The sequence below is a fragment of the Bacillus sp. 105MF genome (genome assembly GCF_000374885.1).
Classification (GTDB): Bacteria; Bacillota; Bacilli; order Bacillales; family Bacillaceae_G; genus Bacillus_A; species Bacillus_A pseudomycoides.
The window spans coordinates 173,015-230,685 of sequence record NZ_KB895568.1; the positions used below are offsets into that span (position 1 = coordinate 173,015).

A 57,671-nucleotide genomic window follows, 5' to 3' on the forward strand; every position below is an offset into this window, starting at 1 on the left:
GAGCCGCTTTCGCTTTTAATTTATAAAAGACAAAAACAGGTAGTTGCAAAATGAAGTTAGCCTTGTTATAATTTCATCATATGTGTTTCATCATTATAGTTGTATTCGCAGCTAAAGATGAAAAACTCTGTTTCGAAAATGATTCAGGGCGGAAGGAGATGAAAAGAATGAAAGCAGGAATTCATCCGGATTACAAGAAAGTTGTATTCATGGACACAAACACAGGCTTCAAATTCTTAAGCGGATCTACTAAAGGATCTAGCGAAACGGTTGAGTGGGAAGATGGAAACACTTATCCATTACTAAAAGTTGAGATCAGTTCTGATTCTCACCCATTCTACACTGGACGTCAGAAGTTTGCTACTGCAGACGGACGTGTTGACCGCTTCAATAAGAAATACGGTCTTAAGTAATAAAAAACATAAAACAGGCAAGTGTATCTATTCGCTTGTCTGTTTTTTTTGCGAAAATATTAAACCTTTACCCTACTTTGGATAAAAAAGTAGATGAAAGGAGAGCTCCATGTACTTAATAAATCAAAACGGTTGGGTTGAAGTGATTTGCGGAAGTATGTTTTCTGGAAAATCAGAAGAGCTCATCCGCCGCGTGCGCCGTACACAATTTGCAAAGCAACATGCGATTGTATTTAAACCATGTATTGATAACCGTTATAGTGAAGAAGATGTTGTATCACATAATGGATTAAAGGTAAAAGCAGTTCCTGTTTCAGCTTCAAAAGATATATTTAATCATATAACAGAAGAAATGGACGTTATTGCAATTGATGAGGTGCAATTCTTTGATGGGGACATTGTGGAAGTGGTGCAAATATTGGCAAATCGTGGCTATCGTGTCATTGTAGCCGGTTTAGACCAAGATTTCCGTGGTCTACCATTTGGACAAGTTCCTCAGCTGATGGCGATTGCTGAACATGTAACAAAATTGCAAGCAGTTTGTTCTGTATGCGGGTCTCCAGCAAGCCGTACACAACGTTTAATTGATGGAGAACCGGCTGCATTCGATGATCCAATTATTTTAGTTGGGGCTTCAGAGTCATATGAGCCGCGTTGTCGTCATTGTCATGCAGTACCTACAAAACAAAAATAAGTAAAACTCGCTACAATAGGGCGGGTTTTTTTCGAAAATAGATGAAGAGTGGGGCTGCCTGTACTTTTAAAATAATATCTAGTTTCGGTGGCTTCGCTTCTTCCTGCGAGGAAAAAGGCACCTCTATGTCAGAAGCTCCATCCCCCTCCCATTCTGAGCGAGCCGCCTACACTTTTAAAATAATAATTTGCGTTTTTTTGATTAAGTACCATATACTATTTGTATTAAAGACTAGGATGTTGAGGTGAATGATGTGTTAGATCGTTTGCAAGCTGTAGAAAATCGTTATGAGAAGTTAAACGAGCTGTTAAGTGATCCAGAGGTTATTAGTGATTCGAATAAACTTCGTGAATATTCAAAGGAACAATCTGATATGCAAGAAACGGTAGAGGTGTACCGTGAGTATAAAGATGTTCGTGCGCAATTACGAGATGCGAAGGCAATGTTAGAAGAAAAGTTAGATGCTGACATGCGTGAAATGGTAAAGGAAGAAGTTTCTGAGTTAGAGGGACAAGAGAAAGAATTATCAGAGCGTCTGAAAATTTTACTTGTTCCAAAGGACCCGAATGATGATAAAAACGTTATTGTGGAGGTTCGTGGTGCTGCTGGTGGCGATGAGGCTGCTTTATTTGCTGGTGATTTATACCGTATGTATAGCCGTTATGCTGAGGTACAAGGTTGGAAAACTGAAATTATCGAAGCGAGTTATACAGAGTTAGGTGGATATAAAGAGATTATCTTTATGATCAACGGTAAAGGCGCTTTCGCAAAGTTGAAGTTTGAAAATGGTGCACACCGTGTGCAACGTGTTCCGGAAACAGAATCTGGAGGACGTATCCATACTTCTACAGCAACTGTAGCTGTATTACCGGAAGCAGAAGAAGTAGAAATCGATATTCATGAAAAAGATGTTCGTGTTGATACATTTGCTTCTAGTGGTCCTGGTGGACAAAGTGTTAATACAACGATGTCAGCGGTACGTTTAACGCATTTACCGACTGGTGTAGTTGTATCTTGTCAGGATGAAAAATCGCAAATTAAGAACAAAGAAAAAGCAATGAAAGTATTACGTGCACGTGTTTATGATAAATTTAGACAAGAAGCGCAAGCTGAGTACGATCAAAACCGTAAACAAGCTGTTGGTACGGGAGACCGTTCAGAGCGTATTCGTACGTATAACTTCCCGCAAAACCGTGTTACAGACCATCGAATCGGTTTAACGATTCAGAAGCTAGATCAAATCTTACAAGGTAAGTTAGATGATTTCATCAATGCCTTAGTGATGGAAGATCAGGCGCAAAAGATGGAGGCAGCTGAGTAATGCGTGTCTATGAAGCCCTGAAATGGGCTTCTTCTTTTTTACAAGAAAATGGGCGAGATGAAAATGCGGGAGAAATTGTCCTTTGTCATGTATTAAAGACGAATCGAACAGGCTTAATGATGAACATGCGTGAAGAAATGTCTGAGGAACAACAGAAGACGTTTACGAACTTTATCCACAAACATGTAGGTGGGATTCCTGTTCAATATATGATGGGATATGAAATGTTTTATGGTCGTTCGTTTTTCGTAAATGAAGAAGTATTAATACCAAGACCAGAAACGGAAGAGCTTATAGTAGGTGTATTAGATAGAATCCAGCGTATGTTTGGTAAGCAGGAACTGCATATAGCTGATATTGGTACGGGAAGTGGAGCAATTTCAATTACGCTCGCTTTAGAAAATCAAAATCTTCGTATGTATACAGTAGATATCGCACAGGAATCTATTGAAGTTGCGAAAGAAAATGCAAAAGCATTAGGTGCAAATGTAAGGTTCTATCATGGTGATTTATTATCACCGTTTTATGAAACGGGGCAAAAATTAGATGTTGTTGTTTCAAATCCCCCGTATATTCCAGAAGAAGACTGGAGAGGTCTTTCTCCGGTTGTAAAAGAGCATGAACCGAAGCGTGCGCTTGTTGGCGGGGAAGATGGGCTTGATTTTTATCGCCGTTTTATGGAAGAGTTGCCAAACGTCTTGCAAAGAAAAGCAATTGTTGCTTTTGAAGTAGGCATAGGGCAAGGTGAAGATGTTAAAAGGTTATTGCAGCAGACATTTCCGCATGCCCATGTAGAAGTTGTATTTGATATTAACGGAAAAGATCGTATGGTATTTGCGGAAATGGAGTAAGGATAGAACCTTACTCCATTTTTCTATATAAATCCATTTTGCCTTTTCAACATATAAGTCGCGGCTATGAAAAATAAAAGGTGACCTGCCCGCATCTGTGCACGGCTAGATGCTCTCTTTCATCCAAAAAGAAAGGTTTTAAATCTTTTTTTCAATTTGTATTTACATACACTCGAAAGTTTTTCTATAGATTTAGAATTTAATAGTTTAGAAAGAGGTAAGAGTGTCTACACTGTTTACAGAAGGGACGGTGTAGGAGATGAAAAAACAAGCGATTGCCTATTTTCTTTTATTATTAATTGGTGCACAGTTACTTGTGCAGTTTGGATATATGAAAGTTGATGCGAAGGGAAAAACTGTTATTCCGAAAGAAGCTGTTCGATTACGTATTTTAGCAAATAGCGATTCGAAGGAAGATCAGGCGCTAAAACGTAAAGTGCGCGATGAAGTAAAGATGCAAATTGATGGTTGGGTAGCAGATTTGAAATCGTTTGAAGACGCACGTCGCGTTATTCAGAGTCACATCCCAGAAATTGAAAAAACGGTTGCTAATACGTTAAAACGCGAAGGAAGTAAAGAATCATTTCAAGTTACATTTAGCAAAAACATTAAATTTCCTACAAAAGTATATGGGAATTTTATTTATCCAGCAGGGGAATATGAAGCAGTACTCATTTCAATTGGAAAAGGTGAAGGGGCAAATTGGTGGTGCGTGTTATTCCCGCCAATGTGTTTTCTAGATTTCTCTAGTGGATCGGCTGTAAAAAAAGAAGAGCATGTTGTAAAAGCAGAATCAATGGATGAGGAAGAACGGCCAGTAAAAATACAGGAAGAAAAAGAAGAGGTATCGGAAAAACAAAATCAAGATGTTCTGTCGAAACAAAAAAAGGGACAAGAAACATCGAAAAAAGAGGTTATTTCAAAAGTACAAACTCCTGTGAAAGAAACAAATGAAAAGATTGCACAAGAAAAAAGCGTAAAACAGGGAGAAAAACAGCCTGTGGAAAAAATAGAAAAACCTCTGGAGAAGAAACAAAAACAAACAATTGAAACAGTAGAAACAGAAGAGCAAGAGGAAAAACCGAAAGTGAAATTATTTATTGTAGAAGCATTCACATCGTTATTTTCTAAATAAGTACTAGTTTGGAATCCTTCCTCATATATAGAAATGAGGAGGGATTTGTTGTGAAAAAGACTTATTTTGCTACAAACGCTGATGTTGAGAGATTACATTCTTTTTTCGGACAAGCTAATAAAAAAGATGATAAAATAAATGAGTTATACGAGCAATTTATGATATTGGAAGATGACGGAGAGATACAAGCTGTAATTGGTTATGAACAAAAAGGAGAAAATGCACTCATTCGTTCTTGTTTGTTCACACCCATTGTGGATAACAAGACTTTCTTATATTTTTTTGAAATGTTTTTGCAGTATATGAAAGAGAAAAGTATGGGGCAAGTATATTTACTCACAAATCATCCACAATCTGTGACGATCTTTCAGTTTTTTAACTTTATAACTGTGGAAAAACATAAAGTTCCAGAGGATATTCAGCAGTTAGAACATTTTTGTGAAAATATAAAACAGCAGAATGTAATAATACTAAATTGTCAGCTATTCACAAAGTTATCCACTGATTAATTGGGTTTATCCACATTTTGTGGATAAACCTTGTTTGTCTTTTGGATAAATCTCATAGTAAACTAAATATAACAAGTATTTCATGGGAAAAAAGGACGTGGGAAAAAATGCATACAAATATGTGGACTGTGGATAATGTTGTGGAAATAAAAAAAGATTATCCACAATTACAAAAAGCAGCAAAATTACTAAGGGAAAATGAAGCGATTGCTTTTCCGACAGAGACGGTATACGGGCTAGGAGCAAATGCGATGAATGATGAAGCAATTGCGAAAATTTTTGAAGCGAAAGGCAGACCGAGTGATAATCCCCTGATTGTCCATATTGGTTCTAAATCGCAGTTAAAAGGAATTGTTAGAGAAATACCAGAGGTTGCAGAAGTCTTAATGAAGCACTTTTGGCCGGGACCATTAACAATTATTTTACCGAAAAAAGAGGGGATTTCTGAAAAGGTTACGGCTGGTTTAGATACAGTTGGAGTTAGAATGCCGGATCATCCAGTGGCGCTAGCTCTTATTGAAGAAGCGAATGTACCTGTTGCAGCACCCAGTGCCAATCGTTCTGGGCGTCCGAGTCCAACACTAGCATCTCACGTATATGAAGATTTAAATGGAAAGATTGCTGGTATTGTTGATGGTGGTGCGACTGGCGTTGGGGTTGAATCAACGGTAATTGATTGTACAAGTGAAGTACCGACGATTTTACGTCCAGGTGGGATTACGAAGGAACAGCTAGAAGAAGTGATCGGAACTGTTTCGTTAGATCCTGCGCTAAAAGATGAGAAAGAAAAACCGAAGGCACCAGGGATGAAATATACACATTATGCACCGAAAGCACCACTTAGTATTGTTGAAGGGTCTCGTGATTTTATTCAACAGCTTGTAGATCAGAAGAAAGACGAAGGGTATACGGTAGGTGTATTAACGACAGAAGAATATCAACATGAATATAAAGCGGATGTTGTATTGTCTTGCGGAGTGCGAAGTGATTTAGCAAGCGTTGCAACTAAATTATACGATGTGCTGAGAACATTTGATGCCAGCAAAGTAGATGTGATTTTTAGTGAGTCATTTCCGAATGAAGGAATTGGAAATGCGATCATGAACCGTTTAACGAAAGCGGCAGGGCATCATATTATTATTGAAGAGTAGGCGAGTTGAAAAATTAAAACCTATTTTTTAGGGTGGAAGAGAGGATCCGCTCATGCATAGAAGTGGTCAGTACCTTTTTGGCCCCATGCCGAGTGAAACCAGAAGGAGAGAAAGAGCGCGGGGTCACCTTTTGTTTTTCATGGCCCTAATGTGAATGTTGGATAATTGAAATGGATGTATCCTGTAAAAGCCCGATTAGTGGGGCTAATAATCAGTAGGGGATGAAGAAAACTCCCACTGATTAAAGTTTCACTTTATACAGAAAAATTTCGTAGATTCTATTTCTCCTCGGATGAGCATATTGTGAAGTAGCAAGTCCGAGGAGGGACATGGATGACGGTTGAACAACTAGTACCTTTGATTATAATGGCATTTGCCTTAGGGATGGATGCATTTTCTGTAAGCCTCGGCATGGGTATGATAACGCTCAGAATGCGACAAATCATTTATATCGGTATGACAATAGGGCTGTTTCATATTGTTATGCCGTTTCTCGGTATGATACTAGGTCGTTTTTTATCAGAGAAATTTGGGCATATTGCGACTGTTGCTGGGGCTATTCTGTTAATTGGATTAGGATTTTATATTGTGTATTCTTCCATTTTAGAAAGTGAAGAAACAAGGTCTGCTCCGGTAGGAATTAGCTTATTGGTATTTGCATTTAGTGTAAGTATAGATAGCTTTTCAGTTGGGCTTAGCCTCGGGATTTACGGAGCGCAAATGGTTGTAACAATATTGATGTTTGGATTGGTCAGTATGATATTAGCATGGGGTGGTTTACTTATTGGAAGACATGCAAAGCATATGCTCGGTACATATGGTGAAGTACTCGGCGGTATTATTCTTGTTGGGTTTGGATTATGTCTTCTTTTTCCAATATAATCTTGCTATCATATAAGAAAATGGTACATTTAGTTTTTGACATTTTTATCAAGATAGTTATGTAGGTTTATTGTTTACGGGGCTATTTTATAAATAGTAGTACTTTGCTGGATGAAATGAAATTGGGAATGGTAACGGAAGCCTCTTTCCTGTACAACCTTACTGTTTCTATTATTGCTTGTCGCACTAAAAATAACTCTAACTCTTATACATAGAAGGGATGGTACAAGTGACAAGAGTAAAACAAATTTTGGGTATTATTATTAGCTTTTTCGTATTTTGGTTTAGTATGCTCGGTGTACAAATGTTTGCTGAGTTTTTAGATATAAGTTCTTTAAAATTTATTGAGGGAAAAACAGATACGGCTCGTATGTTTTATTCGCCGTATCCATTTTTTATCGTTTTTCTTATTACATTGCTCTCTTTATATTTCTTTGTTGTAAAGCTTGGAAAACCGAAGAAGGAAAATGCGCCTACGCTAGAAGAAAAGCGTGAAGAAATATAAAAAAAAATCCCCCGCTTATAATGGCGGGGGATTTTTTGTTGTGGAATGAACGAGCTGTCGCCACTTTTAAATTGGCCTTACAAGCTCAAATTGTTCTCCTAATTTTGCGTAGTTGTGTCCTGCTAGGCGGCTTACTGGTTTTAGTCCTTCTGCATGAATTCGTCCGTTTTCATATAAATGTTCTGCGACGTGGAACCGGACAACGCGGCCGATAAGAATGTCACATGCTGGGGAGTCTTCTGTTCCACCTAGTGGGATGGCGCGTTCTAATACGCATTCCATTCGAATATTCGCTTCTTTTACGCCTGGTACGGAGATGACATCACTTTCGATCGGGGTTAGTTTCGCTAATTCAATTTCACTTTGATTTGGAGGGAGGTTTGCAGCGGTTTCGTTGATGGCCTCCACATAGGATTCGTCGGAAATATGTACAACAAATTCACCTTTTTCAATGGCGTTTCGAGAAGTATCTTTTCTTTCTCCTCCTTTACGTTGTACGGAAACAGAAATGAGCGGCGGATTAGCAGCAACGATATTAAAATAGCTATATGGAGCCCCGTTTAAAACACCATCTTTTGTTACAGAAGTTACGAATGCTACAGGGCGCGGAATGATACTCCCTGTTAATAATTTGTAATTATCTTTTTCTGTTTGTTCGTTTGGATTAATCGAAAGCATATTTGTAATCTCCCTTCCTCGATATGAATACTTCTTTGTTTGTTTACAAGATAATGGAGGGAAACTCCTGCTAAAAAAATATTTTTTTGACGTTTTTTGTAAATGAGAAAAAAGAATAGGAGTAGATTCCAGCTTGGAATCTACTCCTATCATTAATAAATATATAAATACATTTTGATTTTTCAACATATAAGTCGCGGCTATGAAGAATAAAAGAGGATCTGCACTCATTTTCTCGCTTTGTTTTCACTTGGCATGGGGCTGGAAAAGGACCTGACCACTTCTATGCATGGCCGGATGCTCTCTCCCACCTAAAAAAAGTTTTTTTCAATTTGCACTTATATATCTTGAAATTGAGATAACTGATTAAAGTAAAACGTAAGCGCCAGGTCCAGTTAACGCAACGCCAACTGCAATAGCGATTAAGATCATGTTATATTCAAACCCGTTTTGTGTTACCCAGTAGCCATTTTTTCCGTGTACAGTAAAGATTGCAACTAGCATTGTACCAACGATAAATAATGAGCCAACCCAAGTGAAGATACCTGCAGCGAATAAGAAACCACCTAATAGCTCAGTTGCGCCAGCCATAAATGCCATGAATACGCCAGGGCGTAAGCCGATTGATTCCATCCAGCCGCCCGTTCCTTTCAGACCGTGACCACCAAACCAGCCAAATAATTTTTGAGTACCGTGACCCATGAATGTAATTCCGATAATAAGACGAATAAGAAGAAGACCGATGTTCATCATTTATAAAACCTCCAAAAAAGTTATTCACTTACTTTATGTAAGTTATGATAAATTAGTTGCTTACTTTAGTCAAGTGACTTTTTTATAAAATTTGAAGAAAATTTTACAAATCAATAATTAAAAATAAATATGTTGTAAAGACCTCTAGACAAGTGGAGGAGAAAATACAAGTAAGAAGTTAATTCTCATAATTGTTATTCAGACAATCTGAATTGACTGGAATTTTGCAAAGCGATACAATAAGGGTCTATTGGTAATAACGTAATTCTTTTCGAAAGCGTTTTTACAATATAATATTTGAAGTATGAAGTCTTATGTGTATCTCAATCTTTACTAGGGATTGCCCTATACATTTTCAACCTAATTATAAGGAGGACTATCCTATGTTTAAAAAATTATTTGGCCTTGGTTCAAAAACAAATGTAGAAACACTCGTAGCTCCATTAACTGGAGAAGTGAAAAATATTGAAGAAGTACCAGATCCAGTATTCGCTGGTCGTATGATGGGCGACGGTGTTGCAATCGTTCCCACTGAAGGTGTAGTTGTATCACCAGTAGATGGCGAAATCGTACAATTATTCCACACAAAACATGCTGTTGGAATTAAAGCGAAAAACGGTACAGAAATTTTAATCCATGTTGGTTTAGAAACTGTAAAAATGGAAGGCGAAGGTTTCGAAGCTCACGTATCTGAAGGACAAGCTGTGAAAGCTGGCGATAAATTAATTTCTTTCGATTTAGAATTAATTCGCGAAAAAGCAAAAAGCACAATTACTCCAATTGTTATTACAAATACAGATGCAGCTGAATCTATTAATACAACTGTAGGTGTTTCAGCTACAAAAGGTTCAACAGAAGTAATGAAAGTTACAATGAAATAATGATTTTTTGTAAGGAATCCATTTTATATGAAATGGATTCCTTATTTTATTTAGTCATAAGTTTTTTTCGTGGGATGTTTTAGTGATGTATGGTACTATATTGAAGGTACTTGGAACTAGGGTTTCACATATATGTGGATAAGGCGTATTTCTCTTAGAAAAAATAAAAGGGAAATGCGCCTTTTGTATGTTCACATTTCTTTTGTTCCATTGTAATGTACGTTATGATGAATGTAGGACATTCACCATAAGGAGTGGATTTGGATGAAGCGAGTGTTGTTTGTTTGCACTGGAAATACATGTCGTAGCCCAATGGCAGAAGCGTTGCTTCGTCACTATGGGGAAGGGGAATTTGAGGCGAAGTCTGCTGGTGTTTTTGCCAGTTTTGGAAGTGATGCATCTTTACATGCAAAAGATGCATTAGCAGAAAAGGGGATTAAAGTAGCGCATGCTTCGCAGCAAATAACGAATGAATTACTTGAGTGGGCTGATATGGTACTCACGATGACGGAAAGCCATAAACAACTTGTGGTTGAATATCATCCGAGTGCTAGGGAGAAAGTGCATACATTCTATGAATTTGTAGAGGGTACAAGTAAAGATATTTCAGACCCGTTTGGCGGTTCTCTTTCTATTTATCAATCAACATTAGTAGAGATGGAAAAACTTGTACAAACTTTATTGGAAAAATATTCAGAAGGTTAATGTTTCGTGTATAATACGATATTGGAGATGATCTTGCTTGGAATGAGCAAGTGAGTATCAAACTTTTGCAATCATTCATCAGTGGGGATAAGTAATCCTATTTGATAGAAGTTTCACTAAAATTTTGGAGGGGTCAAAATGAAAGTAGTAGTAGCATCTGATCACGGTGGAATGAATATCCGCAAAGAAATCGTAAGTTTATTAGAAGAATTGAATATTGAATATGTTGATTTAGGATGTGAATGTGAAGCAGGTTCTGTTGATTATCCTGATTTTGCATTTCCAGCGGCAGAAATGGTTGCAAATGGTGAAGTAGACCGTGGTATTTTAATTTGTGGAACAGGCATTGGTATGTCAATTGCAGCAAATAAAGTACACGGTATTCGCTGTGCGTTAGTACATGATACATTTAGTGCAAGAGCAACAAGAGAACATAATGATACGAATATGTTAGCGATGGGTGAGCGTGTAATTGGTGCTGGTTTAGCGCGTGATATCGCAAAAATTTGGCTAACAACTGATTATGAAGGCGGACGTCACGAAAATCGCGTAGGGAAAATTAAAACATACGAAGCGAAGTAATCTTCTATTAGGACATACTATAATTTGTTGAACCAATCTGTGAAAGGAAGAGGCGTCATGACGGAAATAGTAAAAATGAAAGAGCAGCTACAAATATCGCTTTCTGATTTTCAAGAGCAAGCTTCTTTACAAAGCGGGCAAATTTTTGTAGTGGGCTGTAGCACGAGCGAGGTGCTCGGAGAGAGAATTGGGACATCAGGAACGATGGAAGTGGCGGAAGCGATTTTTTTTGAGCTAAAACAATTTCAAGAGCAAGCTGGTATAGAGTTGGCATTCCAATGTTGTGAGCATTTAAATCGTGCTTTAGTAGTAGAGAGAGAAGTGGCAATGAAGTATCAATTTGAAATTGTAACTGTTACGCCTGTTAGATCAGCCGGTGGTGCATTAGCAACATATGCCTATCACAATCTAAAGGATCCTGTAGTCGTGGAATTTATAAAAGCAGATGCGGGCATGGATATCGGTGATACATTTATTGGTATGCATCTAAAACATGTTGCGGTTCCAATTCGTACACGTGTAAAAGAGATTGGAAGTGCACACGTAACGATGGCTAAAACACGTGCGAAACTTATTGGTGGGGCACGTGCTGTATATGCGGCAGTAGAAGAAACAGTTACTTGTAGCTAAAAATAAAGAAGAAACAGAAATACTGTATCCTTTATATAACATGTAAAGAGGTATGTAGTCTGACTTCGTAAAGGATAAAAGAAAAGACCGAACTCGGTCTTTTTTTCTTTTATGATATAGAAAGTCATGTTAGAATGTAGTTGAAAACATGAAGGTTCTAAAGAATTACAACTTGAATTTTCGTTTTTTCTCAATAAATAAGAAAAAACTATCGGGAATCAGTGTAATTCGTTCAGAAAAGGGGGATTTTGGTGGATCATTTAAAACGTCAAGATGAAAAAGTATTTGCTGCAATTGAAGCAGAACTAGGAAGACAGCGTTCAAAAATTGAATTAATTGCCTCAGAAAACTTCGTAAGTGAAGCTGTAATGGAAGCACAAGGTTCTGTTTTAACAAACAAGTATGCAGAAGGATATCCTGGTAAACGTTACTATGGCGGTTGTGAGCATGTAGACGTAGTAGAGGATATTGCACGTGATCGCGTGAAAGAAATCTTTGGCGCAGAGCATGTGAACGTTCAACCACACTCTGGTGCACAAGCGAACATGGCTGTATACTTCACGATTTTAGAGCAAGGCGATACAGTACTTGGTATGAATTTATCCCACGGTGGTCACTTAACACACGGAAGCCCTGTTAACTTTAGTGGAGTACAATATAATTTCGTAGAATATGGCGTTGATGCTGAATCACACCGCATCAATTATGATGATGTGTTAGCAAAAGCAAAAGAACATAAGCCAAAATTAATTGTTGCAGGTGCAAGTGCGTACCCTCGTGTTATCGATTTCAAGAGATTCCGTGAAATCGCAGACGAAGTTGGTGCATACTTAATGGTAGATATGGCACATATCGCAGGTTTAGTTGCAGCAGGTTTACATCCAAACCCAGTACCACATGCACATTTCGTTACAACAACAACACATAAAACATTACGTGGCCCACGTGGCGGTATGATTTTATGTGAAGAAAAATTTGCAAAGCAAATTGATAAATCAATCTTCCCTGGTATTCAAGGTGGACCACTAATGCACGTAATTGCTGCGAAAGCTGTTGCATTTGGTGAGACACTTCAAGAAGACTTTAAAACATATGCACAAAATATCATTAATAATGCACAGCGCTTAGCAGAAGGTCTTCAAAAGGAAGGACTTACACTTGTTTCTGGTGGAACGGACAACCATCTTATCTTAATCGATGTTCGTAACCTAGATATTACAGGTAAAGTTGCAGAGCATGTATTAGATGAAGTTGGTATTACTGTAAACAAGAACACAATCCCATTTGAAACAGCAAGCCCATTTGTAACAAGCGGTGTACGTATTGGTACAGCGGCGGTAACATCTCGTGGCTTCGGATTAGAAGAAATGGATGAAATTGCAGCAATTATTGCTCATACGTTAAAAAATCATGAGGATGAAGTTGCATTAGAAGAAGCACGTAAGCGTGTAGAAGCATTAACAGATAAGTTCCCAATGTATACAGATCTATAATAGATTAGATGAAGACTGCTGAAGCATATATTGTTTCAGCAGTCTTTTTTTCATTTGAAACACAAGTTCTTAATAGATAGTTTTTCAGAATACCTTCTATAAGTGATAGTTTCTACCGTAGAAGATATGAAATTGTAGTTTTCTCTGTCTGCGAGTGGCAGGATAAATGGGTTTTAAGGTAGTGAAATTTGGATATTTTCACATAGGAGAGCGGGTTAGCTAAGTGAGAACATAGATAACTTCCGAAGTATGTATACAAACAATGAATAATTTTTGGATATATAATGAAGGATACAACTTCCATAATTGGTAAAGATATTAGGTAGGTTCATAATAGGTTTGAAACTTTTCCAAATTTGCCCTTGAATATTAGTAGCGTTTTCTTTACAATCGTAAATAGTGTAAAACGGCGTGTACGCACGCATGAATATCATCTGAAGGAGAGATTCACATGGGAAAACTGTATGTATTTGATCACCCGTTAATTCAACATAAGATTACATATATTCGCGATAAAAATACAGGTACAAAAGAATTTCGTGAATTAGTGGATGAAGTAGCAAGCTTAATGGCATTTGAAATTACACGCGATCTTCCACTTGAAGAAATCGAAATTGAAACACCTGTAAGCAAAGCGAAAACAAAAGTGATCGCTGGTAAAAAGCTTGGTCTAATTCCGATTTTACGTGCAGGCTTAGGAATGGTAGACGGAATTCTGAAATTAATCCCAGCAGCAAAAGTAGGACACGTTGGTTTATACCGTGACCCAAAAACATTGCAACCGGTAGAATACTATGTGAAACTTCCAACGGATGTAGAAGAACGTGACTTTATCGTACTTGATCCGATGTTAGCGACAGGTGGTTCTGCAGCTGAAGCAATTAACTCTCTGAAAAAGCGCGGTGCGAAGCAAATTAAATTAATGTGTATCGTAGCTGCACCAGAAGGAGTAAAAGTAGTACAAGAAGAACATCCTGATGTTGATATTTATGTGGCGGCATTAGATGAAAAATTAAATGACCATGGTTATGTTGTTCCAGGTCTTGGCGATGCTGGTGACCGTTTATTTGGAACGAAGTAAGACAACAGACGAGAGGGAATTCCCCACTCGTCTTTTTTGTATAAATATTGAGGGCAGGGGAGGAGTGTGGTATTTTTTGTATATGCAACATAACTTGCATATTTTTCACATATAATATAGAAGTCAAACGTCTAATAAGCCCTATATTATAGAAGAAAAACGTTATATCGTAAAAATATAATCGTGACAAACTTGTGAACTTTTTCTTCTATTATAAGGAGAAAACTTGAAGGAATCAGATATCTTTGACCAGTATTTAGAAGGGGAACGTTTTCATTTTTGGCAAGAAATTACTAATACTCAAATTTTTTGATTTTTTACGATTTCTCGTTGACAGTGCTAATACCCTATTGTATGCTAACTACGGGGATGGATGGTAGGGCTTTCAGTGACAAATTTGCATCTATTCCGTGACGAAAAAGTAAACTTTTTATTTTGTATAGAATTTATGCAAGAAAATGAGTTATTATTAACACATCGTGAATGAGGGTTACATATTGGAGGGATGAATCCTTGCAAAAAAACGATCGCAACCCGGTAAAAGCTTATGCTTTAATGTCAGGTATTCTTGCTCAATTAGTTGGTTCCATTCTTGTTGGGATTTTTGGTGGGCAATGGATTGATAGTAAGGTTGGAACGTTTCCGTTGTTTCTTATTATAGGCTTATTGCTAGGATTAGGAACAGGGATTTACGCAATGATTCGACTCATTCGACATTACTATTCGGGAGAGCAATGATGATAGATGTACATGGACTTGTCCACAGACAAAAGAAATATATGTACTACTTGCTTGCGCTTCTAGTGCTAGGATGGGGATTTACCTCTTACAAGGATGTATTTCTTGGACTGATTATCGGAACGATTTTCAGTTTTCTTAGTTTGCGCATCATTGCACGTAGAACAGACAAGCTATTAGATCGCGTTACAAATGGAGAACACGTGAAATTTAAAGCGACGGCTGTTAGTACATATTCGAGATTTGCCACGATTGGGTTATTAATTTTATTTGCCGCGAAATATCAGCATTTAATTGCGATGTGGAGCTTAGGTGTAGGATTGCTGACAGGATATCTTGTCATGATCATAGATTTTCTTTATTTAGAGTATAAGAGCAGGGAAGAGAGGTGAATTACTAGTGGAACACGGTAAATTAGTTGAATTTCTAGGTTTAACGTTCGATTTGTCCTCAGTCATGATGGTTACTGTGGCAGCAGTTATTGTTTTCTTAATCGCTGTTATTGGAACTCGCACATTAGCTCTTCGTCCAACAGGAATGCAAAACTTTCTTGAGTGGATTTTAGACTTTGCGAAAGGGATTATTAACAGTACGATGGACTGGAAAACAGGTGGACGCTTTTTAACACTCGGCGTTACACTTATGATGTTTATTTTCGTATCAAACATGCTCGGCCTACCATTCATGTATTCAACAACTGAGGCTGGTGAACACATTGCATGGTGGAGATCGCCAACGTCTGACCCAGCAGTTACATTAACATTAGCCGTGATGGTAGTTACCCTCACCCATTATTATGGAATTAAGATGAAGGGTACAAAAGAATACTTAAAAGGATTTTTCCAACCTATGAAGTTCTTATTTCCTTTAAAGGTTATTGAGGAATTTGCTAACACATTAACGTTAGGTCTTCGTCTATTCGGTAACATCTATGCTGGTGAGATTTTATTAGGATTACTTGCTAAATTAGGCGGAAGTACAGTACTTGGAGCATTAGGTGCTATTGTGCCGATGTTAGCATGGATGGGATTCAGTGTATTCGTTGGTTCAATCCAAGCGTTTATCTTTACAATGTTAACGATGGTTTATATGGCTCATAAAGTAAGTCATGACCATTAATATACTTTAATAAGTAAGTAAAAAAATCTATTTTTTTATAATACAAAGGAGGACAAATTAAATGAGTTTAGGTGTAATCGCAGCTGCAATTGCAATTGGTTTATCAGCATTAGGTGCAGGTATTGGTAACGGTCTTATCGTATCACGTACAATCGAAGGTGTTGCTCGTCAACCAGAATTAAAAGGCGCACTTCAAACAATTATGTTCATCGGGGTTGCATTAGTTGAGGCACTTCCAATCATCGGTGTAGTTATTGCATTCATCGTAATGAACAAATAAGGGAGACTCCCCTTACATAGATGGCGAAGAGTGTTTTTGGACTTTCTTCGCCATTGCTTTATGAACGAAATGGTTGTCTTTTTTTTCATATAGTCAATTTAGATATCACGAAGGGAGTGAATCCTTGTGCCAACTTTAATTTTAGGAGCTGCCATTCCATTTGGAACGATTGCTTATACATTGTTAGTTTTCCTAATTTTATTAATTATGCTACGTAAATTTGCTTGGGGTCCTTTGATGGGAATTATGAAGGAACGTGAAGAGCATGTTGCTAGTGAAATCGATGCTGCAGAACAAAACAATGCAGAGGCGAAGAAATTAGTAGAAGAACAACGTGAAATGTTAAAACAATCACGTGTTGAAGCACAAGAGTTAATCGAAAGAGCGAAAAAGCAAGCAGAAGATCAAAAAGATGTTATTGTTGCTGCTGCAAAAGAAGAAGCAGAATCTATTAAAGCATCTGCTGTACAAGAAATTCAACGCGAAAAAGAGCATGCGATTGCTGCTCTGCAAGAACAAGTCGCTTCTTTATCTGTTCAAATTGCTTCTAAAGTAATTGAGAAAGAATTAAAAGAAGAAGACCAAGTGAAGTTAATTCGCGATTATATTAAAGAAGTAGGAGAAGCGCGATGAGCAATGAGATTGTAGCAAAACGTTATGCTGTCGCTCTTTTTCAAATTGCAAAAGAAAAACACGTATTAGAAATGTTTGAGGAAGAATTACGCCTTGTACAAAACGTTTTTGTAAAAAACGGAGAACTACATAGCTTTTTAACACAACCAAACATTTCAAAGGAGCAGAAAAAAACGTTTCTTTCTAACGTGTTTGCTTCTGTTTCTGAATCAATTTTAAATACGTTATATATTTTAGTTGATAACAAACGTATTGAAATTCTACCTGAAATTGCAAATGAATATGTTGCTCTTGCTAATGAAGAACGTAACGTAGCTGATGCAACTGTATATTCAGTTCGTCTTCTATCAGAAGATGAAAAGCTTAACATTGCAGAATCATTTGCAAAAAGAACAGGAAAAGATGCAATCCGTATAAAAAATGTTGTAGATGAAGATTTACTAGGCGGCATTAAAGTACGCATTGGAAATCGCATTTATGATGGTAGTTTACAAGGAAAATTAGCACGTATTCAGCGTGAACTTATGAAGAATAGATAGGGGTGAAGCACATGAGCATCAGAGCTGAAGAAATTAGCGCACTGATAAAGCAACAAATTGAGAACTATCAGTCTGAAATCGAAGTTAGTGATGTTGGTACAGTTATCCAAGTTGGTGACGGTATCGCGCGTGCTCATGGTCTAGATAACGTTATGGCTGGTGAACTTGTAGAGTTCTCTAACGGCGTTATGGGACTAGCACAAAACTTAGAGGAAAATAACGTAGGTATCATTATTTTAGGACCTTACACAGAAATCCGTGAAGGTGACGAAGTTCGTCGTACTGGTCGCATCATGCAAGTGCCAGTAGGAAAAGAACTAATCGGTCGTGTCGTAAACCCATTAGGTCAACCAGTAGATGGTTTAGGCCCAATCAATACAACAAGCACTCGTCCAATCGAAAGTCCAGCACCAGGTGTAATGGATCGTAAATCTGTTCATGAGCCACTTCAAACAGGTATTAAAGCGATCGATGCTCTTGTACCAATCGGTCGTGGTCAACGTGAGTTAATCATCGGTGACCGTCAAACTGGTAAAACAGCAGTTGCACTTGATACAATCTTAAATCAAAAAGATGAAGATATGATTTGTATCTACGTTGCAATTGGACAAAAAGAATCTACAGTACGTAACGTAGTAGAAACACTACGTAAGCACGGTGCATTAGAATACACAATCGTTGTAACTGCATCAGCTTCTCAACCAGCTCCATTATTATACTTAGCTGCTTATGCTGGTGTAACAATGGGTGAAGAGTTCATGTACAATGGTAAACACGTATTAGTAGTATATGATGACTTATCAAAACAAGCAGCTGCTTACCGTGAGCTTTCATTACTATTACGTCGTCCTCCAGGTCGTGAAGCATATCCAGGGGATGTATTCTACTTACATTCTCGCTTACTAGAGCGTGCGGCAAAATTAAGTGATGCAAGAGGCGGCGGTTCTTTAACAGCTCTACCTTTCATCGAAACACAAGCAGGGGACGTATCAGCTTACATTCCAACAAACGTAATCTCTATTACAGATGGACAAATCTTCTTACAATCTGATTTATTCTTCTCTGGCGTACGTCCAGCGATTGATGCAGGTACTTCAGTATCTCGTGTTGGTGGATCTGCTCAGATTAAAGCGATGAGTAAAGTATCAGGTACACTTCGTCTTGACCTTGCGTCTTATCGTGAGTTAGAAGCGTTCGCTCAGTTCGGTTCTGACCTTGATAAAGCAACACAAGCGAAATTAAACCGTGGTGCTCGCACAGTTGAAGTATTAAAACAAGGATTACACAAGCCGTTACGAGTAGAGAAACAAGTTATTATTCTTTACGCTTTAACACGTGGATTCTTAGATGATATTCCAGTAGCGGATATCACTCGTTTTGAAGAAGAATTCCATGCTTGGTTAGATTCAAATGCAGCTGAGCTATTAAGTGAAATTCGCACAACAAAGAAACTTGCGGATGACGACAAATTTGCAGCAGCAATCAACGGATTCAAAAAAGTATTCGTAGCTTCTGAATAATAAAAAGCGGAAGCGGCTTCTGCCGCTGAAACTAGATTATATAAACAGGCAATTCTTACAGGAATTGCTGACGGTTATGTAGAGGAAAAGAGTAGGTGCACCTATTCTTTTCCTTCAATCATGAGCAAGAATATCTTGCAATGTAGATTAGAAAGATGAACGAAAAGGATTCTTACTAATCGTGCCAACTTCCGGAAAAAAGGTGGTGAAAACCTGTGGCATCTTTACGCGATATAAAAGCGAAAATTAACTCGACTAAGAAAACGAGTCAAATTACGAAAGCGATGGAGATGGTATCTGCATCGAAGTTAAGTCGTGCAGAGCAAAATGCTAAATCTTTCGTTCCGTATATGGAAAAGATTCAAGAAGTAGTGGCGAGTATTGCGCAAGGTAGCAAAGGGATCAATCATCCAATGCTAACAGCGCGTCCTGTAAAACGTACAGGATACATCGTTATTACATCTGATCGCGGACTAGCAGGTGGTTATAACAGTAACGTATTACGTACAGTAAGTAACGTAATTCGTGAACGTCATAATATGGATTCAAACCAATATTCAATTATTGTGCTTGGACGACTAGGACGTGATTATTTAAAACGTCGCGGCTTTAACATTATTGATGAAGTAGTTGGATTATCTGACCACCCATCATTTACAGATGTTAAAGACCTTGCTTCTCGAGCGATCGCGATGTTCGCAGATGGTGCTTATGATGAACTGTACATTTACTACAATCATTTTGTAAGTAAAATTTCACAAGAAGTAACGGAAAATAAAATTTTACCGCTTACGGAAGTGACGTCTGACAAACCGACGACAGCTTATGAATTTGAACCTTCTGAAGAAGATATCTTAAAAGTGTTATTGCCACAATACGCAGAAAGCTTAGTGTACGGTGCATTACTAGACGGTAAAGCAAGTGAACACGCAGCGCGTATGACAGCAATGAAAAGTGCTACAGACAACGCGATGGAAGTTATCGATTCACTTACACTTTCATTCAACCGTGCTCGTCAAGCAGCGATTACGCAAGAGATTACGGAAATCGTTGGTGGCGCAGCAGCGTTAGAATAGTAATATAAGGCGGAAGCGGTTCGTTCAGAATGGGAGGGGGATGGAGCTTTTGACGTAGAGGCGCTCTTTGCCTCGCAGGAAAAAGCGAAGTCACCGAGCATTCTAACCGCTGGAGCTAGATTAATAAAAAGCGGAAGCGGCTCTTTTGGAAGAGTCGCCCAAGCTATACTAATAAAAAATGAAAGCCGACTCTCATAGAAAGCTGGCTAATTTAAAGAAAGCTAGGAGGGAACCCGATGAATAAAGGGCGCGTTACGCAAATCATGGGTCCGGTTGTAGACGTTAAGTTTGACGGCGGAAAGCTACCTGAAATCTACAATGCCCTTAGAATTAAACAAGACGCAGTTAACTTAACTTTAGAAGTTGCACTTCACTTAGGTGATGATACAGTTCGTACAGTTGCGATGTCTTCCACAGACGGACTTGTTCGTGGTACTGCAGTAGAAGATACTGGCAAAGCGATTTCTGTTCCAGTTGGTGATGCAACACTTGGTCGTGTATTTAACGTATTAGGTGATGCAATTGACTTAGATGGTGAGGTTCCAGCAGATGTACGCCGTGATCCAATTCACCGTCAAGCACCTGCATTCGAAGAGTTATCTACAAAAGTAGAAATTCTTGAAACTGGTATTAAAGTAGTAGACTTACTTGCTCCTTACATTAAAGGTGGTAAAATCGGTCTATTCGGTGGTGCCGGTGTAGGTAAAACAGTATTAATTCAGGAATTAATTAACAACATCGCACAAGAGCACGGTGGTATCTCTGTATTCGCTGGTGTAGGTGAGCGTACTCGTGAAGGTAACGACTTATACCATGAAATGAGCGATTCTGGCGTAATCAAGAAAACTGCGATGGTATTCGGACAAATGAACGAGCCACCTGGTGCACGTCAACGTGTTGCATTAACAGGTTTAACAATGGCTGAACATTTCCGTGATGAGCAAGGACAAGACGTACTATTGTTCATCGATAACATCTTCCGTTTCACGCAAGCGGGTTCTGAAGTGTCTGCCCTTCTTGGTCGTATGCCATCTGCGGTAGGTTATCAGCCAACACTTGCAACAGAAATGGGTCAATTACAAGAACGTATTACATCTACAAATAAAGGGTCTATCACGTCTATCCAAGCGGTATATGTACCAGCCGATGACTATACTGACCCAGCACCAGCTACAACGTTCGCTCACTTAGATGCAACAACAAACTTAGAGCGTCGTTTAACACAAATGGGTATTTACCCAGCGGTAGATCCATTAGCATCTACATCTCGTGCACTTTCTCCAGAAATCGTAGGAGAAGAGCATTATGAAGTAGCTCGTCAAGTACAGCAAACTCTTCAACGTTATAAAGAGCTTCAAGATATCATCGCTATCTTAGGTATGGATGAGATCTCTGAAGAAGATAAGTTAGTTGTACAACGTGCTCGTCGCATTCAGTTCTTCTTATCACAAAACTTCCACGTAGCGGAGCAATTTACAGGTCAAAAAGGTTCTTACGTACCTGTAAAAGAAACAGTTCGTGGTTTCAAAGAAATTCTAGAAGGAAAATATGATGACCTTCCAGAAGATGCATTCCGTCTTGTTGGTAGTATTGAAGAAGTTATTGAAAACGCGAAGAAAATGATGGCGTAAGGCCTTAGGAGGGACGAATTATGAAGACATTTCCAGTCAGTATTGTAACTCCTGATGGACCGGTTTACGAAAAAGAAGTAGAAATGGTAAGCGTGAAGGCAGAAAGTGGGGAAATGGGGATCTTATCAGGTCACATTCCAACTGTTGCACCGCTGAAAATTAGTGCGGTTCGTTTGAAAAATGGCGGTCACACTGATTATGTAGCAGTAAGCGGTGGCTTTATCGAAGTTCGTCCAGATAAAGTAACAGTATTAGCACCATCTGCTGAAGAAGCAAACCATATCGATATTCATCGTGCAAACGAAGCGAAGCGCCGTGCTGAGCAACGTATGCAAGATAAACAAGTACATGTTGACTTCAAGCGTGCAGAACTGGCGCTGCAGCGTGCAGTAAACCGTTTGAACGTTTCTGATATGAAATAAAAAAATCCGTAAAGGTTCATTCCTTTACGGGTTTTTTTTATAACTTATGGGTAACAACGTTTTCTTTTTTAGACTTTGTTATATCAAAATCTAATTATATAATGAAAAAATAATCCCCCAAAATGGTATAATTATTCTGAATATATCTAGGGAAACGCTTTACAACTGTGATTAGAAAAGGAGATGAGAAAGTGATTGGTGAAATGAAACGAGAAGCTTTACAGTCATTAAGGGGAAAATGGGGGCTTGGCGTAGGTTCAACACTGTTATATGGTATTTTAAGTTATATTCTATCACTGTTTGCAACTCTTATTGTTATTATTCCTTTTGTTCTCTTATTTATGTTACTTGGTGATTCTATCGATTTATTTGAAGGGGAAACGGTGACAATCGGTTTTACGGTTACTTTCGTTATTTTGTATGGACTTATGATGTTTATGAGTCTTATGAGTCTTATGTCATATGGTATTACAGCGTATGGTTACACGAATGTGTTTTTAAATATTAGCAGGAGAAAAGGTGCTACAATAGATGCTTTATTTGAAGGTTTTCGCGGCTTTAGAAGAATGATGAATGCTGCAAAGGCGATGATTTTAATATTTTTATATTCTGGAATATGGATTCCTTTCGTGCTATTAATTATTGTTGGTTTGTTAGGAGATGAGACAGGGGGTGCTGGGGAAGGATCAGCAATCGCATTTTTTGTTTTATTATTTGTTTCATTTATTGTCATTATTATTGCATCCTTTTCATATGTGATGACTTATTATGTTATGATAGACAATCCAGAGTATGGCGTTTTACAAGCTATGAAAGAAAGTAAAAAAATGATGAAAGGGCATAAAATGGATTTATTCCTTTTATGGCTCAGTTTCATTGGTTGGGGAATATTAGCGGTGATTCCTTTCGGGATTGGGTTACTTTGGTTCTGTCCATATATTAATACAACGACTGCTCATTTTTATCAGTATGTATCAGAGAAAGCATAGCATCTTTATTTAGGAATTGGTTTCCTATGGTTAGCTCCATATTTTTACACGACATCTGCTGCGTTTTATAAGGAAATTTCAAAGAAATATTATAAAAAAGAAGATACTACTTTTTAAAAAACCGACTAGCATGAAATTAATCATTCGTGCTAGTTTTTTTGTGAGAGTGAAATTAATTATAATTGCTGTAAACCAAGCAACATAGAGCGAAGTCATCCTCTAGTTACTTGGTTTTTCTTTTTCCCAATATATCGACATGGGAATTTGAAGTTTGTTATAATAATAAATAATCGCATTATTTAGAAAAATTTAAAAATAATAAATAATGCAGGTGAGACATATTGTTTACTAAGTGAACTTGTTCTTAATTTAGGGGGGAGGGCTTCAGGGTGGCAAATGTATATGAAAATAGTTATATGATTGTTGGCATCTTTTTACTATTGAGCATATTACTGCCGGTAGTGGCTCTTACATTAGGCAAGCTGCTGCGCCCGCATAAACCAAGTGCAGCAAAGGCAACGACGTACGAAAGCGGAATTGAACCCTATCATGATGCAAATGTTCGTTTTCATGCTCGTTATTATATTTTTGCATTATTGTTTGTCATTTTTGATGTGGAAACTGTATTTTTATATCCGTGGGCTGTCGCATATGACAAGCTTGGTTTGTTGGCGCTTATTGAAATGTTGATCTTTGTCATTATGTTGCTCATTGGTTTGGCCTATGCTTGGAAAAAGAAGGTGTTACAATGGTTATAAATTTTGAAGATTTACATCCAGGGGAACGAGCGGAATTAGAGAGAAATATCTTTTTTACAACACTTGAACAGATAAAAGGATGGGCGCGTAGTAATTCTTTATGGCCGATGACATTTGGACTTGCATGCTGCGCGATTGAAATGATGGGAGTTGGCTCATCGCACTATGATCTAGACCGGTTTGGGTCATTTTTCCGGACATCGCCGAGGCAATCAGATGTCATGATTGTTTCAGGAACAGTAACAAAGAAAATGGCACCAATTGTGCGTCGTTTATACGATCAAATGCCAGAACCGAAATGGGTTATTGCAATGGGTTCTTGTGCAACAGCTGGTGGCCCGTATGTGAACTCGTATGCTGTTGTGAAAGGGGTGGACCAAATCGTACCGGTAGATGTGTACATTCCAGGATGTCCCCCGAACCCAGCTGCTTTAATTTATGGGATTAATAAATTAAAAGAGAAGATTCGTTACGAAGCAAAGACTGGAAAGCAGGTGACGAATAGATGAGCGATCCGAATAAAGAGATAGAGGACATGAAAAAAGAGGCGGCAAGACATGCGAAAGAAGAAGTACGGAAACGACTTGCTGCTAGGCATGAGGCGGAACTGTCTAAGGGTGAGGTACAAGGAGAAGAAAAAGAGAAAGCGCTATCAAAAGATGCGGAGATAAATATAGAGGAAGCAAAACGACTTGCCGCAGAGGCAGCAAAAGCAAAGGCGGCAGCGTTAGCGAAGCAGAAAGGAGCAGAAGGCGAAGCGATATCGGAAGAGGAAAGGGCGAAAGCCGCAGCAGCAAAGGCAAAAGCGGCAGCGCTAGCAAAGCAGAAAGGAGCAGAAGGCGAAGCGATATCGGAAGAGGAAAGGGCAAAGGCGAAGGCGAAAGCCGCGGCAGCAGCGCTAGCAAAGCAGAAAGGAGCAGAAGGCGAGGCAATATCGGAAGAGGAAAAAGCAAAAGCGAAGGCGAAAGCCGCGGCAGCAGCAAAGGCAAAAGCGGCAGCGCTAGCAAAGCAGAAAGGAGCAGAAGGCGAAGCGATATCGGAAGAGGAAAGGGCAAAAGCGAAGGCGAAAGCCGTGGCAGCAGCAAAAGCAAAGGCAGCCGCGTTGGCAAAACAAAAAGCAACAGAAGGCGGAGCGCCATCTAACGATGAAAAGGCAAAGGCAATTGCAGTGGCGAAAGCAAAGGCAGCTGCTGCTGCCAAGGCAAAAGGTGCTGCGGGTAAGAAGGAAGAAGAGCCGGAGCAGGAAGAACCATCACCGAATCAGCCATATTTAGATGCTTATGTAAAGATTATTAAGGAGAAGACAGGCGAACATTCATTAGTAGATTACTATATTAATAAACTTTCAAAAGATGTACCAACGCTTGTTGTTGAGCCGAAGAATTACTATGAAGTGATGGAATTATTAAAGTGTCATGAAGGACTTGCCTTTGATTATATGTCGGAGTTACATGCGACGGATTTCGTTACACATATGGAAGTGTATGTCCATTTGTTTTCATATGGAAAGCGTCAATCTGTAGCAGTGAAGGTGAAGATAGATAGGGAGGCGCCGCGGGTAGCATCGATTGCGCCGCTATGGCACGGGGCGAACTGGCCAGAGCGAGAAGCGTATGATTTGCTTGGTGTTGTCTTTGAAGGTCATCCCAATTTAACGCGTATTTTAATGCCAGATGATTGGGCGGGTTATCCGCTTCGAAAAGATTATGAGCCTTTGGATGTGGAGGTGTAGCATTATGATCCGTACAGAAGAAATGCTTTTAAATGTAGGACCGCAGCACCCGAGTACGCACGGTGTATTTAGGCTTGTTATTAAAATTGATGGGGAAATTATTAAGGAGGCTACACCTGTCATTGGGTATTTACACCGTGGAACAGAGAAAATCGCAGAGAGCTTGCAGTATACACAAATTATTCCTTATACAGATCGAATGGACTATTTATCAGCGATGACGAATAACTATGTGATTTGTCACGCTGTTGAGACAATGATGGGCCTTGAAATTCCAGAGCGTGCAGAATATTTGCGAGTACTTGCAATGGAGCTTGGCCGCGTTGCGAGTCACCTCGTTTGGTGGGGAACAAACCTTCTTGATATTGGAGCGGTTAGTCCGTTTCTATATGCATTCCGGGAGAGGGAGATGATTATTAATCTCTTAAATGAACTCTGTGGTGCGCGGCTAACGTTTAATTACATGCGAGTCGGCGGTGTAAAATGGGATGCTCCAGATGGCTGGATCCGAAAGGTCCGTGAGTTTGTTCCATATATGAGGGAGCAATTGAAAGGCTATCACGACCTTGTGAGCGGAAACGAAATTTTCTTGAATCGTGTGAAGGGCGTTGGAATATATAGCGCGGAAGATGCGCTTTCTTATTCGCTTAGCGGGGCAAATTTACGCTGCACAGGTGTGAAGTGGGATCTTCGCAAGGATGAACCGTACTCTATTTATGATCGCTTTGATTTTGATATTCCGGTAGGAAACGTGGGGGATGCTTGGGATCGTTACGTTTGTCGGATGGAGGAGATTGAGGAGTCTCTCAAAATTATTGAGCAGGCGGCTGAGCAATTCCCATCAGAAGGGCCAGTGTTGGCGAAAGTGCCGAAAATTATTAAGGCACCAAAGGGCGAGGTATTTGTCCGGATCGAGTCGCCGCGCGGAGAAATTGGCTGTTATATTGCTAGTGAAGGAAAGAAAGAGCCGTATCGCTTAAAGTTCCGCAGGCCATCTTTCTACAACCTTCAAATTTTACCGAAGCTTTTGAAGGGCGAAAATATCGCGAACTTAATTACGATTTTAGGTGGCGTTGATATTGTGCTTGGGGAGGTTGATGGGTGATGATAGAGCGGCTCTTAGAGTCATCGGCAAGCTGGACAAATTTTTTCATCTTTTTTGGGTTAGCGGTGCTTCTTTTATTTGCTGTCCTTGGATTTGTTACATATGGGATTTTAGCAGAGCGAAAAGTGATGGGATTTATGCAAGGGCGGATTGGTCCGAACCAGGTCGGCGGCAGATTCGGTTTACTGCAAACAGTTGCTGACGTTTTAAAGCTTTTATTAAAAGAAGATAGCATTCCGAAAGCCGCAGATAAGCCGCTGTTTATATTGGCACCTGTTATTGCATTTGCACCAGCTTTTATGGTGCTTGCAGTCATTCCATTTACGGATAAATTTCAGTTTGCAGATATTGGAGTCGGACTTCTTTACTATATTGCTGTATCAGGGATTACAACGATTGGTGTTGTGACCGGGGGATGGGCATCAAACAATAAATATTCACTTTTAGGCGGGATGCGTGCGGCAGCGCAAATGATTTCCTATGAAATTCCGCTTGTAATGAGCGTCATTGGTGTTGTCTTATTAGCTGGCAGTCTTAATTTAAATGAAATTGTAGCGGCGCAGGAGAAGGTTTGGTACATTTTCGCACAGCCAATCGGTTTTGTAATTTTCTTAATCGCAGCGGTTGCAGAGTTGAACCGGACGCCGTTTGACTTACCAGAGGCGGAATCGGAACTTGTTTCTGGATATCATACAGAGTATTCGGGGTTTCGCTGGGCATTCTTTATGCTTTCTGAATATGTATACTTCTTTGGAATGGCTTCGCTCATTACGGTGCTCTTCCTAGGAGGATGGAATCCAGTTATGTTCCTTGGTTTTATTCCTGGAGCTGTATGGTTTGCCTTAAAGTTTAGCGCGGTGGTCTTTCTCTTAATTTGGTTCCGCGTTACGTTTCCACGTATCAGGGGCGATCAATTAATGGAGTTTGGCTGGAAGGTATTATTGCCAATCGCACTTGCGAACATTTTCTTAACGGCATTGATTAAGGAGTTGTTCTTCTAATCCATGAGGGGGGTGCCACTAAGATATGAAAGGACTATTTAAAGGATTAAAGTATACGCTTAGCAACTTAAGTAAGAAAAAAGTAACGTACGATTATCCCAATCAACCATTGCCACTACCAGATCGCTTTCGAGGGATTCAAAAATTTTATCCAGAAAAGTGTATTGTTTGTAACCAATGTGCCAACATCTGCCCAACTGACTGTATTCAACTAACAGGGAAGAAGCATCCGGATCCGGCGAAAAAAGGAAAAATCATTGATACGTACGATATTAACTTTGAAATTTGTATTCTGTGCGATTTATGTACAGAGGTTTGTCCAACAGAGGCAATCGTTATGACAAACAATTTTGAGCTAGCGGAGTATACGCGTGATGATTTGTTTAAAAATTTGCAGTGGCTAGATGAAAATGATGAGAACGTCAGAAAGGAGAATAAAGCATGAACGGCGAGTTGATAGCGTTTTTTTTACTATCCTTAACGGCGATTATCGGTGGTATTCTTATGCTGAACTTAACGAAAGTCATGCATATGATGCTCGCTCTTGTGTTTACGTTTCTTAGCATTGCGGGATTGTATTTTCTATTATCGGCAGAGTTTGTTGGAGTAGCGCAAATTTTAATTTATTCCGGGGCGATTACGATTATTATGATTTTCGGCATTATGTTAACGAAACATGACGCTGAAAATGAATCTAGTTTTAGTTTTCGTAAATGGCTCATCTTCTTCGCAGTAGTAGTGTTTGGCGGGGTGATGTATTTCGCTGTTAATAATATAGATTTTACAAATCGAAGTGTACAAGGAAGTGTACCACTTCATGAACAAAACACACTTCAAATTGGTACACTCTTATATTCGAAATATGTCATTCCATTTGAATTAACGTCGGTTATTTTACTTGTTGCACTTGTTGGGGCAATTGTACTTGCGAAGAAGGATGAGAAAGAGGGGGATTCCAATGAGTAGTGTTCCAACTTCCGCCTACTTAGCTCTTGCCATTATTCTGTTTTGCATCGGTTTATTCGGGGCTTTAACAAAGCGGAATACGGTCATTGTTTTAGTTTGTATTGAACTGATGTTAAATGCGGCGAATTTAAACCTAGTCGCCTTTAGTAAATTAGGTTTTTTTCCGAACTTAACAGGACAAATCTTTTCACTGTTTACGATGTCTGTTGCCGCAGCTGAAGCAGCAGTTGGACTTGCAATATTAATTGCGTTATATCGTAAACATGCAACAGTTAACGTAGATGAAATGGATTCGCTTAAGGGTTAGCATTGTGACCGAAAAGGGGGAAGGAAACAATGATGGATTATGCATGGCTCATACCGCTTTTCCCACTTACCTCGTTTTTTTTGCTCGTTATGTTTGGGGAAAAATTGAGAGAAGGAAGCAGCTTACTTGGTATCTTTCTCACATTTCTTTCCTTTGTGGGTGCGGCGACTGTATTAATAGAACGGTTTTCATCAGAAACAGTAAAGCATCAGTGGGTATGGCTCCGAATTGGTGATGTGGATCTTTCGTTTGGTTTTGAGATTAACGCATTAAATGCTTTGATGCTTTTTATTGTGACACTCGTTAGCTTCCTTGTACATGTGTATTCAAAAGGGTATATGCATGGTGATGAGAGGTTGCCCGTATTTTATGCGTATTTAGGGCTCTTTACATTTGCGATGCTCGGGCTTGTTATCTCGACGAATTTACTACAGCTTTATATATTTTGGGAATTAGTTGGACTTGGCTCGTTTTTACTAATTGGTTTCTATTTCTTTAAAGAGGAAGCGAAGGCTGCTGCGAAAAAAGCATTTATTATGACGCGTATTGGAGATGTAGGTTTATTTATCGGGATGATTTTACTCTTCTGGCAGGCTGGTAGCTTTGAATATGAAGTAATCTTTAAAGCGATGAAAATGGGAGACATATCACCTACTATGATAACGCTCACGGCAATCTTGATCTTTATTGGTGCCATGGGGAAATCAGGTCAGTTTCCGCTTCATACGTGGCTACCGGATGCGATGGAAGGGCCAACGCCTGTATCTGCGCTCATTCACGCGGCAACGATGGTTGCAGCAGGTGTGTACTTAGTGGCAACGATGTTTCCGCTATTCTCTGCAAGTCCTGCAGCGATGCAAACAGTCGCGGTTGTTGGCGCCTTTACTGCAATCTTTGCTGCGTCCATTGGCCTCGTACAAACGGATATAAAAAGAGTCCTCGCGTATTCAACAGTGAGCCAGCTCGGCTATATGATGCTCGCGCTTGGCTCGGCAGGATACGTTGCTGGAGTCTTTCATTTAACGACACATGCTTTCTTTAAAGCATTGCTTTTCTTAGCGGCAGGAAGCGTCATTCATGCGGTGCATACGCAAAACATTAATGAAATGGGCGGATTGCAGAAGAAAATGAAAGTGACGGGGCTACTCTTCTTAATCGGCACGCTAGCAATTAGTGGTGTCCCGCTCTTCTCAGGTTTTTTTAGTAAGGATGAAATTTTGGCGGCGACGTGGATGCACGGCAATTATGTTTTGTTTGTCCTTGCGGTTCTCGCAGCATTTTTAACGGCGTTTTACATGTTCCGGTTATACTTTCTCGTTTTTACAGGAGAGGCGAAGAAAGAAGAGGATGTGCATGAATCTCCGCGCGTCATGACATTTCCGATGATTGTCCTTGGTATTCTTGCAGTTTTGGCAGGGTATATCAATACGCCTTGGTTTGGCACGTTTCTTGGGGACTGGCTTACAAAGAATGTCCCGTTCCAAGTAGAGCAAAGTCATGGTCCGGTGTGGATTATGATTGTTGCGACACTCGTTTCGTTTGCGGGCATTCTCGCGGCATATCTTATCTATGGGAAACGATCTATTTCTAGAGATCGGGATGGCGGAAAAGAAACAGTCCTATATAGCCTCCTTAAGGAAAAATATTATGTAGATGAACTGTATAGTGTGACTGTGCTCCCGCTCGTAAAAGGAATCGCTTATGTGCTTCACTTATGTGAGGTCTATATTGTGGAAGGAATCGCCCAGTTAATCAGGGGTATTGTGAGAGGAGCAAGCATTGTTGGTTCTAAACTTCAAAACGGAAACGTACAAGTATACGGAACCGCAGTGGCTGTTTCCGTGGCGACATTAGTTGTCATTCTGTTATATACGGGGGGGTATTGGCAATGAATACATTATTATTATCATTCTTCATTTTCTCCCCGCTTCTAGGGATTCTCTTACTTACGTTAACACCGAAAACGGAAGTGCGTGCAGTGCGAGTCCTCGGTTTGTTCGGAACAATTCTTCCGCTTGGCATCGCGATTGTTTTGGCTAGTACATATGCTTCCGGAAAGAGCTTAACGATGTTTGCTGAAAGGGTGAAATGGATTCAATTCGGACATTTTCCGGGCGTAGATGAAAAGTTGTTTTCTATTTACTATGAGCTTGGTATCGATGGCTTTTCGCTTGTGATGATGATACTCACAGCGCTTTTAGCAACACTTGCGGCGATTACTGCCTTTTCCATTCAAAAAAATATAAAAGGTTTTTACATGCTTTTATTAACACTTGAAATTGGGATGCTCGGTGTCTTTGCAGCAGAAAATCTACTTCTATTCTTTGTCTTCTTTGAAATTACATTACCACCGATGTTTTTGCTTATTGGAAAGTGGGGGAAATTGAACAGTGAAAAAGCTGCCTATAGTTATTTGATTTATAACGGAATTGGATCAGCGATTTTACTCATTGTTTTCTCTATCCTCTTTGCAAAAACGGGTACAACAAATATTGCAGATTTAAAAGATATTTTGACTGGGGTGGACACGGCGCTTCTGGGCGATATTTCAAGTTCATTGCAGCTCGGTTTATTCATTGCACTTATGATAGCCTTTGCTATTAAGCTACCGGTATTCCCTTTGCATCGCTGGATGGTGAATGTGCATGTCGAGGCCCATCCTGCTGCGGTGATGCTCCATGCGGGTGTTCTGCTCAAGATTGGAGCATACGGCATCGTTCGCTTTGGGAAGGGGCTATTCCCGGAGCAGTTTCAAGACTTTGCGATGCTACTGGCGATTTTAGGGGTAATCAACTTGCTATACGGTGCTTTTCTAGCGATCATTCAAACAGATTTTCGAAAGGTACTCGCTTATTCCAGTATTTCGCATATGGGAATCGTTTTAATGGGACTTGGGGCACTGAATGCAGCCGGTATGAAGGGAGCGCTATTTCAAGTCGTATCTCACGGTTTAATTGCAGCGCTACTATTTTGCTTGCTCGGCATGATTGAGGGGCGTTTTGGCACGTCTGACATTACGAAGCTTGGTGGCCTTGCAAAACAAGTTCCTGTGTTAAGTGGTTTCTTATTAGCAGGAAGCATGGCTTCGCTTGGCCTTCCGGGCATGTCTGGGTTTGTTAGTGAGTTTCTTGCATTCCTCGGACTATTTCAAGGGAAGCCAATGCTCGCGGCGATCGGTGCGCTTGGAATCATTTTAACAGCGGTATATGTCCTAAGGGCTACGCTTCAAGTGACATTTGGAAAGAAGGAATTGGCAGTGAGGCCGGATGTCCGCGGCTGGGAATACGTTCCGATTGTACTCTTGCTCACTTGTATTCTTGCAATTGGTATTATGCCAGAACTGTTAGGAACGCCGCTGCAATACACAGTAAAAATATTGGGGGTGAGGTAGGATGGATATGAATACATTACTTAGCTTATCTTGGCATTTAATGGTACCGGAGTTCATCATTCTTGGAGCGGCCATCCTTCTCTCGCTTCTTGACTTATTTCTAAAGTTTGATCGTAAGTATTTAGGGCTTGGGGCGATTGGAGCGGCAGTGCTATCGCTAATCGCATTAATTACATTGTATGGTGAACCGGCTGGAGACATTTTAAGTGGTTCGTTTGTACTAGATGGATTTTCAAAAGGGTTTAAAACGTTACTATTAATTGGAGCCATCCTCGTTTTATGTATGGCGATGAGCGATGATAAAAAAGAGCCGATTCAAGATAAAGGGGAATACTATTATTTATTTTTAATGGCAGTTCTCGGGGCGATGTTTATGGCGTCTAGCGTCGACTTTATTACGCTCTTTATTGGCCTAGAGTTGTTATCACTGTCTTCGTACATTTTAGTTGGGATTCGAAAGACAAATCGCACTTCGAATGAAGCGGCGATGAAATATGTTATTAATGGCGGAATTGGGACGGCTATTACGCTCTTTGGAATGAGTTACTTATACGGCATTACGGGGGCTACTAATATTATTGGTATGCAGGAAGTTCTCATGCAAGGTGTGGATGGCAGCATTCAACTTTTGTTATCGCTTGCTTTCTTGCTTCTGTTTGTTGGGCTGTCCTTTAAAATTGCGACGGTGCCGTTTCATATGTGGGCACCAGACGTATATGAAGGGGCCGTGACACCTGTTACAACTTTCCTTGGGACAATTTCTAAAATCGCCGGTTTTATTATGATGATAAGATTGTTCCTTATGGTATTCGGCGCTATACCTGTTCATGGAAGTGAGCAAACAGTATTTGCTAACATGAGCGTATATATTGCCGTGCTCGCTATTATTACAATGATCATTGGTAATGTCGTGGCACTCAAGCAATACAGCGTAAAGCGTCTATTCGCCTATTCTGGCATAGCGCACGCTGGATATTTACTCGTTCCACTTGTAGCGTTATCACCATTTACAATGGATAGTATGTGGTTTTATATGTTGGCATACCTGTTAATGAATATAGGAGCTTTTGCAGTCATCCACGGATTAATCTTACAAAGCGGAAAGGAAAATTTCACAATTTTCTCTGGTTTATACAAACGCTCTCCGTTTGCCTCTGCAGCGATGACCATTTTCATTCTGTCTTTGGCAGGAATTCCAGGAACAGCTGGTTTTATCGGAAAGGTTAATATTTTCTTAAGTGCCTTCACTGCTAGTTCAGCCCATTACGTGCTGGCATCAGTCATGATGGGCACAACGGTTATCTCGTTTGTATATTATTTCCGTATTTTGCAGCAAATGTTCTTTCGAAAGAGTAGTGAAGAAGATCTGGTACACTTACCGATCAATTTGAAAGTCGTCATTAGTTTTTGTTTAATTGCAACTGTATTACTCGGAATTCTACCGGCAATTGGCTACAATTTCTTTTATGAATATTTTCCATTGATGAAAGATTTCTTCTTCACAGGGAACGTGGTACAATAGTGAAAACAAAAAGTGTAGAGTCATCGCTCTACGCTTTTTATTGTGGAGCAATGAGAGGGGTAAAGTGAAACTTTCGTTAGCGCGAGACCTTATCCTTCACGAATGTGATGCTCGAACAAAGTAAACTTTAATAGGTAGTGCCCCTTCTTTCGGAGGGATACTTTATACTGCCTGTTTGGGCGGGAAAAAGTGTGGTTTCCATTTATATGGGATCGTTTTGCATCCTAGGTGATGGTAAGCCAAACAAAAGGAGTCGATTTTTTTGGCGCAACTTTTAGGGCAACAAGCACTGATTGCGATTGTTTCGCATTTATTGTTTATTACCATTACGTGGTGGGCCTTACAAGGTATCCATATCGAACGCCTGATGAAATCTGGAAAGGTATTGCAGACGAGGATTTTACTCATTCTTGTTACGATTGCCATTGGGACATCTGTCAGCAACTTTTTTCTTGATTATTTAGGGTATTCGAAGAGTTTAACGTATTTAGTCAAGTAAGTGTATAGAACCTCATATCTCCGTTAACAATGGGGATAGGAGGGGATGAAACTTGAAAAGCTTAAAAACAATTCTTATTGTTGTCGTAAGTATTGTCGTATTCTTGGTCGGGTATAAAGAGATAAAGCCCGTAAGTGACGAAGAGAAAATGGAGAGTATGATCGCAGCTCTTGAAAAAAATGGAGCAGAGGTAGAGCGGTGGTCATGGTTAGCACGAGAAACCAAAACCATTTCTAATATACATACGTTTCAAAAATTGTTAAATGAAGTGAAAGAAAAAGCGGATATTCAAAAATGGGAATTGGAAACATCTCATGATGGATATAAAGCAACAGCATACAAAAAATTTTCTTCTTATGAAGAACGAATAGTAGTAACTTGGAGTAAGGAAAATAGTAAAGAAAACACTTTCATTATCTTTGAAGTAAGCGGGTCAAAATGGGACCCTAAAAACATTCGGGAAATGGATAAAATTTTTAGTACAAAACCTACAATTTACACTTGTGTTCAAGGTGTACTGAGTGATAAGATTGAAGGTGTTTTGCAAAATAAAACCAATCAGGTTTTGAAAGATCTTTCAGCAAGAGCGATCGAGAAGATAGAAGAAAGAGCATTTGTGTCAGTCTCCGCATATAATAAAAAGTGGAATGACGCTCTTTCAACAAATAGAGAGAAAATCAATGTGCAAATAGCAATACGCTCTACAGACAGCAAAGATACAATTGTGGTTGGCACACCGATCATAACTTCTGAGTATTGAATAGATATTGAAAAAAGGACACGGAGGGGAATAAATTGGAAAAAATCATCGTCCGTGGCGGAAAGCGGTTGAATGGCACAGTGCGTGTTGAGGGCGCAAAAAATGCTGTATTACCTATAATCGCTGCAGCCCTATTAGCGAGTGACGGAAAGAATGTACTATCTGAAGTACCAGTTTTGTCTGATGTATACACAATTAATGAGGTATTACGTCATTTAAATGCTGAAGTCGTATTTGAAAATAACCAAGTAACAATTGATGCTTCAAAGGAGTTAAATATTGAAGCACCATTTGAATATGTACGTAAAATGCGTGCGTCCGTTCAAGTAATGGGACCACTATTAGCACGTAATGGTCGTGCTCGTATTGCACTTCCTGGTGGATGTGCAATTGGTTCACGTCCAATTGACCAACATTTAAAAGGCTTCGAAGCAATGGGAGCGAAAGTAAAAGTTGGTAATGGCTTTGTTGAAGCTTATGTAGATGGACAATTACAAGGCGCGAAAATTTACTTAGACTTCCCAAGCGTAGGTGCAACAGAAAACATTATGTCTGCTGCTACATTAGCAAAAGGGACAACAGTACTTGAAAACGCAGCAAAAGAACCAGAAATCGTTGACTTAGCTAACTTCTTAAATGCAATGGGAGCAAAAGTACGCGGAGCTGGAACTGGAACGATTCGTATCGAAGGCGTTGATAAATTATATGGTGCACACCATTCTATTATTCCTGACCGTATTGAAGCAGGAACGTTTATGGTTGCAGCAGCAATTACTGGTGGAGACATCTTAATTGAAAATGCTGTACCAGAACATTTACGTTCTATCACAGCGAAAATGGAAGAAATGGGTGTTAAGGTTATTGAGGAAAACGAAGGCGTACGTGTTATCGGCCCAAGTAAATTAAAAGCCGTTGATATTAAAACAATGCCTCATCCAGGTTTCCCAACAGACATGCAATCACAAATGATGGCATTGTTATTACATGCGGATGGAACAAGCATGATTACAGAAACGGTATTTGAAAACCGCTTCATGCATGTGGAAGAATTCCGTCGTATGAATGCAGACATCAAAATTGAGGGCCGTTCTGTTATTATGAATGGACCTAACAACTTACAAGGTGCAGAAGTAGCAGCAACTGACTTACGTGCTGCAGCGGCATTAATTCTAGCTGGTTTAGTATCAGATGGTTACACACGTGTAACAGAATTAAAACACCTTGATCGTGGATATGTAAACTTCCATGAGAAACTAGCTGCATTAGGTGCAACAATTGAACGTGTAAATGAAAAAGTAGAAGAAGTGACGAAGCAACAAGTTTCTGACCTTCACGCTTAAGTTTGAGTAGTCTCTATGTCTTTTTGACATAGAGGCTATTTTTATTGGGCTATTATTGTTATAGTCAACAAATTCCTTTTTTATGCCTGTCCACCTGAAAAATTTAGAAAATTCTTTCCTTTGAGATTGAATCCTGTCATATCAGTACTTTATATTTTCCCTTTGCAGAAGTTCCTCCCGATATGTTCTAAAAGCTTGCCACGTTCCATAAGAATGAAATGAGTCTAATTTCATAGCGGGGGAAAAAGATGAAAATTTCAAAGCCACTTTTCATTACAATGGCGCTCTTAGTGGCGCTCGTCATTATTGTACCGACCGTACTTGTTATTCCGTTTACGAAAGCGAAAGTAAGTCAGCCGCCCGAACATCCTCCAGCCATGCAAAGTGTGCCAGCTCCTAAAAAGGTAAATACTGCTGTCCAAGTTACTGTGTATCGTAATGCACAAAAGAAGGTAGAAACGATGCCGATGGAAGAGTATGTTACAGGTGTAGTAGCTTCTGAGATGAATGCTAGCTTTGAAATGGAGGCATTAAAAGCACAGGCATTGGCAGCGAGAACATTTATTGTACAGCGTATGCTAGGCGGAAGTAAGAAAAACAATGCGGATGTGACAGATACGGTTAATGATCAAGTGTACAACAGTAAAGAAGAGCTAAAGAAGACATGGGGCAAAGATTATGAGAAAAATTTGAAGAAGATTGAAGAAGCTGTGTCTAAAACAGCCGGACAAGTTTTAACCTATGATGGTAGTCCCATTACGGCGTCCTTCTTCTCAACAAGTAACGGTTATACAGAAAATGCTGCAGACTACTGGGGGAGCGACTTACCATATTTAAAAAGCGTAGACAGTCCATGGGATCAAGCTTCTCCAAAATTTGCGAGTGAGCAAACTTTTACTGTAGATGATTTTCAAAAGCGTCTTGGCGTAAAGGTGCTTGCAAATGGAAAAGTCGGTAATATTAAAGACCGTACAGAAGGAAAACGGGTGAAGGATGTAGAGTTTCAAGGAAAAACGTTAACAGGGAAAGAAGTAAGAACAAAGCTGGGATTACGCTCCTCTGACTTTACATGGCAACAACAAGGAAAGAGCATTGTCGTCACAACGAAAGGTTTCGGCCATGGCGTTGGCATGAGCCAGTATGGTGCCAATGGAATGGCGAAAGAAGGAAAAGAATATACGGATATTGTTGCTCATTACTATAAAGGTATCGAAATTAAAACGCTAAACGAGTATGAAGGAAAGTTAATGGCGAAGAACTGATGCTTAAGGGTTACTGACAGTTGGGTGCCGCTCGTTTGAAAATATATCGGCGCTTTTTGGAATATATCAACCGTTCGACAAAACTTAGTGGTTATTTGACAACAAAGGAGCTCATCCCAATGAGCTCCTTTTGTCATTATTTGTAGAAAACGAAAGAAATGTTAACGGCTTTTGTCTCGTTTCGTCGTGTTATAATACAGTTGTGTGTATATATATAAAATAATAACAGGGGGCATGAAATATGATGATGAATGTACCACTGCTCATTCCAGCAATGATGGAACGAGCGGAGAAATATTTTTCAAAAAAGGAAGTTGTTTCGCGCACTGCATCGCGTATTCAAACATTAACATACGGAGAGATTGCGAAGCGGACAAGACGGCTTGCTAGTGTACTAAATAAAATGGGGATTGATAGAGGGGACAAAGTTGGAACAATCGCTTGGAACCATCACCGCCATTTGGAAGCATATTTTGCAATTCCAGGAATTGGGGCGGTGTTACATACGATTAACTTACGGCTCTCCGCAGAGCATATTTCTTACATCATTAACCATGCTGAAGATAAAATCATTCTCGTTGATGAAGATATGGTTCCTGTATTAGAAAGTATTCAACACGAAATTCCTCATGTAAAAGCATTTATTATTATGACAGATGATCACGAACTACCTCACACAACACTATCACCAGTATATCATTACGACAAACTACTCGAAGAAGGCGACGAAACATTCCCATTCATAACAGACTTAGATGAAAAAGAACCTGCGGGTATGTGCTATACTTCCGCAACGACAGGAAAACCGAAAGGCGTTGTGTATACACACCGTAGTATTGCACTCCATAGTTATACGCTCGGCCTTGTGGACGGCGGGAATCTATCAGAAGTAGACACTTGTATGCCTGTCGTTCCGATGTTCCATGTAAACGCATGGGGGCTTCCGTTTGCAGGTACATGGTTCGGCACAAAGCTCGTCTTACCAGGACCACACTTTACACCGGAAATATTAGCTCAGCTTATTGAGCGTGAGAAAGTGACAATTACTGCTGGTGTACCAACAATTTGGATTGGGTTACTGCAAGAGCTTGAAAAATATCCGTATGATATTAGTAGTATTCGTACGATATGGTCAGGTGGATCAGCAGCACCAGGAAGCATGATTCGCACATATGAGGAGAAATATGGAATTGCTTTTAGGCAAATATATGGAATGACAGAAACAAGCCCAGCTGTTGTAATTAACTGTCCAAAGTCATATCAGCGCGATTTACCGAAAGAAGAATATTATGAACTACGCTCCCGCCAAGGTTACTTATTCCCAGGCCTTGAAATGAAGGTAATTGGTCAAGAAGGGGAGATCAAATGGGATGGTGAAGAAATGGGAGAGCTTTGCCTGCGCGGACCTTGGATTGCGGGTAGTTATTATAACGATGAACGTACAGCAGATTCCATGCAGGATGGCTGGTTACATACAGGAGATATTGTAACTGTTGATCCAGAAGGGTTTATTAAAATTGCTGACCGTACGAAAGATTTAATTAAAAGCGGCGGTGAATGGATTTCCTCCGTTGATTTAGAGAACGCTTTAATGGCACATGACAAAGTACTAGAGGCATCTGTCGTTGCCGTGCCACATGAAAAATGGCAAGAACGCCCTGTTGCCTGCGTTGTCTTAAAAGAAGGACAAACAGTAGAACAAGAGGAGCTTTATGCATTATTAGAAGACCAGTTCCCGAAATGGTGGATGCCGGATGACATTTTATTCGTGGAAGAGATTCCAAAAACATCTGTCGGGAAATTCCTGAAAAGGGCACTTCGTGATCAGCTGAAAAGTTATATGGTGAAGCAGCAGTAATAGTTGTATGCTAAAATCAATCAAAAAGGAGCTAATTTAGCTCCTTTTTATTTTTGAGATAAATATCATAATCTTCCATTAACTGTTTGGTATAATGAGATAAAAACTCATCTGGAGGAGAAAACATGGCGTTATTGGAGTTAAAACAATTGGGTAAGACGAACCAGTTGCAGGCGATTCAGCTTGAAATTGAAAAAGGGCAATGTGTTGTGCTGCAATGTAACAATCATACGGCGAAGATTTTACACCGCATTATAATCGGTGAAGAAGAGGCATCGGCTGGAAGTGTTTTATTTGACGGGGAACCGATTCAAAAGCAAGTCTACTCGCGCATTGGTTTTTGTTTTTTAAAAGATGAGGCATATAACCGCTTAAAAGTAAAAGAATACTTCGCCTTTTTATCCGGATTGTATGACTCGAATATTAGCATAGAAGAAGTTGTCCAGTATGTTGGTTTACTAGATAAAATGAACGTCAAAATTGAAAAGCTATCATTTTCTGAAAAACGCCGTCTTCACATTGGGCGGGTCATGATTCATAATCCGGATTTAATTATTTTTGAAGAGCCAGAGCAAAATGTAGATATAGAGAGTACAATTATCATTCGAAAAGCAATTATGAAGATGAAAGAACAAGGGAAGGCCATCTTTATTACATCATCCTTTTTATCGGATGCACTTTCTTTAACAGAAGATGTGTATGTATTAAATCCAGATGGCGTTAAAAAAGTAGAAATCGAACAGGAAGAAGAGGAAGAGATAGATCAAGAAAATATCGTTCAAATGATTCCGCAAATGAAGCTCGAAAGAATCCCAGCAAAAGTGAACGATAAAATCATTTTGCTTGATCCGATGGAAATTCATTTTATTGAAACGCAAAATGGAACAACGCATATTCATGTTCGCGAAGGGGACTTTGTATGTGCGTTAACATTAAGTGAGTTAGAAGAAAGATTAAAAGGTTTTGGATTCTTTCGATGTCACCGCTCTTATCTTGTTAACTTACAGCGCGTACGAGAAGTGATTACTTGGACTCGTAATAGCTTTAGCTTAATCTTGGATGATGAACGAAAAAGCTCTATTCCACTTTCTAAAGGTCGAATGGATGAATTAAAAGGTGTCATTGGACTATAATGATGCTCCAGTAAGCGGAAAATAGGATTCATTCACCGGTAAAAAGACTCCTTTTACCGGTATTTTACTGCGTAACCCCTTTGTTTTTCATATGATTGAGCCAAGAACAGCGAACACAACAAGCCGAGGCGGCAAACGAGTCGCTGAAGCGAAATTATCTATAGAAGAAAAACAAAGGGGATGACAAAATGACATTGGCAATTGAAATGAAGGATGTAATGAAAACCTTTAATGAAAAAACAGCACTTCGAAATGTAAGTATTGAAGTAAAGCAAGGAGAAATCTTCGGGTTTCTAGGACCAAGTGGATCAGGGAAAACAACAACAGTGAAAATTTTAACTTCCCAATTGCTTCACAGTGTTGGAAAAGTGAAAGTATTAGGAAAAGATATTACAGGTCCAAACAGCATCGATTACAAACGAATTGGTATTTTAACAGATAACAGTGGTCTATATGAAAGACTTAGCATTTATGATAACTTACTATTATTTTGCGACTTATACGATTGTCCTAAAGAAAGAATTGATGAAGTACTATCCCAAGTGAATTTATTAGAAGATAAAAAAATACCAGTCAAAAAATTATCAAAAGGGATGAAGCAGCGCGTTACGCTAGCACGAGCAATTCTGCATAAGCCGGATATTCTCTTCTTAGATGAACCAACATCAGCACTTGATCCAGTCAACGTCCAAAACATTCATAACATCTTAAAGGACCTAAATAGAGAAGGAACAACGATTTTCTTAACGACGCACAATATGGATGAAGCAGAAACGCTTTGTGACCGCATTGCTTTCTTATGTGGAGGGGAAATTGTAGCACTTGATACACCAGAAAATTTAAGACTTCAATACGCGAAAGACAAAATCGAAGTCGTGCTAAAGGATAAGAAAAAAGAAACAGTGAAAAAAGACGAATTAGGCGCAAAACGTATTTCTGAGTGGATGAAAAATGGTGAATTATTATCGATTCATTCTTATGAGCCAACACTAGGAGATATCTTTATTGAAGTAACTGGGAGGGGATTATAATGACATTTTCAATGAGACGTGTATCGGCGATTTTACGGAAAGAGATGCAGGATTTGAAGAATAACGCACAAATATTATTAATGGCGATTTTACCACTTGGATTGGCATTGTTTTATAAGCAAATGGGACAAGGGAAGGAGTTTATGGGAGGCTTTGTAATCGTCATGATATTATGTATGGTTACAACAATCTCACAGGCAACTCTTATTGCGGAAGAGAAGGAGAAACATACGTTACGAGTGCTTATGCTATCTCCTGCTTCTCCATTTGAAATCATTATTGGAAAAGCACTACCAATCATTGTTTTAACGTTTGCTATAAGTTTTCTTAATTTATTTATACTAGATGTTTTACAAGGGAATATGTTGTTCATGTTTCTGTTAATGTTATTAGGAACATTAGTGTTCATCATATTTGGGACAATTATCGCTCTTTTAGCTAAAAATTTAGTGCAAGTTTCTGTTATTGCATCACCGGTTGCAATGGTCTTACTCATGACTCCAATTTTAAGTAATGTTATAAAAAATGACATTTTGAAAAACATACTATCGTATTTACCGACTAATCATATTTTTGAAGCGTTCGTAAGTGTTGTGGAAGGGAAAGGCTTCTCTGCAATTGCTGCAGATCTAATCAATGTCTCTATTTGGTTAGTCATTTCAATTATTGTTTGCCTCTTCGTCTACAAAAAGAAACAACTAGACTAAAAAACTGAGCCAATCCGCTCAGTTTTTTCTTTTTTCTATCATTTCCTCGGAAATTTCGCAATTCCTATACATATTTTTACAGATTTTGTCGAAAAGTAATTAGTTATAGGTTGTATAGGATGAATGAATATTGTTCAAAATGATTGCTGAGGTGATGATAGAATGCGAGGAAGGAATAATAAAAAGTCGCAAAAGGTAGTTCATTTATTTCAAAAACGGTGGGTATTTCCGGCAATCTATATTGCATGTGCAGCGGTAATCTTGACGGTTGCTCTATGGTTCCAGGCAGCTAATCCAAAGAAAGCGCCTAATAAAGAGCAAAGTGCGCCGTATGGTCAAACGGAAAATCCAGTAGTACCAGTAACAAAGTCTTCGGAAGTTGTGAAAATGCCAGCTGCAAAGAATGTAGATGTTGTTGTGAAGAAGAAGTTTTATGAAGATGGAGCAGCAGAAGAGGAGCAAGAACAAGCACTTGTCTTTTATAACAACACATATTCTCCTAATAAAGGAATCGATGTTGCTGCGAAAAATGGAAAAGAATTCGATGTTACAGCTGCTTTAAGTGGTACAGTAACAAAAGCTGAAAAAGATTCGCTTCTCGGTTATGTCGTAACAGTGGATAACGGAAATGGTCTTGCAACATCTTATCAAAGCTTAGGCAGTGTAAAAGTAGAAAAAGGTGCAAAAGTTGCACAAGGTGAAGTATTAGGAAAATCCGGTCTAAGTGCAATGAATAAGGAAGCAGGTTCTCATGTACACTTTGAAGTTCGTAAAGATAATGTAGCTGTCAATCCAGAGCGTTACCTTAACAAACTTGCGACAGACGTAAAAGCAGAAGCAGGAGCAGCAAAAGAAACAAATGGTTCTGCTGATGAAAAAGGTAAAAAAGAAGAGAAATCAACAAGCGGTTCTGCTGATGAAAAAGGTAAAAAAGAAGAGAAATCAACAAGCGGTTCTGCTGATGAAAAAGGTAAAAAAGAAGAGAAATCAACAAGCGGTTCTGCTGATGAAAAAGGTAAAAAAGAAGAGAAATCAACAAGCGGTTCTGCTGATGAAAAAGGTAAAAAAGAAGAGAAATCAACAAGCGGTTCTGCTGACGAAAAAGGTAAAAAAGAAGAAAAATCAACAAATGGTTCTACGGAATCATCTAGCGATTCTTCTTCTACACAAGAATAATAAAACGAAAAAATCAGCTCTCACTAGGGGGTTGATTTTTTTATTTTTATATAAAAATGATTCATTTCGAGAGGGAAATAGCAATAACAAGGAAATTTGACGGAATTCTCGAATATATATTAAGAAAAGGAGGGGATTACTCTGTCATTTGTATTTGTTCTGTCGATTGCCCTTATTTTGTTGTTTATTTTATTTACTTTATATTATTACATTGCCAGTAAGAAAGAAGTTCCCCACCATCAATTATTAGAAGAAGAATGTGATCATGAAGAATGACGCCTTTGACAAGAGGCGTCATTCTTTGGTTTTTGTAGGGCAATCCATCAAGTGAAAATTGTCATTGTTAACGTATTTCTCACACGAATTTGTAATTTTTCTTAACTTAGTCCGTAAAAATACCGAACTTGTAGCATATATCAGTAGTGCGGGCAATACAATGATATAAACCAATGCAAAGAGAGTGTTTGAGGTGAGAAATCGTGGGTCATTTCATTATAAATTCCAGAATGTTTAAAGCTTACAAACAGCACTCGAATTTACTTCTTAGTCATATGCAGCGAGTCTCATTTCACACTTCTCACATCCAATTTAGGGAGGCGAGTGGTGTGCACGATTACATCAAAGAGAGAACTATCAAGATTGGCAAGTATATCGTGGAGACAAGAAAAACAGTTCGTGTGATTGCAAAAGAATTTGGGGTATCAAAGAGTACAGTCCATAAAGATTTAACAGAACGTTTACCGGAGATTAATCCAGAGCTCGCAAATGAAGTGAAAGAAATTCTTGATTATCATAAGTCGATTCGCCACCTAAGAGGCGGGGAAGCGACGAAGCAGAAGTACCGAAAAGAAGATACAGAAAAAATCGTGCAGCAATAATTCATTATACGGCAAACATTCCTTGGTCATGACGTAACATTTTTCAGAAGAATTATCTTTTCAAATATTACGTTTTCGTTAAATTTATGATAAAATCAGAAATTAGGTGTAAAAGAATTCGGGTACAACCTGATTTTGAATATCAAGGAGGAAAACACAGGAATGTTTGCGAGAGATATCGGAATTGACCTAGGCACAGCTAACGTATTAATTCATGTAAAGGGTAAAGGGATCGTTTTAAACGAACCGTCTGTTGTAGCAATTGATCGCAATACTGGAAGAGTATTAGCGGTAGGTGAAGAAGCAAGAAGTATGGTAGGACGTACACCTGGTAATATTGTAGCGATTCGTCCGCTTAAAGATGGTGTAATTGCAGATTTCGAAATTACAGAAGCAATGTTAAAGCATTTTATTAACAAGCTGGACGTGAAGAGCTTCTTTTCAAAACCTCGCATTTTAATTTGTTGTCCAACAAACATTACATCTGTAGAACAAAAAGCAATTCGTGAAGCTGCTGAACGCTCAGGTGGTAAAACAGTATTCTTAGAAGAAGAACCAAAAGTAGCTGCTGTTGGTGCCGGCATGGAAATCTTCCAACCGAGCGGAAATATGGTTGTTGATATCGGCGGAGGTACAACAGATATTGCCGTGCTTTCAATGGGTGATATTGTTACCTCCTCCTCTATCAAAATGGCTGGCGACAAGTTTGATATGGAGATCTTAAACTATATTAAACGTAAGTATAAGCTATTAATCGGAGAACGTACATCAGAAGATATTAAAATTAAAGTCGGTACAGTATTCCCAGGTGCACGTAGTGAAGAACTTGAAATTCGCGGACGTGACATGGTAACGGGCTTACCACGTACAATCACAGTATGTTCAGAAGAGGTTACAGAAGCATTAAAAGAAAATGCGGCTGTCATTGTACAAGCTGCAAAAGGTGTATTAGAGCGTACACCACCAGAACTATCTGCAGACATCATTGACCGCGGTGTGATCTTAACAGGCGGAGGCGCATTATTACATGGTATCGACATGCTTCTAGCAGAAGAATTAAAAGTACCAGTACTAATCGCTGAAAACCCAATGCACTGTGTTGCTGTTGGTACAGGCATTATGTTAGAGAATATTGATAAATTGCCACGTCGTATGTTGAAATAGTCATATAAAGGGTAGTAAAAAGTGTGAAGGAACTATTTCCTTCGCACTTTTTTTGTAAATAAAAGAAAGTAAGAGGAGGTTTGTAATACCAATTAAGAAAGCGTTTTCTTGTGCCGGATATGACAATAGTTGTTAGGTTATTGTCATAGTTTGTAAATAAAAATTATGTTATAATCATCTTTGTGAATTTCGTGTGAACTCAATGTAAAATCTATGTAAATTTGTTTTGGATTTACATTGGTGAATTTGAGTCGTTCTTACCATTCATAGGCGTAGGAGAAGCTCTAATTTAAATATACTTCTAAACTAAATAATTATAAAATAATAACATTTCACAGGGGGCACGATCATGAAAAAGGTTATTACATATGGAACTTTCGATTTATTGCACTGGGGACATATTAACTTATTGAAGAGAGCGAAAGATTTAGGAGATTATTTAATTGTCGCCGTTTCTTCAGATGAATTTAACAAATTAAAAAATAAAAAATCTTATCATAGCTATGAGAATCGTAAAATGATTCTAGAAGCGGTTCGGTATGTGGATGAAGTAATTCCTGAACATAATTGGGAGCAGAAAGTAAAAGACGTACAAAGCCGTGATGTGGATGTTTTCGTAATGGGCGATGACTGGAAAGGTGAGTTTGATTTCTTAGAGGAGCATTGCGAAGTTGTATATTTACCACGTACAGCCGGGATTTCTACAACAAAAATAAAAAAGGAACTAGTACGAGTTGCTAGATAAGTGTACATGATTAGAGAATTGATGGTAGAAATCTACCTAATTTTATTTGGAATTTTACATAATATGATGCAAGTGTTTCCGATTAAAAAGAAAGTAACTTTTATTATGTCTTATGGTGAAAATTTATTTTTTATTTATGAGGAAATACAGCGTCAAGGTATAAATTACGAGGTGGTTTTTTTATATAAACCTACATGTAAATATGAGGTGGATAGCTACTCGAATGTGAAATCTTATAAATTTGAAACAAAGAACATACTTCACACTATTAAATCGATCTATCATTTATCCACTTCTCAATACATCATTGTTGATAATTATTTTGGGTCATTAGCGAAAGTTAAATTTAAAAAAGGCGTAGAGTGTATTCAAATATGGCATGCAGCAGGTGCTTTTAAAAAATTCGGATTATTAGCTCCTTCTTTTAAAAAAAGAAGTTTACGAGCCCAAAACAGATTTATGAATGTTTATAAAAACTTCCATAAAATTGTTGTAGGATCAGAAGCGCTTTCTGACATTTATAAAGAAGCTTTTGCTCTATCTGATAATAATATATTAAAAACAGGTATTCCGAGAACGGATTTGTTTTTTGATGAACGGAGACAACAGAAAGTTAAAGATAATATTTTTATAGTAAATCCAAATCTAAAAGATAAAAAGGTTATTTTATATGCGCCAACCTTTAGAGATAAAGAGCTAGTAGATTTTGATTTACATCTAGATATCGATGAGATGTATAAGCAATTGAAAGATGAGTATATCCTTATAGTTAAGTTGCACCCAGCAATACGAAATACCTGTAATTACGAAGAAAAGTATGAAGGTTTTTTATATGATTATTCCCTTTATCCAAATATAAATGATCTATTTCTAGTGACGGATATATTAGTCACTGATTATTCCTCTATACCATTTGAATTTTGTTTATTAAATAAACCAATAATCTTTTTTGCATACGATTTAAAGAAATATATGAAAAAAAGAGGGATTATTGGTGATTATGTATCTGATGTGCCAGGACCAGTTGTTTATACAACTGAAGAAGTGGTACGGGTGATAACAGATGGTAGGTTCAAAATAGATAGTATAAATAATTTTACTTTGAAATGGAATGAGTATTCGATAGGTGATTCAAGCAAGAACTTTGTAAATATGCTTTTTAAAGAGAAATAGTAAGGTAGTCATGCATTCCTATAATAATGATGTGTTCGAGAGAAAGGTAAAAGATTTTTTATAGGAAGTATGCTTTAGAAATAGATTAAAGAGAGGTTTTAATATTGCAAATCAAGAAGAAGATTAACAGAATGAAAAATCGTATTAATTTTTTATCAGGTCCACTGAAAAAATATTCGAATGACCAAGGGTTTAAGAGAACTGTTAAGTATACAGATTTTTATGTGAAATTAGACTTGGATGAGAAAGTTATATTATATGAATCTTTCCATGGTAAAGGTATGACAGATAGTCCATACGCAATTTTTAAAAAAATTATCGATAATCCAGAGTATAAGGATTATACACATGTTTGGGCATTGAATGATGGAAATAACTTTTATGCTAAACGTTATGAAAATAAAAAAAATGTTAAGTTTGTTAAAGTTCATAGTGAAGAGTATTTAAAATATTTAACAACAGCGAAATATTTAATTAACAATACGACATTTCCACCTTATTTCCAGAAAAAAGAAGGGCAAATCTATGTGAATACTTGGCATGGAACACCTATTAAAACATTAGGAAAAGATATGAAGGGAGAAATAGGACAACATAAAAATATCCAAAGGAATTTTATGCATTGTGACTATATATTAAATCCTAATAAATTTACTGCAGATACTATTGTAAATTCTCATGATTTAGAAGGGTTATACAATGGCTATGTTGTTGATGAAGGCTATCCACGAATTGACCTTACTCTACAAGTAAACCCAGAAGAAGTACAAGGATATTTAAAAGAATTTGTAGAAATTGATGATACAAAAAAAATCATTTTATATGCACCAACTTGGCGTGGTGGAGTAAATCAGGTAAATAATATTAAAGATGAAATTAACAATATTGTTAAACAAATGTACTCTAAGATACCTAATGATTATCAACTCTTGTTAAAGGTTCATACATTGACATATAAATTTATTAAAGATGACGAAAGTTTACGAGAAATTTGTATACCAGATTGGGTGGATCCTAATGAGTTGATGTCAATAGTAGATGTTTTAGTGACAGATTATTCTAGTATATTCTTTGATTACATGGTAACAGAAAAACCAATCATTTTCTTAGCGTATGATAAGGAAGAGTATGAGGAACAACGAGGTTTATACGTTCAATTAGAAGATATGCCAGGTCCAATATGCCATACGGTAGACGAAGTTATTCATAGTATTGAAAACATTAAGAGTGTAAAAAATGATTACAGTGTAAAATACCAAGAAACATTGAAAAAATATTGCTATCATGATGATGGGAATGCTACAGAAAGAGCAATTGACATTATTTTCAGAGAAAAGCACACAGCTAATGTATGTAAAGTTACAAATGAGAATAAGAAAAATATTCTAATGTATTGTGGTGGATTTTTGAATAATGGAATTACTACGTCAGTTATTAACCTTTTGAATAATATTGATTACTCAAAATACAATGTGGCAGTTATTGATAAAGGGAAGTACGATCAAATTTCAAGAGATAATTTCAATCAAATTAATTCGAATGTGAAAAAGTTTTATCGAGTAGGTAGTTTAAACACCACTTTAAAAGAATCTTATCAAAATAACTATGTTATGAAAATGGGGCTAAAGAATGAAAAAGCTCAGAAGGTGCTACCAAAGCAACTATACAAGCGTGAAATTTCAAGGTTATTTGGTAATGCGGAATTTGATATAGCTATTGACTTTAGTGGATATGTCCCATTTTGGACATTGTTATTTGCGTTTGGAGATTTTAAAAAGAGAAGTATCTATCAACATAATGATATGTGGGCAGAATACTCCAAAAAAATTAAAGGTAAATTTAAGCATAGAGCTAATCTAAATATTATTTTCCCGTTGTATAAGGAGTTTGATAAAATAGTAGCTGTTGCAGAACACACAAGAAACTTAAATAGGAAGAATTTGAAAGATTATATTACACTAAAACAAGGTGTTTATGTCCATAATGCCATTGACCCTAATAAAGTACTTAAACAGATTGAAGAAGGCGACATATATAAATATGATGAGAAAGAATATTTATTAAAAGAAAATATTCACGGAAATGGTAAGCTTAAAATTACAGGAATTGAAATGCCTCAAAAAGAGAACATAAATTTTGTTAATATGGGAAGGTTGTCACCTGAAAAAGATCAAAAAAAGCTTATACATGCTTTTGCAAAAGTTACGGAACTCTATGATAATATTAGACTTTATATTGTTGGAGACGGAGTTTTAAAAGAAGAATTAGAGAATTTAGTGAGAGAAAAAAATCTAGAGGACAAAGTGATTTTTACTGGTCAAATGAGTAATCCTTTCTTACTTATTAATCAATGCGATTGTTTTGTTCTCTCATCTAATCACGAGGGACAGCCAATGGTATTGTTAGAGGCTTTAATACTAGGTAAACCTATTATTGCCACTGACATTGCAGGGTCAAGAAGTATTTTAGAAGAAGGTTATGGGGAGCTAGTTGAAAATAATACAACTGGTTTGGTAATTGGGATGCAGAAGTTTATATTAAATCAAACTTCTTTTAAAGAATTTGATTTTCAAAAGTATAATGAGCATGCTCTTGAAATGTTTTACGATGAAGTATGTGCTCTTAAAGAGGAATAGGATGTAATCAAAGTGAAAAATGTAATGGAATAATGAAGTGTGGAAGCTAAGTGATTTACAATATAAATCACTTAGCTTCTTACGTAAATAGTGATGTTTCTAACGTTTTTAAGGTGGTAAGAGGGGGATTGTGTTGAAACAAATTACAGTAATTGGTGCAGGAAGCTGGGGAACAGCGTTATCTATGGTTCTTGCGGATAACGGACATGAAGTAAGAATTTGGGGAAATAAAGCGGAACAAATCCATGAAATTAATGAGAAGCATACGAATGAAGCATATTTACCGGGGATTCAACTTTCTAAAACAATAAAAGGATACGAGTCTCTAGAGGAAGTAATGGATGGGATAGATACGGTACTATTAGTTGTTCCAACGAAAGCGATTCGTAGTGTAATGCAGCAACTAAAGGACGTCGTAAAACAACCGATAACAGTTATCCATGCAAGTAAAGGAATTGAACCAGGATCATTTAAACGTATCTCAGAAATGATTGAAGAAGAGATGCCGAAAGAGTTAATAGAAAGTGTTGTTGTTCTTTCAGGGCCAAGCCATGCAGAAGAGGTAAGTCTTCGTCATCCTACTACTGTAACTGCTGCGTCATATCATCTACAGGCCGCAGAAAAAACACAAAAGCTATTTATGAATACAAATTTCCGTGTTTATACAAATCGAGATGTGATTGGTGTTGAATTAGGCGGGGCACTAAAGAATATTATTGCCCTTGGCGCAGGAATCTCAGATGGTCTTAGTTACGGAGATAACGCAAAAGCAGCGTTAATTTCCAGGGGACTAACGGAAATTACACGATTAGGGTGTGAGATGGGAGCAAATCCGCTTACTTTTGCGGGATTAACAGGTGTCGGTGATTTAATTGTGACTTGTACAAGTGTTCATAGTCGAAATTGGCGAGCTGGAAATTTACTTGGTAAGGGTCATAATTTAGAAGAAGTATTAGAGAATATGGGCATGGTGGTAGAAGGTGTTCGTACAGCTGAGGCAGCATATCATTTAGCTGAAAAAATGAGTATTGAAATGCCGATTACGACTGCGATATATAATGTTTTATTTAATGGAAAAAATGCAAAAGAAGAGGTAGACGCATTAATGGGAAGAACGGGAAAAGGCGAGGTTTCGCGTTAATGTATCGTAAGTATGAAGCGACTGAATTAGAAGGTGTGTAAATAACATGGGATTTATAAGAAGAATAAAAAATCACCGTATTGTAAAAAAACTATGTAAGGCAGTATTTCTTTTCTGTAGTTGTTTGCCTCCCAAAAGGAAGTTAATTTTATTTGAGAGTTATTCCGGAAAACAATATAGTTGTAATCCACGAGCTATGTATGAATATATGTTACGAAATGACATGGACTTTCAAATGGTTTGGAGTGTAAATAAAAATTACACAGCGCAGTTTGATAAAGAAAATATCCCATATGTAAAAAGATTTTCAATTCGTTGGTTTATTTTATTGGCACGTGCGCAGTATTGGATAACAAATAGTAGAATGCCACTTTGGCTTCCTAAGCCAAGGCATACTATTTATATACAAACTTGGCACGGTACACCTCTTAAGAAATTAGCGGGTGATATGAAAGAAGTTCATATGCCAGGTACAACAACTGAAAAGTATAAGGACAACTTTCATCGTGAAGCACAAAACTGGGATTATTTACTTTCCCCTAATGTATATTCGACTGAAATATTTAAGAGGGCTTTTCAATTTCAAAAAACTGTTGTTGAAGCAGGATATCCTCGTAACGATTTCTTATATGTAAATAATAATTCTAAGGCAATCGATACATTAAAGAAACAGAATGGATTACCTATAGATAAAAAAATTATTTTATATGCCCCAACGTGGCGAGACGATCAGTTTTATAGTAAAGGTCGATATAAATTAGATTTACAATTAGATTTAAATCTTTTGCAGAAACAATTAGGTTCAGATTATATCATTTTGTTACGCATGCACTACTTAGTTGCAGAACAGTTTGATTTAGAACCGTATAAAGGGTTTGTGTATGATTTCTCTAAGCATGTCGATATAAATGAGCTGTATTTACTATCTGACTTGTTAATTACAGATTACTCTTCAGTCTTTTTTGACTATGCGAATTTGAAACGACCAATCATTTTCTACACGTATGATATTGACTCGTATCGTGATAAGTTAAGAGGTTTTTATTTTGACTTAGAGACAGAAGCTCCTGGTCCAGTTGTGATGAATACAGAAGAAGTGCTTGAGGAAATATTAAGATTCGAAACTCTAGGTTTAGGTGAATTTGCAGGGGAATATAATACCTTCTATAATAATTATTGTTATTTAGAAGATGGTTTTGCTTCTAAACGAGTAGTAGAGAAAATATTCTTCGGAGAGGCACAGTAAAGATGAACTCAATGATTATGGTATTAAAAGAACAGGTAAACAGTCTATATTTAATTCAACGTTTATCTATTTATCAAGTAAAAAGTACAAATAATAATAATTATTTAGGACTTGTGTGGGAAGTTTTGAATCCTCTCATACAGATGAGTATTTATTGGTTTGTATTCGGCTTTGGGATTCGGGGTGGTCAAGGAGTAAATGGAGTATCATTTGTTTATTGGTTATCTGCAGGGCTTGTTGTATGGTTTTTTGTACAACCAGCAATGCTACAAGCATCTAAGTCTATTTATACAAGGTTAAATATGATTTCGAAGATGAGTTTTCCAATGAGTGTTATCCCAAGTTTTGTAATTATGTCTAATCTTTATCAGCATTTGATACTTATCGGTATTGTGACAATTTTATTTTTAGTAACGGGTCAAGGTATTTCTATTCATTATATTCAGCTTGTTTATTATATGTTTGCTACCCTTATGTTAATATTTTCACTCTCCTTAATTACGTCAACGTTAGCAACAATTGTGAGGGATGTTCAAATGATTGTTCAATCAATTATGCGAATGTTGCTATACTTAACGCCTATATTATGGACACCTGAAAAATTACCATCGTTTCTTCAAAAAATTATGCAGTTAAATCCATTTTGCTATATTGTTGATGGATATCGGGCTTCCTTACTAGGAACAGGTTGGTTTTATGAAGATCTAAATTATGCACTATGTTTTTGGGGTTTTGTTCTTGTTGTATTATTAATTGGTGCAACGCTACATGTGAAATTTAGAAAGCACTTTGCAGATTATCTATGATGAGGGTTGTAAAAAAATGAATGAATCAGTGAGGTTTCATAATGTAACAAAAAAATATAAAATGCATAGCAAAAACTCTGAGAAATTAAAGGATATTCTGTATCCTGGAGGATTTGGTGAAGACTTTTATGCATTAAGAAACTTAGAATTTGAGGCTCAACAAGGCGATGTTATTGGTATTGTTGGGGTAAATGGTTCTGGAAAATCTACAATGTCTAATTTGATTGCTGGAATTACACCGCCTACAACTGGAAGTATCGACATAAAAGGGAAAGTCGCACTTATTGCAATCGCAGCTGGTCTTAATAATCAATTGTCAGGTAGAGAAAACATTGAGCTTAAATGCTTAATGATGGGAATGAGTAAAGCACAAATTGAAAAGTTAACACCTGAAATTATTGATTTTGCTGATATAGGTAAGTTTATTGATATGCCAGTGAAAAAATATTCTAGCGGGATGAAATCGCGTTTAGGGTTTGCAATTTCAGTTAGTATTAATCCAGATGTACTCGTAATTGATGAAGCTTTATCAGTAGGTGATCAAACATTTGCTGATAAATGTTTAAACCGTATGAATGAATTTAAAGAACAAGGAAAAACAATATTTTTTGTTAGCCATTCTTTAGGACAAGTAAAAAAATTCTGTACAAAGGCTCTATGGCTTGAATACGGTGAAATTAGAGATTATGGTCCTATTGAGGAAGTAATGCCGAAGTATGAAAGTTTCTTAAAAGAATATAAGGCAATGAGTAAAGAAGAGCAGCAAAACTTCAAAAAAGAAGCAATGGAGAAACAGGAAGGAAAAGGGTTGGCAGAGGTAAATATTGCTTCAAAAGAGGTTCCAAAAGAAGCTTCCAATTATGCACCTAGATTAAGTGGAGCGCATGTTCACAGTAAGAATAATCGAATCAAACGTAAGTATATTGCTGGCTTAATTGGTGTATTACTAATTACAACTATAAGTGGATTGACGTATTGGCAAAGGGATAATATCTTTTCTCCTTTACAGGCTAAAGAACAAAAGAAAGAACAATCTAGACAAGCAAAAGTTGTTAAACAAGAGAAGAATCCATTAGCTGATTTAGATGTTCGGTATGTAAATTCTGCTAAAGCTCGTGTGAGAAGTGTGCCAGCGTTAGAGGGACAAGCGATTGCTACTATGGTATTTGGAACACCTTTTGTGGTAAAGGATCAGAAAAAAGATGAAAAATCTGGGGTCAATTGGTTGAAGGCTATTTATGATAATGGGGAAGAAGGATGGGTTAGTGAAGAGATAGTAAGCTCAATTCCATTTACTGATGCATTATCTTATGAGGATGTTGTAAATAAAATAAAAAAATTAGAAGGTACTTCTCAAAATCTGGAACAAGCCCTTACTTTTTTAGGTAAGCGTAAAGAGGATGTAACTAGTATAATAGGTATTCCTCAAAATGAAGAAAAAGTACCAGAAGGAGTACTAACAAAATATAAAGAAATTGATGTTTTATATAATAATCAATTGATTGTTAAACAGGTAAGTCTTAAGAACGTAAATATATTGAAGGCAACGTTGTTAGAACAATTGGGTGAAGCACAATTGAAAAACGAAGATAGTTCTTTATTAATTTATCGATCTGATAAGTTTGATTTTAAGTTTGCTTCTAATGGTTCAACAATTGAGCAAATATCCATCTTCGATATATTAAAATAAGGAAATATTGATATAATAAGTGTGTTTGTTAATTGTTCAATCAAGTAAATATAAAAAAATTATATATTACTAGGAGGAATACCATTGAAAAAAGTAAGAAAAGCTATTATTCCAGCAGCTGGATTAGGGACTCGCTTCCTACCAGCAACAAAAGCAATGCCAAAAGAAATGTTACCAATTGTTGATAAACCAACAATTCAATATATCGTGGAAGAGGCAATTGCGTCTGGAATTGAAGATATTATTATCGTAACAGGAAAAGGAAAACGTGCAATTGAAGATCATTTCGATCATTCCTTTGAATTAGAACAAAACTTACTATCAAAAGGAAAGTATGAAACTCTTGAAAAAGTACAAGAATCTTCAAAGATCAACATTCATTATATTCGTCAAAAAGAGCCTAAAGGTCTAGGACATGCTGTTTGGTGTGCTCGTAAATTTATTGGAAATGAGCCATTTGCGGTACTACTTGGTGATGATATTGTTCAAGCGGATACGCCATGCTTACGCCAATTAATGAATCAATATGAGAATACACAATCATCAGTAATTGGTGTTCAAACTGTTCCAGAGAATGAAACGCATCGCTATGGTATTATTGATCCGTTAGAGCAAAAGGATCGTAGTTATCAAGTGAGTAAATTTGTTGAAAAACCTGCTAAAGGAACAGCACCATCTAACTTAGCGATTATGGGACGTTACGTGTTAACGCCAGAAATCTTTATGTTCTTAGAAGATCAACAAACAGGGGCAGGCGGAGAAATTCAGTTAACAGATGCGATTCAGCGTTTAAATGAAATTCAACGTGTATTCGCATATGATTTCGAAGGAAAACGCTATGATGTCGGAGAAAAACTAGGATTTATTCAAACAACAATTGAAATGGCACTGCAACATGAAGAGTTAAAAAAAGAGCTATTAGATTATATGAAAAAGTTAGTGGAAAGCGAAATGGCTTGTAACTAAGCTTTAACGATACAAAAAAGAACGTAAGTCTATTTCATTAGAAATAAGTTTTTTGTAGATTTCAGTCAATATGTTGGGGAAAAGTTAAGGCTATGTTAGTTTTGGAATGGGACTTTCTAATGTTATTTCTCTTTCATTAATCGTCAAAAGAGGATAATATTGTTTCATTTATTTATAAATGGTTATCGGCTACTTATAGTATGCTACTATTTTGCTTCATTTTTTAATAAGAGGACCTCAACTCTATAATTCAACAATTGTTTTTAAACTCTTTTATAAGCGGTTGTTGGACATATAGATACCGTCACAAGAATTTAATTGGGTAATATGCATATGACTATACGATCTTTACTTCCTTGAAATAATTATTTATGAGATTATGTGTGAATTTATATGAAGATAATTGAATGGGATATTCTAGGTAGAGAGTGAATTGGACGTATAAATTTATATTGACGGGGGTATTATCAAGAACTAAAATGAATAATACATGAGTATATTATGATTAATGAAACGAAACGTTTGTTTTGTTAATCAAATCTATACTTGAAAAGTTCAATTTTCTTATCTTGCATTAAATTACATTGAATATATAAATATAAATATTAATTTAAATATATAAATATTAATTTAAATATACGTGTTAACGCTAGGATAAATATGTATAATTTTGATTGATTTCCCCTGACTATGAAAAGTAAATATACATAGGTATATAGTTAAAACCTTACAGAGTAAGGCTTTGTTTAAAAGACTGTGCAATGTTCTATGTGGAGGATACTAACACTAATTCCTTTATAGTGTTACATGAAATAGTGTAACACTATAAAGGAATTTTTGAGGATTTATTCATGCTTTAGGGTCAGTCATTGTAATAAAAATTAGGAGTGATTTTGTACATCTTTGAACAAGTGGAAATATGTATATTCGGATGGTGATTTGTAAATATATTCAGATGTAAATTAAATGATGTTGTGCAATATATATTTAACTTCATTTTTAATCAATTAAATAATAGTGGAGGGGAAGTATGGAGAAGGAAATAAATTTAAAAAGCTTGTTTAATATTATAAAAAGAAGATTTTGGATTATGGCAGTAATCACAATATTGGCCGGATTAGTTGGTGGGATATACAGTTTTTTTATGAAAACGCCTTTATATTCATCTTCCGCAAGGATCCTTATTCCGGCAAATCCTGAAGCAATGGGTACACTTAAAGTGATGATTAAAGAACCTGTTGTTTTAGAAAAAGTAGCGCAGCAACTAAATTTGAAAAAATCAGCAGGCGCATTAAGCGGACAGATAAGTGTTGGAAAGGTGGAAGAATCACAGATTGTCACTATAACAGCTATAGATACTAATCCAGTGCAGGCTGCCCAAATTGCTAATGTTACAGCAAATGTTTATAAAGAAGAAGCAAAATCTGTTATGAATTTCGGAAGTGTTCGTATTTTAACAGAAGCAAA

The 57,671-nt window shown here is 37.7% G+C and carries 61 protein-coding genes (1 of these 61 cut by a window edge); 59 read left to right on the forward strand and 2 right to left on the reverse strand.

Annotation, left to right across the window (positions count from 1 at the left end):
• Nucleotides 1–167 precede the first annotated feature (167 nt).
• From C564_RS0107690 to C564_RS0107730, 9 genes are all read left to right on the forward strand, one after another.
• The gene (locus C564_RS0107690) at nucleotides 168–413 is read left to right on the forward strand and encodes a type B 50S ribosomal protein L31 (RefSeq protein ID WP_000643436.1); all 246 of its coding nucleotides are present in this window, start codon (nucleotides 168–170) and stop codon (nucleotides 411–413) included.
• Between the two features lie 109 nt (nucleotides 414–522).
• The gene (locus C564_RS0107695) at nucleotides 523–1,107 is read left to right on the forward strand and encodes a thymidine kinase (RefSeq protein ID WP_006096669.1); all 585 of its coding nucleotides are present in this window, start codon (nucleotides 523–525) and stop codon (nucleotides 1,105–1,107) included.
• A gap of 253 nt (nucleotides 1,108–1,360) precedes the next feature.
• Nucleotides 1,361–2,428: a peptide chain release factor 1 gene (prfA, locus tag C564_RS0107700; RefSeq protein ID WP_026008495.1), complete on the forward strand. Its 1,068-nt coding sequence runs from the start codon at nucleotides 1,361–1,363 to the stop codon at nucleotides 2,426–2,428.
• Complete coding sequence (gene prmC / locus C564_RS0107705; RefSeq protein WP_018764920.1) at nucleotides 2,428–3,279, forward strand: peptide chain release factor N(5)-glutamine methyltransferase; 852 nt, start codon at nucleotides 2,428–2,430, stop codon at nucleotides 3,277–3,279. The genes prfA and prmC overlap by 1 nt, the downstream gene beginning before the upstream one ends.
• Nucleotides 3,280–3,538: 259 nt before the next feature.
• Nucleotides 3,539–4,414 carry a stage II sporulation protein R gene (gene spoIIR / locus C564_RS0107710; protein WP_018764921.1) on the forward strand — a complete coding sequence of 292 codons (876 nt, stop codon included), beginning with the start codon at nucleotides 3,539–3,541 and terminating at the stop codon, nucleotides 4,412–4,414.
• Between the two features lie 50 nt (nucleotides 4,415–4,464).
• Entirely contained in the window at nucleotides 4,465–4,923 is a 459-nt protein-coding gene (locus C564_RS0107715) for a mechanosensitive ion channel protein (RefSeq protein ID WP_018764922.1), read from the forward strand.
• Between the two features lie 107 nt (nucleotides 4,924–5,030).
• Nucleotides 5,031–6,074: an L-threonylcarbamoyladenylate synthase gene (locus C564_RS0107720; protein WP_016112693.1), complete on the forward strand. Its 1,044-nt coding sequence runs from the start codon at nucleotides 5,031–5,033 to the stop codon at nucleotides 6,072–6,074.
• Nucleotides 6,075–6,407: 333 nt separating this feature from the next.
• Nucleotides 6,408–6,956, forward strand: a complete 549-nt coding sequence (locus C564_RS0107725) for a manganese efflux pump MntP (protein WP_006096663.1) — start codon at nucleotides 6,408–6,410, stop codon at nucleotides 6,954–6,956.
• Nucleotides 6,957–7,185: 229 nt separating this feature from the next.
• Nucleotides 7,186–7,461: a DUF3935 domain-containing protein gene (locus tag C564_RS0107730; RefSeq protein WP_018764923.1), complete on the forward strand. Its 276-nt coding sequence runs from the start codon at nucleotides 7,186–7,188 to the stop codon at nucleotides 7,459–7,461.
• Between the two features lie 66 nt (nucleotides 7,462–7,527).
• Here the strand turns inward: C564_RS0107730 and C564_RS0107735 are convergent, their stop codons facing one another.
• Both C564_RS0107735 and C564_RS0107740 read right to left on the reverse strand, forming a co-directional pair.
• Nucleotides 7,528–8,139 (reverse strand): flavin reductase family protein, encoded by a 612-nt coding sequence (locus C564_RS0107735; RefSeq protein ID WP_018764924.1) that lies wholly within the window; start codon nucleotides 8,137–8,139, stop codon nucleotides 7,528–7,530.
• A 366-nt stretch (nucleotides 8,140–8,505) separates the two neighbouring features.
• Nucleotides 8,506–8,892: a DoxX family protein gene (locus tag C564_RS0107740; RefSeq protein WP_016112690.1), complete on the reverse strand. Its 387-nt coding sequence runs from the start codon at nucleotides 8,890–8,892 to the stop codon at nucleotides 8,506–8,508.
• Between the two features lie 383 nt (nucleotides 8,893–9,275).
• Here C564_RS0107740 and C564_RS0107745 point away from each other — a divergent pair, with 383 nt between their 5' ends.
• The 50 genes from C564_RS0107745 to C564_RS0107985 all read left to right on the forward strand — a co-directional run.
• The gene (locus C564_RS0107745) at nucleotides 9,276–9,773 is read left to right on the forward strand and encodes a PTS sugar transporter subunit IIA (RefSeq protein ID WP_003202266.1); all 498 of its coding nucleotides are present in this window, start codon (nucleotides 9,276–9,278) and stop codon (nucleotides 9,771–9,773) included.
• A 264-nt stretch (nucleotides 9,774–10,037) separates the two neighbouring features.
• A complete protein-coding gene (locus C564_RS0107750) occupies nucleotides 10,038–10,478 on the forward strand; it encodes a low molecular weight protein arginine phosphatase (RefSeq protein ID WP_018764925.1) in 441 nt (146 codons plus the stop codon).
• Between the two features lie 138 nt (nucleotides 10,479–10,616).
• Nucleotides 10,617–11,060 (forward strand): ribose 5-phosphate isomerase B, encoded by a 444-nt coding sequence (rpiB, locus tag C564_RS0107755; RefSeq protein WP_003202270.1) that lies wholly within the window; start codon nucleotides 10,617–10,619, stop codon nucleotides 11,058–11,060.
• Nucleotides 11,061–11,117: 57 nt separating this feature from the next.
• A complete protein-coding gene (locus C564_RS0107760; protein ID WP_018764926.1) occupies nucleotides 11,118–11,690 on the forward strand; it encodes a TIGR01440 family protein in 573 nt (190 codons plus the stop codon).
• 251 nt (nucleotides 11,691–11,941) lie between these two features.
• Nucleotides 11,942–13,183: a serine hydroxymethyltransferase gene (glyA, locus tag C564_RS0107765; RefSeq protein WP_018764927.1), complete on the forward strand. Its 1,242-nt coding sequence runs from the start codon at nucleotides 11,942–11,944 to the stop codon at nucleotides 13,181–13,183.
• Nucleotides 13,184–13,634: 451 nt separating this feature from the next.
• Nucleotides 13,635–14,264: a uracil phosphoribosyltransferase gene (upp, locus tag C564_RS0107770; protein ID WP_003202275.1), complete on the forward strand. Its 630-nt coding sequence runs from the start codon at nucleotides 13,635–13,637 to the stop codon at nucleotides 14,262–14,264.
• A 373-nt stretch (nucleotides 14,265–14,637) separates the two neighbouring features.
• A complete protein-coding gene (locus tag C564_RS0107775; RefSeq protein ID WP_003202277.1) occupies nucleotides 14,638–14,751 on the forward strand; it encodes a DUF4024 domain-containing protein in 114 nt (37 codons plus the stop codon).
• A gap of 26 nt (nucleotides 14,752–14,777) precedes the next feature.
• On the forward strand, nucleotides 14,778–15,002 hold the full coding sequence (locus C564_RS0107780) for an AtpZ/AtpI family protein (RefSeq protein WP_001171217.1): 225 nt from the start codon (nucleotides 14,778–14,780) through the stop codon (nucleotides 15,000–15,002).
• Nucleotides 15,002–15,394, forward strand: coding sequence for an ATP synthase subunit I (locus C564_RS0107785; protein ID WP_003202279.1), 393 nt, complete (start codon nucleotides 15,002–15,004; stop codon nucleotides 15,392–15,394). Before C564_RS0107780 ends, C564_RS0107785 begins: the two co-directional genes overlap by 1 nt.
• A gap of 7 nt (nucleotides 15,395–15,401) precedes the next feature.
• Nucleotides 15,402–16,121 carry a F0F1 ATP synthase subunit A gene (atpB, locus tag C564_RS0107790; protein WP_006096655.1) on the forward strand — a complete coding sequence of 240 codons (720 nt, stop codon included), beginning with the start codon at nucleotides 15,402–15,404 and terminating at the stop codon, nucleotides 16,119–16,121.
• A 61-nt stretch (nucleotides 16,122–16,182) separates the two neighbouring features.
• A complete protein-coding gene (gene atpE / locus C564_RS0107795; RefSeq protein ID WP_000052064.1) occupies nucleotides 16,183–16,401 on the forward strand; it encodes a F0F1 ATP synthase subunit C in 219 nt (72 codons plus the stop codon).
• 126 nt (nucleotides 16,402–16,527) lie between these two features.
• Nucleotides 16,528–17,034 (forward strand): F0F1 ATP synthase subunit B, encoded by a 507-nt coding sequence (gene atpF / locus C564_RS0107800; protein ID WP_003202282.1) that lies wholly within the window; start codon nucleotides 16,528–16,530, stop codon nucleotides 17,032–17,034.
• The gene (locus C564_RS0107805; RefSeq protein WP_018764928.1) at nucleotides 17,031–17,573 is read left to right on the forward strand and encodes a F0F1 ATP synthase subunit delta; all 543 of its coding nucleotides are present in this window, start codon (nucleotides 17,031–17,033) and stop codon (nucleotides 17,571–17,573) included. Before atpF ends, C564_RS0107805 begins: the two co-directional genes overlap by 4 nt.
• 11 nt (nucleotides 17,574–17,584) lie before the next feature.
• The gene (gene atpA / locus C564_RS0107810) at nucleotides 17,585–19,093 is read left to right on the forward strand and encodes a F0F1 ATP synthase subunit alpha (RefSeq protein ID WP_006096654.1); all 1,509 of its coding nucleotides are present in this window, start codon (nucleotides 17,585–17,587) and stop codon (nucleotides 19,091–19,093) included.
• Between the two features lie 215 nt (nucleotides 19,094–19,308).
• Nucleotides 19,309–20,169 carry a F0F1 ATP synthase subunit gamma gene (atpG, locus tag C564_RS0107815; protein WP_003202288.1) on the forward strand — a complete coding sequence of 287 codons (861 nt, stop codon included), beginning with the start codon at nucleotides 19,309–19,311 and terminating at the stop codon, nucleotides 20,167–20,169.
• A gap of 236 nt (nucleotides 20,170–20,405) precedes the next feature.
• Nucleotides 20,406–21,800 carry a F0F1 ATP synthase subunit beta gene (atpD, locus tag C564_RS0107820; RefSeq protein ID WP_006096653.1) on the forward strand — a complete coding sequence of 465 codons (1,395 nt, stop codon included), beginning with the start codon at nucleotides 20,406–20,408 and terminating at the stop codon, nucleotides 21,798–21,800.
• A gap of 20 nt (nucleotides 21,801–21,820) precedes the next feature.
• Nucleotides 21,821–22,222, forward strand: coding sequence for a F0F1 ATP synthase subunit epsilon (atpC, locus tag C564_RS0107825; RefSeq protein WP_006096652.1), 402 nt, complete (start codon nucleotides 21,821–21,823; stop codon nucleotides 22,220–22,222).
• A 191-nt stretch (nucleotides 22,223–22,413) separates the two neighbouring features.
• Nucleotides 22,414–23,211, forward strand: a complete 798-nt coding sequence (locus C564_RS0107830) for a DUF975 family protein (protein WP_018764929.1) — start codon at nucleotides 22,414–22,416, stop codon at nucleotides 23,209–23,211.
• Between the two features lie 389 nt (nucleotides 23,212–23,600).
• Nucleotides 23,601–23,969 (forward strand): NADH-quinone oxidoreductase subunit A, encoded by a 369-nt coding sequence (locus C564_RS0107835; protein WP_018764930.1) that lies wholly within the window; start codon nucleotides 23,601–23,603, stop codon nucleotides 23,967–23,969.
• Nucleotides 23,960–24,478, forward strand: coding sequence for an NADH-quinone oxidoreductase subunit NuoB (gene nuoB / locus C564_RS0107840; protein ID WP_018764931.1), 519 nt, complete (start codon nucleotides 23,960–23,962; stop codon nucleotides 24,476–24,478). Before C564_RS0107835 ends, nuoB begins: the two co-directional genes overlap by 10 nt.
• Nucleotides 24,475–25,701: an NADH-quinone oxidoreductase subunit C gene (locus C564_RS0107845; RefSeq protein ID WP_018764932.1), complete on the forward strand. Its 1,227-nt coding sequence runs from the start codon at nucleotides 24,475–24,477 to the stop codon at nucleotides 25,699–25,701. Before nuoB ends, C564_RS0107845 begins: the two co-directional genes overlap by 4 nt.
• Nucleotides 25,702–25,705: 4 nt before the next feature.
• Nucleotides 25,706–26,806, forward strand: a complete 1,101-nt coding sequence (gene nuoD / locus C564_RS0107850; RefSeq protein ID WP_003209223.1) for an NADH-quinone oxidoreductase subunit NuoD — start codon at nucleotides 25,706–25,708, stop codon at nucleotides 26,804–26,806.
• A complete protein-coding gene (gene nuoH, locus C564_RS0107855; protein ID WP_018764933.1) occupies nucleotides 26,806–27,807 on the forward strand; it encodes an NADH-quinone oxidoreductase subunit NuoH in 1,002 nt (333 codons plus the stop codon). The genes nuoD and nuoH overlap by 1 nt, the downstream gene beginning before the upstream one ends.
• A 25-nt stretch (nucleotides 27,808–27,832) precedes the next feature.
• The gene (gene nuoI / locus C564_RS0107860; RefSeq protein WP_003202066.1) at nucleotides 27,833–28,252 is read left to right on the forward strand and encodes an NADH-quinone oxidoreductase subunit NuoI; all 420 of its coding nucleotides are present in this window, start codon (nucleotides 27,833–27,835) and stop codon (nucleotides 28,250–28,252) included.
• Entirely contained in the window at nucleotides 28,249–28,773 is a 525-nt protein-coding gene (locus C564_RS0107865; RefSeq protein ID WP_016112671.1) for an NADH-quinone oxidoreductase subunit J, read from the forward strand. The genes nuoI and C564_RS0107865 overlap by 4 nt, the downstream gene beginning before the upstream one ends.
• A complete protein-coding gene (gene nuoK / locus C564_RS0107870) occupies nucleotides 28,766–29,080 on the forward strand; it encodes an NADH-quinone oxidoreductase subunit NuoK (protein WP_018764934.1) in 315 nt (104 codons plus the stop codon). Before C564_RS0107865 ends, nuoK begins: the two co-directional genes overlap by 8 nt.
• Nucleotides 29,081–29,109: 29 nt before the next feature.
• Complete coding sequence (nuoL, locus tag C564_RS0107875) at nucleotides 29,110–30,972, forward strand: NADH-quinone oxidoreductase subunit L (protein WP_018764935.1); 1,863 nt, start codon at nucleotides 29,110–29,112, stop codon at nucleotides 30,970–30,972.
• Nucleotides 30,969–32,471, forward strand: coding sequence for an NADH-quinone oxidoreductase subunit M (locus C564_RS0107880; protein WP_018764936.1), 1,503 nt, complete (start codon nucleotides 30,969–30,971; stop codon nucleotides 32,469–32,471). The genes nuoL and C564_RS0107880 overlap by 4 nt, the downstream gene beginning before the upstream one ends.
• 7 nt (nucleotides 32,472–32,478) lie before the next feature.
• The gene (gene nuoN / locus C564_RS0107885; protein ID WP_026008496.1) at nucleotides 32,479–33,993 is read left to right on the forward strand and encodes an NADH-quinone oxidoreductase subunit NuoN; all 1,515 of its coding nucleotides are present in this window, start codon (nucleotides 32,479–32,481) and stop codon (nucleotides 33,991–33,993) included.
• A gap of 262 nt (nucleotides 33,994–34,255) precedes the next feature.
• Entirely contained in the window at nucleotides 34,256–34,492 is a 237-nt protein-coding gene (locus C564_RS0107890; protein WP_003202077.1) for a DUF1146 family protein, read from the forward strand.
• Nucleotides 34,493–34,544: 52 nt separating this feature from the next.
• Nucleotides 34,545–35,252 carry a YwmB family TATA-box binding protein gene (locus C564_RS0107895; protein ID WP_018764938.1) on the forward strand — a complete coding sequence of 236 codons (708 nt, stop codon included), beginning with the start codon at nucleotides 34,545–34,547 and terminating at the stop codon, nucleotides 35,250–35,252.
• 35 nt (nucleotides 35,253–35,287) lie between these two features.
• Nucleotides 35,288–36,592, forward strand: a complete 1,305-nt coding sequence (gene murA / locus C564_RS0107900; RefSeq protein WP_003209210.1) for a UDP-N-acetylglucosamine 1-carboxyvinyltransferase — start codon at nucleotides 35,288–35,290, stop codon at nucleotides 36,590–36,592.
• A 248-nt stretch (nucleotides 36,593–36,840) separates the two neighbouring features.
• Nucleotides 36,841–37,854 carry a stage II sporulation protein D gene (spoIID, locus tag C564_RS0107905; protein WP_018764939.1) on the forward strand — a complete coding sequence of 338 codons (1,014 nt, stop codon included), beginning with the start codon at nucleotides 36,841–36,843 and terminating at the stop codon, nucleotides 37,852–37,854.
• Nucleotides 37,855–38,095: 241 nt separating this feature from the next.
• Complete coding sequence (locus C564_RS0107910; RefSeq protein ID WP_018764940.1) at nucleotides 38,096–39,712, forward strand: long-chain fatty acid--CoA ligase; 1,617 nt, start codon at nucleotides 38,096–38,098, stop codon at nucleotides 39,710–39,712.
• 125 nt (nucleotides 39,713–39,837) lie between these two features.
• On the forward strand, nucleotides 39,838–40,845 hold the full coding sequence (locus tag C564_RS0107915) for a LytTR family transcriptional regulator DNA-binding domain-containing protein (RefSeq protein ID WP_018764941.1): 1,008 nt from the start codon (nucleotides 39,838–39,840) through the stop codon (nucleotides 40,843–40,845).
• Between the two features lie 188 nt (nucleotides 40,846–41,033).
• The gene (locus tag C564_RS0107920) at nucleotides 41,034–41,876 is read left to right on the forward strand and encodes an ABC transporter ATP-binding protein (protein ID WP_018764942.1); all 843 of its coding nucleotides are present in this window, start codon (nucleotides 41,034–41,036) and stop codon (nucleotides 41,874–41,876) included.
• Entirely contained in the window at nucleotides 41,876–42,583 is a 708-nt protein-coding gene (locus C564_RS0107925) for an ABC transporter permease (protein WP_018764943.1), read from the forward strand. Before C564_RS0107920 ends, C564_RS0107925 begins: the two co-directional genes overlap by 1 nt.
• 162 nt (nucleotides 42,584–42,745) lie before the next feature.
• Nucleotides 42,746–43,759, forward strand: a complete 1,014-nt coding sequence (locus C564_RS0107930) for a M23 family metallopeptidase (RefSeq protein ID WP_018764944.1) — start codon at nucleotides 42,746–42,748, stop codon at nucleotides 43,757–43,759.
• Between the two features lie 141 nt (nucleotides 43,760–43,900).
• Nucleotides 43,901–44,035, forward strand: coding sequence for a hypothetical protein (locus C564_RS34495; protein ID WP_042511388.1), 135 nt, complete (start codon nucleotides 43,901–43,903; stop codon nucleotides 44,033–44,035).
• A 329-nt stretch (nucleotides 44,036–44,364) separates the two neighbouring features.
• The gene (spoIIID, locus tag C564_RS31780; RefSeq protein WP_018764945.1) at nucleotides 44,365–44,637 is read left to right on the forward strand and encodes a sporulation transcriptional regulator SpoIIID; all 273 of its coding nucleotides are present in this window, start codon (nucleotides 44,365–44,367) and stop codon (nucleotides 44,635–44,637) included.
• Between the two features lie 162 nt (nucleotides 44,638–44,799).
• Nucleotides 44,800–45,801 (forward strand): rod shape-determining protein, encoded by a 1,002-nt coding sequence (locus tag C564_RS0107940; protein WP_003202097.1) that lies wholly within the window; start codon nucleotides 44,800–44,802, stop codon nucleotides 45,799–45,801.
• Between the two features lie 349 nt (nucleotides 45,802–46,150).
• Nucleotides 46,151–46,546: a glycerol-3-phosphate cytidylyltransferase gene (gene tagD / locus C564_RS0107945; RefSeq protein ID WP_003202099.1), complete on the forward strand. Its 396-nt coding sequence runs from the start codon at nucleotides 46,151–46,153 to the stop codon at nucleotides 46,544–46,546.
• Between the two features lie 6 nt (nucleotides 46,547–46,552).
• Complete coding sequence (locus tag C564_RS0107950) at nucleotides 46,553–47,719, forward strand: CDP-glycerol glycerophosphotransferase family protein (RefSeq protein ID WP_142317627.1); 1,167 nt, start codon at nucleotides 46,553–46,555, stop codon at nucleotides 47,717–47,719.
• Nucleotides 47,720–47,850: 131 nt separating this feature from the next.
• Nucleotides 47,851–50,355: a glycosyltransferase gene (locus C564_RS0107955; RefSeq protein ID WP_018764947.1), complete on the forward strand. Its 2,505-nt coding sequence runs from the start codon at nucleotides 47,851–47,853 to the stop codon at nucleotides 50,353–50,355.
• 133 nt (nucleotides 50,356–50,488) lie between these two features.
• Complete coding sequence (locus C564_RS0107960) at nucleotides 50,489–51,496, forward strand: NAD(P)H-dependent glycerol-3-phosphate dehydrogenase (protein WP_018764948.1); 1,008 nt, start codon at nucleotides 50,489–50,491, stop codon at nucleotides 51,494–51,496.
• 46 nt (nucleotides 51,497–51,542) lie between these two features.
• On the forward strand, nucleotides 51,543–52,742 hold the full coding sequence (locus tag C564_RS0107965; RefSeq protein WP_018764949.1) for a CDP-glycerol glycerophosphotransferase family protein: 1,200 nt from the start codon (nucleotides 51,543–51,545) through the stop codon (nucleotides 52,740–52,742).
• Nucleotides 52,743–52,744: 2 nt separating this feature from the next.
• Nucleotides 52,745–53,548 carry an ABC transporter permease gene (locus tag C564_RS0107970; RefSeq protein WP_018764950.1) on the forward strand — a complete coding sequence of 268 codons (804 nt, stop codon included), beginning with the start codon at nucleotides 52,745–52,747 and terminating at the stop codon, nucleotides 53,546–53,548.
• 16 nt (nucleotides 53,549–53,564) lie between these two features.
• Nucleotides 53,565–55,238, forward strand: a complete 1,674-nt coding sequence (gene tagH, locus C564_RS0107975) for a teichoic acids export ABC transporter ATP-binding subunit TagH (protein WP_018764951.1) — start codon at nucleotides 53,565–53,567, stop codon at nucleotides 55,236–55,238.
• An 84-nt stretch (nucleotides 55,239–55,322) separates the two neighbouring features.
• Entirely contained in the window at nucleotides 55,323–56,204 is an 882-nt protein-coding gene (gene galU, locus C564_RS0107980; RefSeq protein WP_018764952.1) for a UTP--glucose-1-phosphate uridylyltransferase GalU, read from the forward strand.
• Nucleotides 56,205–57,234: 1,030 nt separating this feature from the next.
• On the forward strand, nucleotides 57,235–57,671 hold the 5' portion of the coding sequence (locus tag C564_RS0107985) for a YveK family protein (RefSeq protein ID WP_003202114.1). The gene runs 262 nt beyond the window's last position; the window shows 437 of its 699 coding nt (coding positions 1–437); the start codon lies at nucleotides 57,235–57,237; the stop codon falls past the right edge of the window.

What these genes read in the sequence shown, in the direction of transcription:
- C564_RS0107690 (WP_000643436.1), top strand. Translation starts at nt 168, where the DNA reads ATGAAAGCAGGAATTCATCCGGATTACAAGAAAGTTGTATTCATGGAC.
- C564_RS0107695 (WP_006096669.1), top strand. Translation starts at nt 523, where the DNA reads ATGTACTTAATAAATCAAAACGGTTGGGTTGAAGTGATTTGCGGAAGT.
- prmC (WP_018764920.1), top strand. Translation starts at nt 2,428, where the DNA reads ATGCGTGTCTATGAAGCCCTGAAATGGGCTTCTTCTTTTTTACAAGAA.
- spoIIR (WP_018764921.1), top strand. Translation starts at nt 3,539, where the DNA reads ATGAAAAAACAAGCGATTGCCTATTTTCTTTTATTATTAATTGGTGCA.
- C564_RS0107720 (WP_016112693.1), top strand. Translation starts at nt 5,031, where the DNA reads ATGCATACAAATATGTGGACTGTGGATAATGTTGTGGAAATAAAAAAA.
- C564_RS0107725 (WP_006096663.1), top strand. Translation starts at nt 6,408, where the DNA reads ATGACGGTTGAACAACTAGTACCTTTGATTATAATGGCATTTGCCTTA.
- C564_RS0107735 (WP_018764924.1), bottom strand. Translation starts at nt 8,139, where the DNA reads ATGCTTTCGATTAATCCAAACGAACAAACAGAAAAAGATAATTACAAA.
- C564_RS0107740 (WP_016112690.1), bottom strand. Translation starts at nt 8,892, where the DNA reads ATGATGAACATCGGTCTTCTTCTTATTCGTCTTATTATCGGAATTACA.
- C564_RS0107745 (WP_003202266.1), top strand. Translation starts at nt 9,276, where the DNA reads ATGTTTAAAAAATTATTTGGCCTTGGTTCAAAAACAAATGTAGAAACA.
- C564_RS0107750 (WP_018764925.1), top strand. Translation starts at nt 10,038, where the DNA reads ATGAAGCGAGTGTTGTTTGTTTGCACTGGAAATACATGTCGTAGCCCA.
- rpiB (WP_003202270.1), top strand. Translation starts at nt 10,617, where the DNA reads ATGAAAGTAGTAGTAGCATCTGATCACGGTGGAATGAATATCCGCAAA.
- C564_RS0107760 (WP_018764926.1), top strand. Translation starts at nt 11,118, where the DNA reads ATGACGGAAATAGTAAAAATGAAAGAGCAGCTACAAATATCGCTTTCT.
- upp (WP_003202275.1), top strand. Translation starts at nt 13,635, where the DNA reads ATGGGAAAACTGTATGTATTTGATCACCCGTTAATTCAACATAAGATT.
- C564_RS0107775 (WP_003202277.1), top strand. Translation starts at nt 14,638, where the DNA reads ATGGTAGGGCTTTCAGTGACAAATTTGCATCTATTCCGTGACGAAAAA.
- C564_RS0107785 (WP_003202279.1), top strand. Translation starts at nt 15,002, where the DNA reads ATGATAGATGTACATGGACTTGTCCACAGACAAAAGAAATATATGTAC.
- atpE (WP_000052064.1), top strand. Translation starts at nt 16,183, where the DNA reads ATGAGTTTAGGTGTAATCGCAGCTGCAATTGCAATTGGTTTATCAGCA.
- C564_RS0107805 (WP_018764928.1), top strand. Translation starts at nt 17,031, where the DNA reads ATGAGCAATGAGATTGTAGCAAAACGTTATGCTGTCGCTCTTTTTCAA.
- atpA (WP_006096654.1), top strand. Translation starts at nt 17,585, where the DNA reads ATGAGCATCAGAGCTGAAGAAATTAGCGCACTGATAAAGCAACAAATT.
- atpD (WP_006096653.1), top strand. Translation starts at nt 20,406, where the DNA reads ATGAATAAAGGGCGCGTTACGCAAATCATGGGTCCGGTTGTAGACGTT.
- atpC (WP_006096652.1), top strand. Translation starts at nt 21,821, where the DNA reads ATGAAGACATTTCCAGTCAGTATTGTAACTCCTGATGGACCGGTTTAC.
- nuoB (WP_018764931.1), top strand. Translation starts at nt 23,960, where the DNA reads ATGGTTATAAATTTTGAAGATTTACATCCAGGGGAACGAGCGGAATTA.
- C564_RS0107845 (WP_018764932.1), top strand. Translation starts at nt 24,475, where the DNA reads ATGAGCGATCCGAATAAAGAGATAGAGGACATGAAAAAAGAGGCGGCA.
- nuoD (WP_003209223.1), top strand. Translation starts at nt 25,706, where the DNA reads ATGATCCGTACAGAAGAAATGCTTTTAAATGTAGGACCGCAGCACCCG.
- nuoH (WP_018764933.1), top strand. Translation starts at nt 26,806, where the DNA reads ATGATAGAGCGGCTCTTAGAGTCATCGGCAAGCTGGACAAATTTTTTC.
- nuoI (WP_003202066.1), top strand. Translation starts at nt 27,833, where the DNA reads ATGAAAGGACTATTTAAAGGATTAAAGTATACGCTTAGCAACTTAAGT.
- C564_RS0107865 (WP_016112671.1), top strand. Translation starts at nt 28,249, where the DNA reads ATGAACGGCGAGTTGATAGCGTTTTTTTTACTATCCTTAACGGCGATT.
- nuoK (WP_018764934.1), top strand. Translation starts at nt 28,766, where the DNA reads ATGAGTAGTGTTCCAACTTCCGCCTACTTAGCTCTTGCCATTATTCTG.
- nuoL (WP_018764935.1), top strand. Translation starts at nt 29,110, where the DNA reads ATGATGGATTATGCATGGCTCATACCGCTTTTCCCACTTACCTCGTTT.
- C564_RS0107880 (WP_018764936.1), top strand. Translation starts at nt 30,969, where the DNA reads ATGAATACATTATTATTATCATTCTTCATTTTCTCCCCGCTTCTAGGG.
- nuoN (WP_026008496.1), top strand. Translation starts at nt 32,479, where the DNA reads ATGAATACATTACTTAGCTTATCTTGGCATTTAATGGTACCGGAGTTC.
- spoIID (WP_018764939.1), top strand. Translation starts at nt 36,841, where the DNA reads ATGAAAATTTCAAAGCCACTTTTCATTACAATGGCGCTCTTAGTGGCG.
- C564_RS0107910 (WP_018764940.1), top strand. Translation starts at nt 38,096, where the DNA reads ATGATGATGAATGTACCACTGCTCATTCCAGCAATGATGGAACGAGCG.
- C564_RS0107915 (WP_018764941.1), top strand. Translation starts at nt 39,838, where the DNA reads ATGGCGTTATTGGAGTTAAAACAATTGGGTAAGACGAACCAGTTGCAG.
- C564_RS0107920 (WP_018764942.1), top strand. Translation starts at nt 41,034, where the DNA reads ATGACATTGGCAATTGAAATGAAGGATGTAATGAAAACCTTTAATGAA.
- C564_RS0107925 (WP_018764943.1), top strand. Translation starts at nt 41,876, where the DNA reads ATGACATTTTCAATGAGACGTGTATCGGCGATTTTACGGAAAGAGATG.
- C564_RS0107930 (WP_018764944.1), top strand. Translation starts at nt 42,746, where the DNA reads ATGCGAGGAAGGAATAATAAAAAGTCGCAAAAGGTAGTTCATTTATTT.
- C564_RS0107940 (WP_003202097.1), top strand. Translation starts at nt 44,800, where the DNA reads ATGTTTGCGAGAGATATCGGAATTGACCTAGGCACAGCTAACGTATTA.
- tagD (WP_003202099.1), top strand. Translation starts at nt 46,151, where the DNA reads ATGAAAAAGGTTATTACATATGGAACTTTCGATTTATTGCACTGGGGA.
- C564_RS0107950 (WP_142317627.1), top strand. Translation starts at nt 46,553, where the DNA reads ATGATTAGAGAATTGATGGTAGAAATCTACCTAATTTTATTTGGAATT.
- C564_RS0107955 (WP_018764947.1), top strand. Translation starts at nt 47,851, where the DNA reads ATGAAAAATCGTATTAATTTTTTATCAGGTCCACTGAAAAAATATTCG.
- C564_RS0107965 (WP_018764949.1), top strand. Translation starts at nt 51,543, where the DNA reads ATGGGATTTATAAGAAGAATAAAAAATCACCGTATTGTAAAAAAACTA.
- C564_RS0107970 (WP_018764950.1), top strand. Translation starts at nt 52,745, where the DNA reads ATGAACTCAATGATTATGGTATTAAAAGAACAGGTAAACAGTCTATAT.
- tagH (WP_018764951.1), top strand. Translation starts at nt 53,565, where the DNA reads ATGAATGAATCAGTGAGGTTTCATAATGTAACAAAAAAATATAAAATG.